Origin of the sequence: Chromohalobacter moromii (assembly GCF_023091865.1) — a bacterium.
Taxonomy (GTDB): Bacteria; Pseudomonadota; Gammaproteobacteria; order Pseudomonadales; family Halomonadaceae; genus Chromohalobacter; species Chromohalobacter moromii.
The window spans coordinates 747,918-805,588 of record NZ_JAHXDI010000001.1 but is presented as its reverse complement, the minus strand read 5'-3'; the positions used below and the strand labels follow the sequence as shown (position 1 = coordinate 805,588).

Below are 57,671 nucleotides of genomic sequence, written 5' to 3'. Positions count from 1 at the left end.
AGTGCCGCCCCCAGGGCGATCACTTCCGCGATGGCCGGAGTGCCAGCCTCGAACTTGTGCGGAATCTCGCTGTAAACCGTGCCCTTCTCGAAAGACACGCGGCTGATCATCTCGCCACCGCCCTGCCAAGGCGGCATCGCCTCGAGCAAGGCCTCACGACCATAGAGTACGCCCACGCCGGTGGGACCATAAGCCTTGTGGCCCGAGAACGCATAGAAGTCGACGTCCAGCGCCTGGACATCGACGCGTTGATGCGGCACCGCCTGGGCACCGTCGACCAGGATCAGCGCACCATGCTCATGCGCCGCGCGCGCCATTTCCGCCACCGGATTGACGGTGCCCAGCGCATTCGAGACGTGATTGACGCACACTAAACGCGTGCGCTCCCCCAGCATGTCCCGGTAAGCCGCTTGATCGAGCACGCCGCGCTCATCGACCGGAATCACCTTGAGCGTGACGTCCAGCGCCTCGGCCAGCATCTGCCAAGGTACGATATTCGAATGATGCTCCATCAACGAGACGATGATCTCGTCACCCGGGCGCAGATTAGCTCGACCCCAGCTATTGGCGACCAGATTGATCGCCTCGGTGGTGCCGCGCGTGAAGACGATCTCGCGATGCGACGCCGCCCCCAGCCAAGCACGCACCTTCTCGCGCGTGCCCTCGTAAGCCGCCGTGGCCTCGTCGGCCAGGGTATGCAACCCACGATGGATGTTGGCGTTATAGCGCCGATAGTAATCGTCCAGCGTGTCGATGACCGCCGACGGCGTCTGGCTGGTCGCCGCGTTGTCCAAATAGATCAACGGCTTGCCGTGAACTTCACGTTCGAGGATCGGGAAGTCGCTACGCACACGCGCCACATCAAGCATCGTCTCGGCAAAGGCATTCATGGGCTCAAGCCTCCTCAAGCGCGTCGGAAACCTCAACCAGATCCGCGAGATTGAAGCGCTCAGGCAATTTCCCCGCCACGGCACGCTCGACACGCTCGGTAATGACCGGCAGACGCACCTGGTCCATCACCTCGCCGGCGAACGCCAACGTCAAGAGACCGCGCGCCATTTGCTCGTCAATGCCGCGCGTGCGCAATGCGAAGACGGCTTCCTCATCGAGCTGACCGGTCGTCGCGCCGTGCGAGCACTTGACGTCGTCGGCGTAGATTTCCAACTCCGGTTTGGTATCGATCTCGGCGCGGTCGGACAACAGCAGGTTGGCGTTGTTCTGATACGCCTCGATCTGCTGGCTATCGCGCTTGACGATCACCTTGCCGTTGAACACGCCCCGGGCACGATCATTGAGAATGCCCTTGTAGTTCTCGTTGGAGAAGGTGTTCGGCGCGTTATGGTTGACCAAGGTGTGATTGTCGACGTGCTGACGGCCCTGGACGAAGAACAAGCCATTGTAATTGGTCTCCGCGCCTTGCGCGTTGAGATCCGTGACCAAGTCGGTGCGCACCAGCGCGCCGCCCAAGTTCAAGTTGAACGACGTAAAACGTGAATCGCGGCCCTGCTCGACATGGATGCTCGCCACGTGCAGGTCCTCACTAGAGGCTTCCTGAAGCTTGTAGTGATCGACGATGGCGCCGCGTTCGAGCATGACTTCGCTGACCACGTTGGTGAAGTTGGCCGCGCCCGCTTCGCCGGCGTAATGCTCAATCACCGTGGACTGGCTGCGCGCGCCGGCCATCACCAACACGCGCGGATGACTCATCCGTGCCGATTCATTGGCGCGCGAGGCGAAAACCACATAGATCGGCTTTTCGACCACGACGCCCTGACCGATACGCACGACCGCGCCTTCTTCGGAAAGCGCCACGTTGAGCGCGGTGAACGGCGAGAAATCGACCCCTGCGAGACGTCCAATGGCGCCACCGATAGCCTCGTGGTTAGTGCGCATCGCCGTGGTCAACGGCTCGACCGAAACGCCGTCAGGCAGATCCGTCAGGTCGGACAAAGCCGTCGAGAACACACCATCGACGAATACCAGGCGATGCGCGTCCAGCGGCATGCCGAGTGCTGCGAAACGTGCCTCATCGAGTTCGGCGTCATCGGCTAGCGTGAATTCGCCTTCGGCGATGCGCCGCACGTCGGTATATTTCCAGGCCTCGTCACGCTTGGTGGGAAACCCTAAAGCTTCGAAGCGTGCCGCGCCGGCCTGGCGGCGTGCCGCTACCCAGGTCGGCTCGTCATCGGCTCGTTCGCCGAGCCGCTGTAGAAAAGCGTGTGCTGCACTCATGCCGCAGACTCCTCCAGCACCCATTCATACCCACGAGCTTCGAGCTCGTTGGCAAGCTCCTTGTCGCCGGACTTGACGATACGACCGTCGACCAGAACATGAACACGATCCGGCACGATGTGCTCAAGTAGACGCTGATAGTGCGTCACCATGAGAATCGCGCGATCGGCATTGCGTAGCGAGTTGATGCCCTCGGCGACCACCTTCATGGCGTCGATATCAAGCCCCGAGTCGATCTCATCGAGCATCGCCAGCTTGGGCTGCAACACCAGCATCTGCAGGATCTCGTTGCGCTTCTTCTCACCGCCCGAGAAACCCTCGTTGACCGCACGCTGCAAGAAACTGCCGTCCATCTTCATGAAACTCAGCTGCTCGCGTACCAGCTTCATGAATTCCGGCGCCGGAATTTCCTCTTCACCACGCGCGACTCGCTGAGCGTTGAGCGCCGCCTTGAGCAGGTAGATGTTCTTCACGCCCGGAATTTCCACGGGGTACTGGAACCCCAGCAGGATACCGGCCAGCGCGCGCTCTTCGATTTCCATTTCCAGCAGGTTCTTGCCTTCGAACAGTATTTCCCCGCTGGTTACCTCGTAACCGTCTTTACCCGCAATCACCGCCGAGAGCGTCGACTTGCCCGCCCCGTTGGGGCCCATCAAGGCATGAACCTCGCCGGGATTGACGGTCAAGTTAAGCCCCTTGAGGATTTCCGAGCCTTCCACCGTGACATGCAGATCTTTGACTTCGAGCATCTTGATACCTTGCTTGCGTTCGAGTCGCCCGGCGACTTCGATACATGGATTGAGACCTTGGCTGTGCGCCTGACTGCATCTCGGGTGCGTTACCCGACTGCCCCTTCCAGCGTCACATTGAGAAGCGCCTCGGCTTCCACCGCGAATTCCATCGGCAGCTCCTGGAAGACGTCCTTGCAGAAGCCGTTGACGATCATGTTGACGGCGTCTTCTTCGGAAATGCCGCGTGACTGGCAGTAGAACAGCTGATCCTCGCCGATCTTCGAGGTGGTCGCCTCGTGCTCCACGGTCGCCGAGCTATTGCCGATTTCCTGATACGGGAAGGTATGCGCGCCACAGCGATCACCGATCAACAGCGAATCGCACTGCGTGAAGTTGCGCGCGTTCTTGGCCCGTGGACCGACCTTGACCAGGCCACGATAGGCCTGATCGCTGCGGCCGGCGGCGATCCCCTTGGAGATGATGGTGGAGCGCGTTCCTTCGCCGATATGAATCATCTTGGTGCCGGTATCGGCCTGCTGGCGACCGTTGGTCACCGCCACGGAATAAAACTCGCCGACACTGTCCTTGCCGCGCAACATGCAGGACGGATACTTCCAGGTGATCGCCGAACCGGTCTCGACCTGCGTCCAACTGATCTTGGAGCGATCGCCCCGGCAATCGCCGCGCTTGGTGACGAAGTTGTAGATACCGCCCTTGCCGTCCTCGTCACCGGGGTACCAGTTCTGGACCGTCGAGTACTTGATGTTGGCATCTTCCAGCGCCACCAGCTCGACCACCGCCGCATGCAGTTGGTTCTCGTCACGCTGCGGCGCGGTGCAGCCTTCCAGGTAGGACACCTGGGCGCGCTTGTCGCAGACGATCAGCGTACGTTCGAACTGGCCGGTATTCGCCGCATTGATGCGGAAATAAGTGGACAGCTCCATGGGGCACTCGACACCTTCGGGCACATAGACGAAGGAACCGTCGGTGAACACCGCCGAGTTGAGCGCGGCGAAGTAGTTATCGCCCTGAGGCACGACGCTACCCAGGTACTGGCGCACCAACTCCGGATACTCGCGAATCGCCTCGGAAATCGAGCAAAAGATGACACCCGCTTCCGCCAGCTTCTCCTTGAAGGTGGTCGTCACGGAGACGGAGTCGAACACCGCATCCACCGCGACCCCGGCCAGCGCCGCGCGCTCGTGCAGCGGAATCCCCAACTTCTCATAAGTTTCCAGGAGCTTGGGATCGACCTCGTCGAGGCTCTGCGGCTTATCTTCCTGCTTTTTGGGCGCGCTGTAATAGGAGATCGCTTGATAATCGATAGGCGGATAGTCGAGATGCGCCCAGGAAGGCGTAGTCATCGTCAACCATTGGCGATAAGCCTCCAGGCGCCATTCCAGCATCCACTCGGGCTCGCCTTTCTTGTTCGAGATGAAGGCGATGGTGTTTTCATCCAGCCCCGGCGGTACGGTATCGCTTTCGATGTCAGTCACGAACCCTTGGGTATATTCGCGCTGAACAAGCTCTTCCATTTCCTGACTTGCCATGGTGTCTCTCCTCCCGAGCGGTATGCTCTCGGCGCGTGGCCATCGCCACGGCCCCGATATCGTCTAATCAAATCTCGGCGCGACTCGCCAAGGTCACGCTCTGTATGGGCAATTGAACGGGCAGTTTCAGCGGTGCTTCCTGGGCTAGATGCGCCAGGGTCACGCTGTCGAGCAAGGTGCGAATAGCCAGCGAGACACGCTGCCAGTTATCAGCGACGCCGCAGGTGTTGACCAGATCGCAGTCGCCATCGGCGTGGCTGCACTCGGTCATCGCTACCGGCCCTTCGATGGCGCCGATGATATCGGAGGCGGTAATGGACGCCGCAGGTCGCGCCAACCGATAACCGCCCAACGAGCCGCGCCGCGATTCCAGAAGCCCGGCTCTCACCAGCATCTTCAACGTCTTGCTGACGGTGGGGTGTGGCAACTGCACCGCATCGGCCAGCTCGGTGGCGGCGTGTGCCTGCTCCGGGTAACGCGCGATCTGCGCCATTACCACGGCGGCATAGTCGGTTAGCTTGGAAAGCTTCAACATGCCCTCACTCCACGGATGCTCTATTGAGGACCATTTTAGTCCTCTATGGATTCGATGTGAAGAGAGCCGGCGAGTTCGCGGCTTCGAACGCTATGTTAGCGTCAAGATAACGACCGTTCGCATCAATAATGACAATTATTACCATTTGAGAAGACTATCGGCTCTTGCCTTGGGCACGATTCACCCGCACATTCGAGACAGAACTTCAGTCGGATACCGTAATGCGACGTCACCTGACCCAGGAACTGCACAATTTCATCGAGCGCGGCCGCGACCGCCAACTGCGACTCGCCGTCACCGGCCTTTCCCGAGCCGGCAAGACCGCCTTTCTCACCTCGCTGGTGCATCAGCTGCGTCATGCGGGCCTGGAAGCACGCCTCGATCTGTTGCGCGCCGCCCGCGAGGGCCGCCTGCTTGGCGCCCAGCGGGTCGCTCAGCCCGACCTCGGCGTGCCACGTTTTCCCTATGACGCCGCCATGGCCTCCCTCGACGGCACACCACCGCACTGGCCAGCGCCCACGCGGGGCATCAGTGAGCTGCGCCTGACCATCAAGCACCGTACACGGCGCGCCCGGGGCCTGCTGGGCGATACGGCAACACTCACCCTCGATCTGATCGACTATCCCGGTGAATGGTTGCTCGACCTGCCCCTGCTCGAGCACGACTTCCTCAGTTGGAGCGAGGCGCAGCAGACCACCATGGGCAGTGAGCGCCAAAGCCTCGCTGCGACCTGGTTGAGTGCCGCCGAGACCCTAGCCCCGGACGACGAAGCCGACGAAGGCCAACTCGCCGAGATCGCCAGCCATTACGCCGACGCATTGCGCGCCTCGCGCGAGGCCGGCTTCGCCGATCTGCAACCGGGGCGCTTTCTACTCCCGGGCGATCTGGAAGATGCGCCGGTACTGCAATTTTTTCCGCTTCCCGGCGTGCGCGAAGCCAACCGAGCCGAGCTCGACGCCTTGCCCGAGACAAGCGTCTACAAGACGCTGGCGCGGCGCTTCGACCATTATCGCCGCCACGTGGTCAAACCGTTCTACCGTGAGCATTTCCGGCGCTTCGACCGCCAGATCGTACTGGTCGATGTGCTGGGCGCGCTCAACGCCGGTCCGGAACGCTTCGAGGATCTTTCCCGGGCGCTGAGCACCCTGATGCGGAGTTTCGATTACGGCAAGCGCAGCCTGATGAGCCGATTGTTCTCGCCGCGCATCGATCGTCTGGCCATTGCCGCGACCAAAGCCGACCACGTCACGCCCGAACAGCATCCCAATGTCGTCGCCTTACTCGAATCCCTGCTTGCCGAGCCACTCAAGGATCTGCGCTTTGCCGATGTGCCGGTGAAGGCGCTGTCCTTGGCGGCGGTGCGTGCCACCGAGCCACGCGAAGTGGATAATGACGGCCAACGCCGCCCCGCACTACGTGGTACTACCCTGGAAGGCGAAGACGTACTGCTGTTCCCCGGCGACGTGCCGTCCCGCTTACCTGAGCACGACTTCTGGGCTCGCCAGGGATTCGACTTCACGGCGTTTCGGCCTCCGCATCGCGACACGCCCGAACTCCCGCACGTACGCATGGATGCAGCGCTCGACTGGCTGATTGGAGATAAATTGAAATGAGCGAGCCGCGCCCCGGACAACGTTTTCGCGTCGATCCTGAGTCCCCGCCTCACTTTACGGCTGCCCCCGAGCCAGGGGAACGCTTTCCCCCGGAAAGCGCTTCTCATCCGCTCGCCACACAGGATAGCGCGCCGGAGGTTCCCCTCGAAGCCAGCCTGGGCAAACCCCGCAAGCGCCGTTGGGGGCTCATGGCTCTACTCGGCGGCTCCCTAGCGCTAGGCAGCCTGGAAGTCGCGCGTCATCTGTATACCGCCACCCTCGACGGCGACTGGCTGGCAGGCGCCTGGAGCGCACTGGGTATCTTGGCGCTGGGCTTGGGTGCCGTGGCACTATTACGCGAGCTATGGCGTCTGCGGCGTCTGAAGCGGCACACCCGATTGCGTGACCAACTCGACGCCCCCGAAGAAGCCACGTCCCAGGACATGCAGACGCTCGCCGAACGCTTGCGGCGCCAAATGCAGCTAGGCGACGACGACCCCCACTGGCGCGCTTTTCAAGCCGCACATCAGCCGCACCACGACGCTCAGGAAACACGCACCCTGCTGGCGCACCACCTCCTGGCCCCGCGCGACCGCCAGGCACGCCGATTGATCGCGCGCATGTCCGGTGAAACCGCCGTCATGGTCGCCGTTAGCCCGGTGACATTTTTCGACATGGCCTTGATGGCGTGGCGCAACATCGGTCTGATCGACCGCCTCGCCGCGCTCTACGGCCTGGAGCTCGGTTACGCCAGCCGCCTACGTCTATTTCGCGCAGTGCTCTACAACATGGCCTTCGCCGGCGCCAGCGAGATTGCCACGGACGCCGGGATGGACCTGCTCTCGATGAACGTGGCCGGCAAACTTTCCACTCGCGCCGGCCAAGGGCTCGGCGCAGGCCTTCTCACCGCGCGGCTCGGCTTGCGAACGCTGCGCATGACACGCCCGATCCCCTTCGACGAGGGCGAAGCCCCGCGCCTCGCTGACCTGCGCCGCGAACTCTGGCAGCGCCTGCGCCGGCTGGAAACACAAGGCGATAACCAACAATCCACATCGTCTTGATCCAGATCACGATGCGGCACGTACTGGGCAACTAGGCTAGATTGAGTGCACTCGTAATCGCGTCCAAACGCATCGCAAGTGCCGACTTTAATGCCAGCACATACGGAGGTTGCCATGTACTCGACCATCGTGGTTCCTGTCGACGGATCGGAAGCAGCCAGCACGGCGCTCGATATCGCCTGCAAGCTGGCCAGCGCCGACGGTGCGCGCCTACATATCCTGCATATTCCCGAATCGCTGGCCCACGACACTCTCCTAGTCTGGGGCGTGGGCGCGGTCCCCATGGAAGCCAGCGCCGAACAACTCGAGCGCGCCGGCCGGCAACTGCTCGATGCCGCGACTCAGGCTGCCAGCGAACGTGGCATCACCGATGTCGAAGGCTCGCTACATCAGGGCGATCCGGCACGAGTGATCATCGAACAGGCCAAGACGCTGGACGCCGATGCCATCGTCATGGGCAGCCGTGGCTTGAGCGACATCGCCGGGCTCGTCGTCGGCAGTGTCTCGCACAAGGTTTCGCACACCGCCCCCTGCCACGTGATCAGCGTGCATTGAATCACCGGGGCTCAGGTTAGCGAGAAAAACTCTCGCAACTGCCAGGCAACGCCATAAGGATGGTGATGGCCGATGCGTGCGGCGTCAGGAACGCGCCGCACCAATTCGGGATGAGCGTTTTCCACGATGAAGCCGTGGCCAGCCAACGCCAGCATCTCAGCATCATTGAGGTTGTCGCCAAACGCCAGGCAGCGCGATGCGGGTAGCTCGAGATGCGTCAACAGACGCTCCAGCGTGGCGCCCTTATTGACACCTTCCGCCATGATTTCCAGTGAGTGGGCCATCGAATAGGTCACATGTACCCGTGTGCCCAGCGCCTCGTTGATGCTCTGTTCCAACGACGCCAGCGCGACGGGATCGCCGATGCACAGCACCTTGCCCACCCCATTGCCATCGTGCGCCTCGAGGTCGGCGACGCGGTAGTGGAACCCGGTATGCGCATGCAAGGCCTTCAACTCCGGCGCCGACGCATCGATCAACCACTCGTCGCCGGTATACAGGTTGAGCCGAATATCGGCATCGCGTGGCAGCTCGACCAACGCTCGCACCAGCTCCGCCGGCACCCACTGTTCGGCGATCAAGCTATCGTCGGGCGCGTAGAGATGTGCCCCATTGGTGCTCAATATATAGGCGGGCACGCCCAGTCGGCGGCGGAACGCCGTGATATCGTGAAAGTGACGCCCCGATGCCAGCGCCAGATGATGGCCCTCGGCGGCCAAGGCCTGAAAGGTCTCGATGGTCAATTCATCGAGATCGTGCTCGGCATTGAGCAGTGTGTTATCCAGATCCGTGACAATCAGATGAGGCTGCATGCGGCTTCCCGGTTGGTTCTCGACACCCCAAGGTTACCGCATATCGGCCTGAAGTTGGGGACTGGCGTTAGCGCCACGTACTGTTGGTCAAGGTGCATCTCACAACAGGACAGCCCCATATGCAGAACGAGCGATATCGACGACTCCAACGCCAGTGTGGCCGATCATTCCGTGCTTTTTCCTTGAGTCGCCCAACTGTTCAGCATTTTCTTCGTGCGGAGCATGGCGGATAAATGCTGAACAGTTAAATGCCTAGAGAGCGCTATTCTCATCACCTTCATCGGGCTTGGCCGAGCCTTGGTGCTCCAGCGGCGTGGCCCGGTCGAGACGCGGATGGTTGTCGAGAAACTCGCGGTGCGGGTCGTCGAGGGCGTCCAACGACTGGATGGTATATGTCAGCGCATGGATCGCCGCCAGCACGTCCTGAGTATTGCCGGTCTCGGAGATGGTGTGCATGTTGCGGATCGGAAAGCCGATCGAGGTGGCGGCGCAATCTACCGCCGCCAGCACACCGGCCATGCCGTCGGTGCCAGTGTCGGCGCCGACCATGTCGCGCTGCATGGGAATGTCGTGCTGCTTGGCGGTGCTCTCGATGATCCGATTGAGCTGCTCGCTGGCGATCGCGCCCACCGCCATGGTGAAGCCCTTGCCCATTTCCAGCGGCTGCATGCGTCGGTCGCCGATGCCGGGCGCCGCCATATAGTCGTGATTGACGTCGACGCCGATCAGCACGTCCGGCTCGAGTTCCCCGGCCAGTACCCGGCTACCTAAGCGGCCGATCTCCTCGTAGCTGGCGATGGCGAACAGCACGCGTACCTGCTCGGTGCCGCCCGCCTCGGCGATCAGCCGTGCGACCTCGCTGGTGACGAAGCAACCCAGGCCGTTGTCCAGGTAAGCACCGTAGAAGGTGTCGGGGCTGAAGCCGGGGCGGATGGGACGATCAAAAATAATCGAATCGCCAGGCCGCACGCCCAGGTTCAGTACCTGCTGCTTCTTGTTCTCGCCGTGGATCTGCAGGTCCAGATAGATCTGTTCCTTCTTGATGCCTTTACTGCCGTCACGCATGGCAGGATCGGAAAAGTGAATGGCGCCCAGCGCTTCCACCGTGCCGCCATGGATCACCCGGTAGCTGCCGGGATTGTCGGGGTCTTCGCTGAACAGCTTGACCTCGTGGCCGATCAGCACCGTGGGCAGGAAGGAGTCGGTATTGATCCAGATCTTGCCGTCGTCGCCGATCGAGCGAACCTGCATGCGGATCTTGTCAGCGTGGCCGATCAGCATCACCTTGAACATGTCGTCGCGGCCGGGATGGGTATCCAGCACCACGCCGGCGTGGCCCTGGTACTGATGAAGCTGCCAATCGCTCGGCGCAAACGACTCGAACTGCGGCTTGAGCACGCCATAGGTCATTGCGCCCTCCAGCCCCACCGGGCTGGGCGCGTCGAGGATTTCGCGCATCAGCTTGAACTGCTGCTCCGGCATAGGCCGGTTCCAAGGGTGGTTGGTCTCGCTCATTGAGGCTCTCTCTTGCGGATTCATGGGATATATGAGGCCAGTCTGGCAGATTTCAGGCCACTAACTGAAGCCAAACATCACGAGGCTCTGCACGACACTGCGGCGTCATGGGCGTGGGCGTCTACGCGTCCGTTCGGCTCCAGGCATCTGCCACGTCAGTTCGTTTGTGAGAGCAGCGCGGCACGCAGCTCTTCCGACAACGGTGGCTCGGCCAGCCAGATACCGAAGTAGGCACGCGCCAGCTCAACGTCATCCGACTCGAAGCGCTTATCACCGTTCAGACTCAGGCTCAGTCGTGGCACGTCTGGATTCCAGTCAAGCCGATAGCGGTCACCATCAGTGGCATCGGTCATAGCATTCTGGATCGTCTCGATCTTGGGGCGAATCGCCTCGCGTGCCTTCACCTCGTACTGTTTGTCCAGAGTGGCCCAAGTCGCCTTGCGAATATCCGCAACGTCCACATCGCGCCGATACTCGAGAAGCAGGCTCATCGGTATCTCGGCGTTGATGATGGCATCCTGGCTAGCGTCAGCCGGTGCATAAAGAGCCGCGTCATATACATCCCAGAACATATAACTGGCGGTGCCTGCCCCTTGCAAAACGAGTTCAGTCCCATCCAGTGACTTTTCAGCCGCAAACGACGCCGCGAGGGCTGAACTACCGCCCCAACCAATCATGACTGCCAGTCCCAACCCTTGGACGAGGCCGGTTAAAGCAGCGCGCACCGTCATGACGAACCTCCGTCTGGATTAGACTGGGTGAAAAACAGCGTAACCTCTCCAACCCGGATACCGAATTTAGTCACGGTCGCCCGGTGAATCACCACATCCTCGCTCTGACAGATCATCCAGTCATCATATCCAGATCCGTGACAATCAGATGTGGCTGCATGCGGCTTCCCGGTTGGTTCTCGACACCCCAAGGTTACCGCATATCGGCGCGCCTCGCGTCGCCTGGAAAAGATGTACAGGCACAGTGAATCAAGCCGGTTTGTATTACCATGGCCTGTCGTACCGATGATCATCCTCTAAACCTGCACTACTCGCTCACCATAGGTGGCGGCTTCTCCAAGGAGACTTCATGGCTAACTTCGACCCCCGGCTCGATATGAACGATGCCATGCGGCATGCTCTCGGCCTCTATCACCAGCGTATCGAAGAGGAAAAGCAAGGAAATGGTGGCCCACATCGCCATATGGCGGTAGGGCCAGCAGCCGGTCGTTTCATCAACTTGCTGGCCAGCAGCCTCGACGCACCGCACATTCTCGAGTTGGGCACTTCTCTAGGCTACTCGACGCTCTGGCTCGCCGATGCCGCCCGCGCTACGGGCGGCCGAGTGACCACGATCGAATTGGAAGCAGAAAAATCTGCGATTGCCAAGGAAATGGCCGAAGGCGCGGGGCTCGTCGAGTGGGTCGATTACCAAGTGGGAGACGCCCTGGCCTTGATCGACGGTCTCGACGGACCCTTCGACTTCGTGCTTGTCGACCATTGGAAGGACCTCTATCTCCCGAGTTTCGAGGCCTTTCGCGACAAGCTCGCTCCCGGCGCCATCCTGGTGGCCGACAACATGATCCGTGGCGGCGGTGGCGATAGCAGCGGCCAGGCAGAATACGCTGCCGCCGTCCGCGCCATGCCGGGCATGACGAGCGTGTTGCTGCCGGTGGGCTCAGGGCTGGAAGTCAGCCGCTACGAACCTGCCTAGGCAGCGAAACAGGGCCCGTCGCCCTTGACGACATCCATTCGCCATCGACAACCCGGAGCTCATCCATGTCTCGTGCTATCGAAATCCCCGCCGCAGACGGCACTATCGACGCGCATATCTTCATGCCCAATAACGCCGACGGCCCTCTACCGGCCGTGGTACTGTTCACCGATATCGGCGGCCTGCGCCCCTGCTATCACGAGAAGGCTCAGCGAATCGCCGATGACGGCTATGCCGTGTTGATGCCCAATGTCTACTACCGCGATGCAAACGGACACATCGTCCCGGAGGGCAAGTCCTTCCGCGATCCGGATGTGCGCCCGACGCTGCTCGAATATGCCGACCATCTCACTCCCGAGGCACAGTCCCGCGACTTCGCCGCCCTGCTGAACTGCATCGACAATGAGCCCGAGTTCGGGGGCGGCAAGATCGGCGTGGTCGGCTATTGCATGACCGGCGCCTTCGCGCTGCGCATGGCGGCCGAACATGCCAATCGCGTGGCTGCTGCAGCCGGTTTCCATTCGGCGCGACTGGCCGAGGCAGACGACCCGAACAGCCCTGTGAACGTCGTCGGCAATATCGAAGGGCGTGTCTATTTCGGTCACGCCGACAAAGACGAACTGCTGCCCCCAGAGCAGATCGCTCGCCTGGACGAAGCCCTCGCCACCGCCGGCGTGCACTTCACCACCGAGCTTTACAAAGGCGCGGCCCATGGCTTCACGGCCAAGGACGCCCCTTCCTACGATGCAGCCGCCGATGACCTGCACCACAAGCGACTGGCCCTGCTTCTGGAAGAGACGCTGTAATAGAGTCTCCATTGACCGGCCAACAGCGAGTATTCAAGTGAGCCGAATTTAAGGCCACCAGCAGGAAGTGACAAAATCAGTGTGAAACGGCGATTTGGGAATTCCTCAAGGCACAAAAAAGGCCGGGCAATTCTGCCCGGCCCAAGCTGATCGGCTTCCACACGCCGCTGCGTTCAGCGATCCCCCAGGCTTGCGGCGACGCCGGGGGCGCGTTCGCCGAGCAGTATGTGGACCAGGCCGCCGTCGATGCGTTGAATGCCTTGCGCACCGAGTGTCTTGAGCGCGGCTTCGTCGAGACTCGCGACATCGGCGAGGCGAAGCCGCAGGCGGGTCATGGCCACGGCGGTGGCTTCCTGGACGTTGCCGCGCCCACCCAGGGCCGTCAACCAGTGGTCGAGCTGTTCGGCACTCAATCGCACCACGCTAACCGTATCCGATCCGCTACCCTCACTGACCGCTGGCGCTTCACTCGGCGCGGCGCCTTCGGCACTCATCGCGGCGCGAATCTCGTCGGCAACGCCGTCGGCTATCGGTCCGAGGATTACCTGCAAGCCACCGCCGCGTAGGTGCAGCACGCCACGTGCACCGAGCTGCTTGAGCGCCGGTTCATCGATGGTATTGTCGTCGACGAGCACCAGCCGCAGGCGCGTGGTGCAAGCGCCCACGCTGGTCATATTGGCTGCCCCGCCCAGGGCATGCACGAAAGCTGGGCCACGCTCCCCGAGATCGGTCGGGGCGCTAGTGGCACCTGCGGTTTCCGGTTCGCGCCCCGGCGTGGGTAGATCGAAACGTGCAATCGCCCAGCGGAACACCGTGTAATACAGCGCGAAATAGCAAAGCCCCACCGGAATCATCAGCCAGCCGTTGGTCGAAAGCCCGTAGGACAGCGCGTAGTCGAAGGCCCCGGCAGAGAAGGTAAAACCCAGCTTAACGTCGAGCAGATTCATGATCACCATCGACAAGCCGGTGAGCAGCGCATGCAGCACGTACAAAAATGGTGCCAGGAACATGAAAGTGAACTCGATCGGCTCGGTGACACCGGTCAGGAAAGCGGTCAACGCCAGCGACAGTAACAAACCGCCAACCTGGGCACGTCGTCCTTTGGGCGCGGCATGGTACATCGCCAACGCCGCCGCCGGGAGGCCAAACATCATCACCGGAAAAAAGCCCGCCATGAAGCTACCCGCGCTGGGATCACCCGCGAAGAAGCGGTTGAGGTCGCCGGTCGCGCCATCGAAACTGCCGAACACGAACCACACGAAGCTGTTGAGTACGTGGTGCAGCCCAGTGACGATCAGCAAGCGATTGAGCACACCGTAGACGAAAAGCCCCAGATCGCCGGCGTCGATCAACCACTGGCCGAGGGTGTCGATGCCGGTCTGGACCGTCGGCCAGATCACCCCGAAGATCATCCCCAGGATGACCGCAGCGAGCCCGGTGACGATCGGAATGAAGCGCCGCCCGCCGAAGAAAGCCAAGTAATCGGGAAGCTTGATGTCCTTGAAGCGGTTATAGAGTAGACCCGCCACGGTGCCGATGATGATGCCCGACAGCACCCCCATGTTGATGTCTTCGTTGAGCGTGTGCAGGACCGCATCGAGTACCAGATAGCCGACGACTCCCGCCAGACCGGCGGCGCCGTTACTGTCGCTAGCGAAGCCCACCGCTAGGCCGATGGCAAAAATCAGCGCCAGATTGGCGAAGATCGCATCGCCGGCATTGGCGATGAAGGAAATATCGAGCAGGTCTGGCTGCCCCAAGCGCAGCAGCAGACCGGCAACCGGTAGCACCGCGATGGGCAGCATGAGCGAACGACCCAGTTTCTGTAGGCCGCCCATGATATCGAGTCGCATGATCGTTTCTCCCACTCTTGTTGTTGTCCAGAATGTCGTTGTTCCGAACGGGCGCGTCAGGCGGTGACCGGTGCTTCCAGCCAAGCCTTGACTTGCGCGCGCACGGCGGCGCCGTCGTCCAGTTCCAACCAGGCCGGCAACTGCTCGGCGAGTGCCCCAACGTCGAGCTCGCGCAGCATGGTCTTGACCGCCGGCACGCGGCTTGGCTCCACCGAGAGCTCGTCGACCCCCAGTGCCACCAGCACGGCCAGCGCCAGCGGATCACCGGCAGCGGCGCCACATACACCCACCGGGCAGCGCCCGGCGGCGCCATCGACGGTTGTCTTGATCAGCCGCAGTACTGCCGGATGGAGCACGTCGAGTTGTGCGGCGAGTCCGGGATCTTCACGGTCCATGGCCAACGTGTACTGCGTCAGGTCGTTGGTGCCGATCGACAGGAAATCGGCCTCGGCGGCGAGGCTGGCGGCGCAAAGTGCGGCTGAGGGCACCTCGATCATCACCCCAAGTTGCGGCAGGCGGCTCACGCCCAGTTCACTGGCCAGCGTTTCAAGTCGTTGACGCAATGCCCGCAACTCCCCGACGCCACTGACCATCGGTAGCATGATGCGCAGCGAGCCGATTGGCTCAAGCGCGAGTAAAGCGCGTAACTGACTCTCCAGCAGCTTCGCTTGGCTTGCCCACAGGCGAATGCCGCGCACGCCTAACGCCGGATTGGCAACGCTGGGCAGCGGTAGGTAGCCCAGTTGCTTGTCGGCACCTATGTCCAGCGTTCGTACGACCACCGGCTTGCCGCCTAGTGCATCGAGCGCGGCCTGATACTCATCGCGTTGTTCGCCGATGCTCGGCGCGCGATCACGGTCGAGGAACAGGAATTCGCTGCGCAGCAGGCCGATACCGTCGGCGCCCTCCTCGGCGGCGATAAACGCCTCGGCGCCGCCGGCGACGTTAGCGCATACCTCGATAGTGCGCCCGTCACGGGTCGTCGCAGGCTGTCTTGCCGACTCGCGGGCAGCGCCTCGAGCCCGCTCGCGCTCAGCGATGCGCTCGCGCATGGCCTCGAGACTGGCGCTATCCGGTTGCGGTTCGAGCAGGCCGCGTTCAGCATCGAGAATCGCCATCTCTCCTTCGGCCGCCTCCAGCATCGCGCCCATCGCCACCAAACACGGCAGGCCCCGGGCACGGGCGAGAATCGCCACGTGCGACGTGGTCCCCCCCGCCACCAAGCAGATGCCCGCCGGACGCTGAGCGGCCAAGGCCGTCAGTTCCGACGGCGTCAGATCGTCGGCGATGATGATGGTGTCGGCCGGCACCTGTGGGACACTCGGCGCCGCCCCCAGGTGCGCCATCACTTGACGCTGTAGGTCGCGCAGGTCGGCAACTCGCGCCGCCAGCAGTTGGTTGCCAGTCGCCTGCAGACGCACCGCTTCATCATCGAGGGCCTCCTTCCAGGCCTGCCCGGCACTGCGTCCGCTGTCGACGTAACCGTCGGCGGCCTCGCGTAGCGCCGGATCGTCGAGCCAGGCCAAGTGCGCCTCGAGGATTTCGGCTTCACTGCTTCGTCCGCTGCGCTTGGCTTGCTCCAGCGCCGTCTCGAGCGAATGACCGACGTTCTCCAATGCCACGCCCAGCGCCTCGCGCTCATGCGCCGGAACGCCTCCGACTTGCGGCACTGTGGGTAATGCCGCCACATAATGATGCAGCGGCCCGACCGCGAGCCCTTGGCTGGCGACGAGCCCAGCCAACTGCCCTACCCCAGCCTCGGCGGCAGGCACTTCGGCCTTACTAGCTACGGGATCATCGGCCTCGGCTTCGCTCAGCAGCCGCTCGGCGTTATCCAACGCCGCCGTGGCACATTCGCCTCGCGCGATCAGCGTCACACGATCGCCGTTCACCAGCCCTAGATTCATCAACCGGCTCAAGCTGCGCGCATCGACGTGCGTTTCGCCGTGGACGAGTTCGAGATCGACATTCTGTTCGTGGGCGATGGCGCGTAGCCGAGCCGCAGGCCGCGCGTGCAATCCAGTCGCCAACCCCAGCGTCACCTCGCGGGTCGCTTCGCCTATTCGCCGGGGCGTCGCGTCGCCGCCATCTGGCGCATCCCAAGACGTGGGCGGCTCGAGACGCATGATCGACTCGCCCTGGCGCACCGTGTCACCGCTGTGCTGTGTACTGAGGAGTGTCAGACGCCAACCGGACGGTTCGGCGATAATCAATGGCGTGATCAGGCTCATCGCCTGCTGGGCGACTTGGTCGGCATCGAAGCGCAATAACGGCGCGCCGGCCTCGACCCTTTGACCGGCCTCGACCAGCAGCTCGATGCCCGCACCGTCGAGATTGACGGTATCCAGCCCCAGATGAATGAGCAGCTCGACGCCACCCGCACTGCGAAGCGTCACCGCGTGGGCGGTACGTGCACAATGCACGATCTCGCCGTCGCAAGGCGCATGCAGCGTGTCGCCGAGCGGATCGATGGCCATGCCCTCGCCGAGCGTGCCGCCGGCAAAGACCGGATCGGGCACCGCGTCGAGGGCGACGAGCACGCCATCCACCGGTGCCTGAATATCGAGTGATGAAGCCATGTTGCCTCCGGCATTGTTGTTGTAAAGAACGTCGCTGTGTCGCTGTAGAAAAAGACGTTTAGAAAGAATCGTTGTCGCGCATCGTTTGGCTTAGACCGATGGACGACGCTCAGCGGGTACGGGTCACCTTCTTGAGATGACGCGGTTGATCGGGATCGCTACCCCGTGCCACCGCTAGCTGAGCGGCCATGACGTAGAAACTCTGGATGACCGACAGCGGCTGAAGCGCCGCATGGCCGGCATCGGTGACTGTCAGCTCACGCTGGGCAACATCTTCGTCGGCAGCCAGCAACACCCGCGCGCCGACACTTTTAAGCCACTCGGCGAGCTCAAGTAGGCCGGCCTGCTCGGGTCCCGGTGGGGCGAATACCAGCACTGGGTAGCCGGGGCCGATCAACGCCATCGGTCCGTGCTTGACCTCGGCACCACTGAATGGCTCGGCCTGGAGGGCGCAGGTCTCCTTGAACTTGAGCGCTGCTTCCTGGGCGACGGCCAATCCGGCGCCGCGCCCTACCACCATCAACTTGTCGGCATCGCGCAGTGCCTCGATGGCCGGCGACCAGTCCTGCTCAGCCGCCACGCGCAGCCGTGCGGGTAGTGCCTCGAGCGCAGCGAGCAATTCACGATCCCGGTTCCAGTGGCCGAGCAACTGAGCGCAGGCCGATAGCGTGGCCAGGTAGCTCTTGGTCGCGGCAACACTGCGCTCCTCGCCAGCATGCAGCGCAATTTCGCGATCGCTGACCTCACCCAGCGGTGACTGGGGCGTATTGACCAGCGCCAGCGTCTGGGCCCCGCCAGCGGCCAGCGCTTTTTGGGTCTCGATCAGATCGGGGCTCTGGCCGGACTGCGAGATCGCTAGCGCCAGCTGGCCGTCAAGCTTCCACGGCGCCCGCGCCAGAGTAGTCAACGACGGCGGCAGCGAGGCCACCGGAATCCCTCGGCTCTGCATGCATAGATAGGCGAAGTAACTGGCAGCATGGTCGGAGCTACCGCGCGCCACGGTGACCACACCCTGCGGATCGCACTGGTGTAGCCATGCACCGAGCTCGGCATGCGACTCGGCGTTGCGCGTCAACTGGTCGGCGATGCGCTCGGGGGCGCTGCGCGCTTCGCTGAGCATCATCGAACTCATACGTCGTCTCCTGGGCGGGTCGTGGGGGCGTCTTCGGGATAACCCATAGCCACGCTCTGGCCCTCGACGTAGACACAGTCGACGGCCAGATCGCGATCGAGCACGACCAGATCGGCGTGACAGCCAGCAGCCAACCGGCCGCGATCATGCAGACCAAGAAAGTCAGCAGGATGGCGCGATACGCGCTCGCTGGCCTCGGCCAGTGATAGGCCGATCTCGACCAGATTGCGCAGCGCCTGATCCATGGTCAGGGTACTTCCGGCGAGCGTGCCGTCGGCTAGGCGCACCCCGCCTAGACATTTGGTCACCGCCTGCTCGCCAAGCCGGTACTCGCCATCGGGCATGCCGGCCGCAGCGGTCGAGTCGGTGACGGCATAAAGACGCGGGATGCTTCGGAGCGCGACGCGAATCGCCCCGGGATGGACGTGCAACAAGTCGGGGATTAGCTCGGCGAAATCGGCATGTGCCAAGGCGGCTCCCGCCATGCCCGGATGACGATGATGCAAACCGGTCATGGCATTATAAAGGTGGGTGAAACCGCAAGCGCCATGCTCCATCGCCGCCACGCCCTGCTCGTAGGTGCCCAGGGTATGCCCCAGTTGCACGCGCACGCCGCGCTCGCTCAGGTGACGAATCAACGCGTAGTGGCCGGAAAGCTCCGGCGCCAGAGTCACCAGCCGAATCGGCGCCAACGCACACAGCGCGTCGATCTCGGTGATTTCACCAGGCCGTGCATAAGGCGGCTGAGCACCGAGCTTACCGGGATTGATATAGGGCCCCTCGAGATGTACGCCGAGTATGCGTGCGCCCTTGCCCGGTGACTGCTCCATCAAGGAACCGATTTCGCCAAGTACGTGGCGTATCTCGGCGTCGGTGGCGGTCATGGTCGTCGCCAAAAGGCTGGTGGTGCCGAAGCGCGCATGGGTACGCGCCAGCGTGGTCACCGCCTCGCCGCCTTCCATGGTGTCGGCGCCACCGCCACCATGCACATGCAGGTCGATGAAGCCGGGCACTATATAGGGGGCACCGTTGTCCGCCGGATCGACCGGCGCACCGTCAATGCGCGCGATACGTCCATCGCACCAGTGGATCTCGCCCAGGCGCCAGCCTTCGGGGGTGAGGATGTTGCCGTAATGCATTGGCTTACCTTTTTAACGCGCCCACAGACGCGCGTTCGCGTTGGTTATCGAGCCCGGTGCAGCTCGGTTTTTTATCGAGCCCGGTGAAGCTCGACCATGAAGTCGTAGTAATCGGTGCGGCAGTAAGTGATGGTCAACTCCGCCGGGCTGCCATCGGCGAGGTAGCCAAGGCGGGTGACCTTGAGCAGCGCCTCGCCTTCGGGGACTTCAGCCAAGGCGGCGAGTTCGGCGTCGGCATTGACGGCAGTCAGGTGCTGCAGAGCGCGTTCCACCGTCTTGCCGTGCACTTCCAGCGTCGCGTAGAGCGACTGCCCGACGCCTTCCGGCTCGGGCAGTACCGATTCGGGCAGGCAGCTTTCCTCGACCGCCATCACCACGTCGTCGGCTAGGCGCAGACGCTTGAGACGCGCCACCTGAGTGCCGCCTCGCAGCCCGAGGCGCAAGGCCTCTTCGGTACTCGGCATGCCCAATTGACGAGACAGCCAACGCGAACGGGGCGTGAAGCCACGCTGCGTCAACAACTCAGAAAAACTCGTCAGACGCGTCAGTGGCTGGTTGAAGCGTGGTGCGATGAACGTGCCTGAACCGTGCGTACGCCGGATCAGGGCCTGCTCCGCGAGTCGCTCCAACGCCTTGCGCGCGGTGATGCGTGACACTTCCAGCGTCTCGGCCAAAGCGCGCTCGGAGGGCAAGGCCTCGCCGGCCTGCCAGGCTCCCGCTTCTATGGCATCCCCCAACTGCCGCGCCAACTGATGATAAAGCGGCGTCGCCAGGTCGGGGTCGAGTGTGATCCGAGCAAAACGCGGGTCCATGAAAGCGATCTCTTGGTCTTCAATACTTGATAACCAATATAGAGCCTCCTTAATACCAGTCAAATACCAATTGGTTTTATGGTGGTATCTACCAAGCTATACCCCCTGCCGAAGGAGAACGTGAAGAGGCAAGAGAAAAGTAAGGAAGAATGACGAAGGGGGTTAAGGAATGGAGGAATGAAGGGCGAAGCTGGTAGACACAAGCGCCTTTCGGACTTGATTACCGGCGCCGAGAACCGCATGCAATAGTCATCGACAACACTGAGGAGAGCCCCATGAAGACGCTAGTAATCGGTGCCAACGGCCAGATCGGCCGCCAATTTTGTGAAATCGCGCATGAGGCCGACGTGCCGATACGCGCGATGATTCGCGATACGTCGCAGCAGGCGTGGTTCCAAGAGCGAGGTATCGAAACGGTACTCGCCGATCTGGAAGGTGACTTCCGCAAAGCGTTCTATGGCTGCGATCAGGTGGTTTTCGCGGCGGGCTCGGGCCCGCATACCGGCCCCGACAAGACGTTGATGATTGATCTCTATGGCGCGCTGAGCGCGATCGATCTGGCCGCGTCACTGGGTATCGGGCGTTTCATCATGCTCAGCGCGATGCGCGCCGACCAAGTGCTTGAGGCACCGGCCAAGCTACGCCCTTACATGGCCGCCAAGCATGCCGCCGATGCTCATCTGCGTGCATCGAAGGTGCCTTACGTGATCCTCAAGCCGGGCCGATTGACCGACGAGGCCGCGACGCAACGTGTCACGACCGATGTCGCCAACGCCGATGACAATCGCATTTCACGCGCCAATGTCGCGCATGCGTTGATCGAGGTAGTGCGCAATCGCGAACTGCGCCAGCGTGAGTTTTCCCTGCTCGATGGCAATACGGCGATTGCTGAGGCGCTGCGCTGATCCAGCGTTCGGCGGGACATCACGTGTATCCCCGCTTTTCCCCGCCAGCCGTCGGTTGGCGGGGAATACACGAACCCGTATAGTATCGACCTACTCCCCCAAACCGAATGTGTCTCGATGCTGCAGAACAACTCCGCGCTTGCCCAGCTCAAGCAACAGATTCGTGAAACCACCCCGCGTGTCCAAGGGGTGATCAAGGCCACCGATCGCGGCTTCGGCTTTCTCGAAGCCGAAGACGGTACCTCCTATTTCGTTCCGCCCCCCGCCATGAAGCAGGTACTGCATGGCGACCGCGTCGATGCGCTGATCAAGCAGGAGGGGGACAAGACCTCCGCCGAGCCCGACACGCTCCTCGAGGCGGGGCTCGAGCGTTTCGTGGCGCGACTGGTCAAGCGCGATGGGCGCCTCAGCGTCGTTCCAGACCATCCGTTGATCAATAACCAGTTGCGCGCACGCCTCAAGAACTCGCTCGACGAAAGTACGCTCGGTGACGGCGACTGGGTCGTGGCGCGCTTGGTGCGCCACCCGCTCAAGCCCGACGATCGCGGTTTTTTCGCCCAGGTCGACGAGCTCGTAGTCAAGGCCGACAACCCCGCCGTGCCGTGGCGCGTGACGCTGGCGCGTCATGCGCTGGAGCAAGCCTCGCCGCAGTTCGGCGAGCAGTGGCCGCTGCACGACGAAGGGCTTGAACGCGAAGACCTCACCGCGACGCCCTTTTTCACCATCGACGGTGAAAAGACACGCGACATGGACGACGCCTTGTACATCGAGACACGCGAAGATGGCTGGCGTCTCAGCGTGGCGATCGCCGACCCCACGGCCTACGTCCGCGAGGGCGACCCGGTCGATTTGGAAGCGCAGACACGGGCCTTCACGGTGTATCTGCCGGGCCAGAACGTCACCATGCTGCCGGAAACGCTCGCCAATGAACTGTGCTCGCTGAAGGAAGGCGAGGATCGCCCGACCCTGGTTTGCACATTGGATATCCAGCGCGACGGCACCCTCGGCGACTATCGCTTCTTCGCCGCCAATGTCCGTTCGCATGCCCGCCTGGTGTATGACCAGATTTCCGACTGGCTGGAAGGCCAAGGTGATTGGGCTCCCGACGACGAGACCATGGCCACGCAGCTCAAGGCCTTGGCCGCGATGACCGAGGCCCGCAACGCCTGGCGCGAGGAACACACGCTGGTGTTCAAGGATCGTCCCGATTATGCCTTCGACGTCGATGACGCGGGCAACGTGTTGGCGGTCCGTATCGAGGAACGTCGCACCGCTCAGCGCATGATCGAGGAGTCGATGATCGCGGCCAACGCCTGCTGCGCCGACCTACTGGCCTCGCGCGTGGGCCATGGCATCTTCAACGTGCACCAGGCGTTCGAACCCGAGAAGGCCGATCAGGCGATCGAGTTCCTGGCCACCCAGGACATCAACGTGGAACGCGAACAGTTGCTGGAACTCTCGCGCTATCGCGAGCTGCGCCGCGCCCTGGAAGCACGCGAGGATGCCTGGCTCGACGCACGTCTGCGCCGTTTCCAGGGCTATACCAACATGTCCGCCCAGCCTGGCCCGCACTTCGGGCTGGGACTGCCGGCATACGCCACCTGGACATCGCCGATCCGCAAGTACGGCGACATGGTCAATCACCGCTTGATCAAGCGCGTACTCAAGGGCGAGGACGCACCCGCCGAGGCCAGTCAGGCATTGACCGAGCAGCTCACCGAGCGTCGGCGTCTGAATCGCATGGCGGAGCGTGACGTCAAGGATTGGCTCTACGTCCGCTATCTCGGCCCCTCCGCCGAAAACGGCGAGGTCTTCGACGCCGAAATCATCGCCATCAACCGTGGTGGCATGCGGGTTCGGCTCTCCGCCAATGGCGCCACGGCGTTCGTCCCGGCACCGTTCATGCACAGTGAACGCGACAAGGTCGCCATCGACGACAAGGAAGGCCGCATCCAGATCGAGGGCCAGCCGCGCTACAAGCTCGGCGACAGCGTTCAGGTCGCCCTGGCCGAGGCCGTCGAGACGACACGCTCGTTGGTGGCACGTCCCGCCGTCTGAAGCTGACCATGCCTTGCGTCACAAGCAGTGGACGCAAGGCATGGCATGTGCCAGCGTAATCTCATGACAGCGCGGTGACATTCCTACGACAAGCCCGTCAGGGCCCGAGCGGTCACTCCGTAACCAACCGGGAAGGTTTCAAGGAGTCACGCTTTGCATATCACCGATATCACGATGTTCTACGCCCCTGCCAGCGGTGGGGTGCGTACCTACCTCGAGGCCAAACGCAACCGTTTGGCGACACTGCCTGGCGTGACATCCAGCCTAGTGATTCCCGGCGCCCGCCATACGGTCAGTGAGTCCATTCATGAAATCCCCGCGCCACCGCTTCCCTTCAGCCAAGGGTACCGGTTTCCTCTCAAGCGAGAGGGCTGGCGGCGCGAATTGATCCAGATGGCGCCGGACCTCATCGAGGCGGGCGACCCTTACGTCACTGCCTGGGCCGCGCTTGATGCCGGCCGGGCCTTGGACGTGCCCGTGGTCGGATTTTACCATTCCGACCTGCCACGCCTGATCGGCAACCGCCTCGGGAATTGGACGCGCATGGCCCTTGAGCGCTATGTCGAAAACCTCTATCGGCATTGCAACCGTGTCCTCGCGCCTAGTCGCGTCATCGCCGATAAATTGCATGGCCTCGGCCTCGACAATGTCGCCCTGCAGCCACTTGGGGTCGACTTGAAAACCTTCTCGCCACAGCGCCGCCAAGATGTCTACCGCCAGCACTTGGGCCTCGACGACGCTACGCGCCTTCTGATCTTCGTGGGACGCGGCTCGCGCGAGAAGAATCTTCCGGTCTTGCTGGAAACCGCACGCCGTCTCGGCAAAGGCTACCACCTGCTGTTGATCGGGCCACAGATGCCGCAGCGCGTTCCCGACAACGTCAGCGTCATCGGCCGCTACACGGCCACCGCCGAGGTCGCCGAGTGGCTGGCAAGCAGCGACATGCTGCTGCATGCCGGTACTCAGGAAACGTTCGGCCTGGTCGCCCTGGAAGCCATGGCAAGTGGCATTCCGGTCGTCGCAGCACGCGCCGGCGCACTAGCCGAGAACGTTCCTCTGGGCTGTGGGCTGCTCTGTGAGCCCCACTCACCGGACGACATGGCACGCGCCGTGCGCGAACTCAGCGCCAATGCGCCCGAGGAACAAGGGCGCCATGCCCGCCTGCATGTCGAACGCCATCACGACTGGGATATCGTGGTCTCCAGCCTGATGCATCATTATCGTGAATTGACCGGACAGCGCGTCAACACGGAGAGTCTTCAGCATGGCTGATCGTCATCTTTCCCTCGTGCTCCACGATGTCGCGCCGGAGACTTGGCCCGATTACGTCGATTTCGTGGCCAAGGTCGACGCTCTGGCATGCCGACACGGCCCGATTCCTATCACCTGGCTGGTGGTGCCCGATTTTCATCATCGCAGCGACTGTCGCCGCGATGGCGCCTTCCTCGAGCAATTGCAACGTCGCCGCGCCATGGGCGATGAACTGGCATTGCACGGCTATTACCATTGCGACGATGCGCCCTCGCCGCGTACGCCCCGCGACTGGTTCATGCGGCGTTTTTACACCTGGGAAGGTGAGTTCTACGCCCTCGACGAAGACGAGGCGGCACGACGACTGGACAAGGGCATAGAACTCTTTCGATCGCAGAATTGGCCTCTCACCGGCTTCGTGGCACCGGCCTGGCTCATGAGCCAAGGGGCGCGGCGAGCACTGGCTCAACGCGACTTTTGCTATACCAGCGACCCACAGCATCTGTATACGCTGCCCGACTTTACGCGCCTCGAGGCGCCGGGGCTGGTATGGAGTGCTCGTAGTGCTTGGCGTCGTGGCCTGTCACGCCTAGCCAGCGAAACGCAGCGCTGGCGTAGTCGCCAGGCACCACTGCTGCGCCTGGGACTGCATCCCGTGGACATGCGTCATGCCCGAGTTCAGGCCTACTGGCTCTCTGTCCTGGAGCGACTGATTTACGAAGGGCGGCGTCCCATCACCAAGTACGATTGGGTGAGGGGGCAACGTCGGAGGGAGCAACACGCCGCATGAAGCGCCTGGTGATATTGCTGATTATCGGGTTGGTGGCGGCCATCAGCATCCCCCTATTGTTCGGAGGGCGCGCACTTTTCGGTGAGCTCGCCGCATTTCCCTTGCAGCAACTGGCATTGATGCTGCTATTGATCGTCATCTGTTGGAACATCAATGCACTGCGGCTTCGCTTGCTGCTTGCGGGGCGCGCCGGACGTCTCGGCCAGACGCGCGCGGTAGGCATCGTGATGTCCACGGAGTTCGCGATCTGCGCCACGCCCGGCGGCACGGGGGGCTTGCTAACGCTCCTAGGCTTGTTGGCCCGGCGCGGCGTTCGCCCCGCCCAAGCCTCGGCGATTTTCGCCGTCGATCAATTGACCGACCTGCTCTTCTTTCTTTCCGCATTGATCGGCGTCGCCCTCTATGTCGTCATCGAGGCCATCGACCTCAACCTCGGCTGGCTGGTGGGCCTGCCGTCATTGCTGCTGGTGTGCGGTTTCATCTTGCTATGGATGGTCATACGCCACTATGGTCCTCTGCTCCAGATTACCGGCGGTTGGCTCGAGCGGCTCAAGATCCGCCGCAAGGCACGTTTCGGATTCGCCCGCCGTTTGTTGCATTTCCGTAACGCCTTGATCGAAACGCTGCGCCTGCCTCGCCTGACCTTGTTGTCGGTTTTCGCCCTGTGCTGCGCTCACTGGATGCTACGTTACAGTGTCCTGTATCTGGCCGTGAAAGGCCTGGGTGCGCACATCGACTGGGCTTGGACCTTCCTGGTACAGATGCTTTCTATGGCAGCGGGACAGTTGAGCTTTCTGCCCGGCGGTGCAGGCGGTGCCGAACTGACCTCCACTGCTTTGCTGGCGCCGTTGATCGGCAAGCAAAGCGCCGCTGCCGCTGTGCTCATCTGGCGCTTTGTGACCTACTACTTCTATCTCATCGCCGGCGCTCCAGTCTTTCTGGCGCTGGCAGGGCGTGCCTTCGCCAAGCTACTGTCCCGCCGTCGGTAATCACGCGCGCATTTTTACGCAAGGCGGCGAACGCAGGCCATTTTCGTGTAGCACCTCAAACGACGAAGGGCATCCCATGGGGATGCCCTTCGTCATGCTCACTGCCCGGCGACCCATCGGTCGCCGTGCCTATAGAGGCGACTTACCAGCCAGTCGCTTCCTTCAGTGCATCGCCGATCTCGGCGAGCGAACGCACGGTCTTGACGCCCGCGGATTCAAGCGCCGCGAACTTCTCGTCCGCCGTGCCCTTGCCACCGGCGATGATGGCACCAGCATGGCCCATGCGCTTGCCGGGAGGCGCTGTCACGCCCGCAATATAGGAGACCACCGGCTTGGAGACGTGCTCCTTGATATACGCCGCGGCTTCTTCCTCAGCGGTGCCACCGATTTCACCGATCATCACGATCGCTTCGGTCTGCGGGTCCTGCTCGAACTTCTCGAGGATGTCGATGAAGGTAGAACCCGGAATCGGGTCGCCGCCGATGCCCACGCACGTGGACTGGCCGAAGCCATGATCGGTGGTCTGCTTGACCGCTTCATAAGTCAAGGTGCCCGAACGCGAGACGATGCCGACCTTGCCGGGCTTGTGGATATGCCCCGGCATGATGCCGATCTTGGTCTCGCCCGGCGTGATCACGCCCGGGCAGTTCGGCCCGATCAGGCGCACGCCCAGCTCGTCGCACTTGACCTTGACGTCGAGCATGTCGAGGGTCGGAATCCCCTCGGTGATGCACACGATCAGCTTGATGCCGGCATTGGCGGCCTCAAGGATGGAATCCTTGCAGAACGGCGCGGGCACGTAGATCACGGAGGCTTCGGCACCGGTCGTGTCGACGGCTTCCTTGACGGTGTTGAACACCGGCAGGCCGAGGTGCGTCTGGCCGCCCTTGCCTGGCGTCACGCCACCCACCATCTGGGTGCCGTAGGCAATCGCCTGCTCGGAGTGGAAGGTCCCCTGGCCACCGGTGAAGCCTTGGCAGATGACCTTGGTGCTTTTGTCGATCAGGATACTCATTACTTGCCCTCCGCTGCTTTGACGACCTGCTGGGCCGCGTCGGTCAAGCTGGTAGCAGCGATGATGTTCAGTCCGCTGGAGGCCAGTTTCTCGGCACCCAGCTCGGCGTTGTTGCCTTCGAGACGTACCACGACCGGCACGTTGACACCGACCTGCTCGACGGCACCGATGATGCCCTCGGCGATCATGTCGCAACGCACGATGCCGCCGAAGATGTTGACCAGAACGGCCTTCACGGAATCGTCGGAGAGGATGATCTTGAAGGCTTCGCCGACGCGCTCTTCGGTGGCACCGCCGCCAACATCCAGGAAGTTGGCCGGCTGGCCGCCGTTGAGCTTGATGATGTCCATGGTACCCATGGCCAAGCCGGCACCATTGACCATGCAGCCGATGTTGCCTTCCAGAGCGACGTAGTTGAGTTCCCACGCCTGGGCGTGCGCCTCACGCTCGTCTTCTTGGGACGGGTCACGCATGGCTTGCAAATCGGGATGACGATACAACGCATTGCCATCGAGGCCGATCTTGGCATCCAAGCAGTGCAGGTCACCACTGTCGTTAATCACCAGCGGGTTGATCTCGAGCAGCGCGAGGTCTTTTTCCTCGAACAGCTTGGCCAGACCCAGGAAGATCTTGGTGAACTGCTTGATCTGTGCGCCTTCCAGGCCCAGAGAGAACGCCAGTTCACGCGCCTGGTACGGCTGAGCGCCAACCAGCGGATCGACTTCGGCCTTGAGGATCTTCTCCGGCGTCTCTTCGGCGACCTTCTCGATTTCAACGCCGCCTTCGGTGGAGGCCATGAAAACGATGCGGCGCGTGCCGCGATCGACGACGGCGCCCAAGTACAGCTCGTTGGCGATGTCGGTGCAGTTCTCGACCAGGATCTTGGTGACCGGTTGACCCTTCTCATCGGTCTGGAAGGTCACCAGGTTCTCGCCCAGCCATTTTTCGGCGAACGCCTTGGCATCCGCGGGACTTTCGACCAGCTTGACGCCGCCCGCCTTGCCACGGCCACCTGCGTGAACCTGGGCCTTGACGACCCACTTATCACCGCCGATCTTCTTGCACGCATCGGCAGCTTCTTCGGGGGTATCCACGGCGAAACCCTTGGACACCGGTAGACCATAATCGGCAAACAGTTGTTTGCTCTGATACTCGTGAAGGTTCATCGTGTCATGCCATTGGTTGCATGTGACTCGAATGGTAACGATGGCCTCGATCTTTACAGCTTCAGGCCACCGCTACCCCTGTTCGCTCCCGCCTCAGCGGGAGCGACGCGTCTCTACACTGAAACGCTCGTCGAAGCGCTTATTTGCGCTTCTTGCGGTTGGCCATGTGAATGGCATGGCCATCCACCGCCAACGCCGCTTCGTGCACGGCTTCCGAGGTACTCGGGTGCGCATAGCAGGTCAGGGCCAGATCTTCGGCACTAGAGCCGAATTCCATGGCGATGACGCCTTGCGCAATGAGCTCCCCGGCATGCTGACTGATGATGTGCAGCCCCAAGATGCGGTCGGTCTCAGCATCGGCAATGACCTTGGCCATACCTTCCGACGCATTGTTGGCCAGCGCACGTCCGTTGGCGGAGAACGGGAAGGAGCCGGTCTTGACCTCGATACCGGCCTCTTTTGCGTCCTGTTCGTTCATGCCTACCCAGGCGACTTCCGGCGAGGTATAGATCACGCTGGGAATGGTGTCATAGTTCATCTCGGCTTTGTGGCCAGCGATGATGTCAGCCACCATTACGCCTTCTTCGGACGCCTTGTGCGCCAGCATCGGGCCGCGCACCACGTCACCGATGGCGTAGACACCCGGCACGCTGGTGCGGCACTGATCGTCGACGAACACGAAGCCGCGTTCATCGAGCTTGATGCCAACATCATCGCTAAGGATGCCTTCGGTGTAGGGACGACGTCCCACACACACGATCAGCTTGTCGAAGGTCTGTTCCTGCTCGCCGTTGGCGTCGGAATACTTGACCACGACTTCCTTGTCCTTGATCTCGGAGCCCGTCACGCGAGCCCCCATCTTGATGTCCATGCCCTGTTTCTTGAACAGCTTCTGACCTTCCTTGGCAATGTCTTTGTCGACCATCGGCAGGAAGGCATCCATCGCCTCGAGGACCGTGACGTCACTGCCCAGACGGTTCCAGACACTGCCCAATTCAAGGCCAATGACACCAGCACCGATCACGCCGAGGCGCTTGGGTACTTCATCGAACTCGAGCGCACCGCTGGAATCGACGATCAAGCCTTCGGTCAAGGGCGTCGGCGGGATGTCGACCGGAACGGAGCCGGAAGCAATCACGATGTTCTCGGCATCGTAGGTGGCCGTCTCGCCATCTTGACCGGTGACTTCGACCTGCTTCTCAGAGACGACCTTGCCGGTGCCTTCCAACGCCGTGACACCGTTGGCCTTGAACAGCGCGCTGATGCCGCCCACGTTCTTGGCGATAACGCCTTCCTTGAACTCCTGCATCTTGGCGATGTTGGGAGTCGGCTCGCCCACGTCGATGCCGATCTCCGCGTAATGGTCGCGGGCTTCGACGAACTTGTGAGAAGTTTCCAGCAACGCCTTCGAAGGGATGCAACCCACGTTCAGGCAGGTGCCGCCGTGGACGGTCTTGCCTTCCTTGTTGACCCACTTCTCGACGCACGCGGTCTTCAGGCCCATTTGAGCAGCGCGAATGGCCGCCACATACCCACCAGGCCCGGCACCAATAACGATCACATCGAATTTATCGGCCATGAAATCATCCTGTTCGAATTCAGTTAATTAGTCGCAACGCATCATTCGGCGACAACCATCACACGTCGAGCAAGAAACGTGCGGGATCCTCGAGCAATTCCTTGATCGTGACCAAGAATTGCACCGCGTCCTTGCCGTCAATCATGCGGTGGTCATAGGAAATGGCGAGATACATCATCGGACGGATCTCGACCTTGCCGTCGACGGCCATCGGACGCTCCTGGATCTTGTGCATACCCAGAATCGCGGTCTGCGGCGGATTGATGATCGGTGTCGACAGCAGCGACCCGAAGATACCGCCGTTGGTGATGGTGAAGGTGCCGCCCTGCATGTCTTCGATGCCGAGCTTGCCGTCGCGACCGCGCTTGCCGAAGTCGACGATGCTTTTCTCGACATCGGCGAGCTTCATGCTGTCGGTGTCACGCAGCACCGGCACGACCAAGCCACGCGGCGTGGACACGGCGACACCGATGTCCTGATAGCCGTGATAGACGATATCGCTGCCGTCGATCGACGCGTTCACGTCGGGGAACCGCTTGAGAGCCTCGGTGCATGCCTTGACGAAGAAGCCCATGAACCCGAGCTTGGTATCGTGCGCCTTCTGGAAAGTTTCCTTGTACTGACTGCGCAGGTTCATCACCGCGCTCATGTCCACCTCATTATAGGTGGTCAGCATCGCGGCGGTCTGCTGCGCCTGCACCAGACGCTTGGCGATGGTCTGGCGCAGACGACTCATTGGCACGCGCTGCTCAGGGCGATCACCCTCGACGGCAGGTGCCGGTGCAGCGGCGGCCTTGACGTCCCCACCAGTGGACTTGGCCTCCTTCTTGGCGGAGCCATCCTTGACGGCTTTTTGCACGTCTTCTTTCAGAACACGGCCGCCCTTGCCGGTGCCTTCGATCTTGCTGGCGTCCAGATCGTGCTCGGCGACCAGCTTGCGTGCCGCCGGTGCGAGGATCTTGTCGCCGACCTTTTCGTCACTGCCACCACCGGCGTCTTTCGACTCGCTCGCCGTATCGCTGGATGCGGCAGCGTCGCCGCCCCCCGCATCACCCCCGGCGCCTTCGGCAAACAAAGCGAGCACCGCTTCGGACTCGACCTGCTCGCCTTCCTGCACCTTGATTTCGCTGAGGGCGCCATCGGCCGGCGCGACGACTTCGAGCACCACCTTGTCGGTCTCGATGTCCGCGAGGATCTCGTCACGCTTCACCGCTTCACCGACCTGCTTGTGCCAGGTGGCCACGGTCCCTTCCTGAACGGATTCAGGGAAGCTCGGCGCTTTAACGTCATGCTGCTTGCCAGACGCCGCCGGCTTGGCATCGTCGGACTTAGCTGCTGCCGCTTCTTTGGGGGAGTCCTTGGCCGGCTCCGCGTCCTCTTTTTTAGAGCCCTCAGCGGATTTAGAGCCTTCAGCGGATTTAGAGCCCTCAGCGGTTTTTTCGCCGCCGCCTTCACTCGCGGCGCCCAGCATCCCAAGCACCTGCTCAGAGTCGCACGTATCGCCTTCTTCCACCTTGATTTCAGTCACGGTGCCGGCATCCGGCGCCACGACTTCGAGAACGACCTTGTCCGTCTCGATCTCGACAATCAGCTCATCACGCTCAACGCTGTCACCGACCTTCTTGTGCCAAGTGGCGATGGTGCCCTCGGCAACGGACTCCGGGAAATTCGGCGCTTTGATCTCAGTAGCCATGTCGTTTCCTTAGTATTTTCTCTCGATCCCGATGGAACGCCTCAGCCAGTAATGGCGTCTTCCACCAGCTGACGCTGCTGTTCAACATGGACGGACATATAGCCGGATGCCGGTGCGGCGGATGCCGGACGCCCCGCGAACTTCAGATCGCGCCCCAAGCCTTCCTGCACCATATCGGCCACCAGACGCATGTGATGCTGGCTTTGATACCAGGCGCCCTGGTTGAGCGGCTCTTCCTGACACCAGACGACCTGCTCGAGGTTCGGATAGGCCTTGAAGACCTCGTAAAGCTCTTCCTTGGGAAAAGGATAGACCTGTTCCAAACGCACGATCGCAACATCATCGTTGCCATTTTCGGCACGGTAGTTAGCCAGATCGTAGTAGACCTTGCCCGAGCACAACACCACGCGCTTGACGCTCTCCGCGTCGAGCTTGCCTTGGTCCGGCAGCACCATCTCGAAGCGACCATTGGATAAATCTTCCAGCGTCGAGGTTGCTTCCTTGTGACGCAGCAGGCTTTTCGGTGACATGATCACCAGCGGCTTGCGCAGCGGACGAATCACCTGACGGCGCAGAAGGTGGAAGATCTGGGCCGGGGTGGTCGGTATGCAAACCTGCATATTGTGCTCGGCACAGAGCTGCAGGAAACGCTCAAGACGCGCCGAAGAGTGCTCGGGGCCCTGGCCTTCATAGCCGTGCGGCAGCAGCATGGTAAGTCCACAAAGCCGTCCCCACTTGGTCTCGCCGGAGGAGATGAACTGGTCGATCACCACTTGCGCCCCATTGGTGAAGTCACCGAACTGGGCCTCCCAAATGATCAAGGCCTTGGGCGTAGTCGTGGAATACCCGTACTCAAACGCTAACGCCGCTTCCTCGGACAGGAGGGAGTCGCGGATGGTGAAATTCGGCTGATCTTCCTTGATATGCTCCAGCGGCACATAGGTCGAGCCGTCTTTCTGGTTATGCACGACGGCATGGCGGTGGGAGAAGGTTCCACGACCGGTATCCTGCCCCGTCAGGCGAATCGGATGGCCTTGATCCAGCAAGGTGGCATACGCCAAAGTTTCGCCAAAGCCCCAGTTGATGGCCAGGTCGCCGGCAGCCATCTTACGACGATCCTCGTAGATCTTGGCCACTTGGCGCTGGACCTCGACGTCATCGGGCACCTCGCACATCTTGGCGGCCAGTTGCTGCATGCGCGTCATGTCGATCGAGGTATCGGCGTCGCCCGTCCACGTGTGCCCGAGATAAGGCGTCCAGTCGACGAATAGCTCGGTATTGGGCTCCTTGACCAGCGCATTGGCGACGTGGTTGCCTGCCACCAAGTCATCGCGATATTTCTCGACCATGGTGGCCGCGTCATCGTCGCTGATCATCCCCTCTTGCACCAAGCGCGCCACATAGAGTTCGCGCGAACTCTTGTGCGACTTGATTTTCTGGTACATCAGCGGCTGAGTCCCGGAGGGCTCGTCGGCCTCGTTGTGACCGCGCTTGCGGTAGCAGACGAGATCGATCACCACGTCCTTGTTGAACTGGTAACGATAATCGACGGCCACCTGAGTGGCATGCACTACCGCCTCGGGATCATCGCCGTTCACGTGGAAGATCGGCGCCTGGACCATCTTGGCGATATCGGTGCAATACTCAGTGGAGCGTGCATCATCGGGCCGCGAGGTCGTGAAGCCAACCTGGTTGTTGATGACGATGTGCACGGTACCGCCGGTCTTGTAACCGCGGGTTTGGGACATCTGGAATGTCTCCATGACCACGCCCTGCCCCGCAAAGGCGGCATCGCCGTGGACCACGACCGGCAACACCTTGGCGCCCTCGCTATCATCGCGACGATCCTGGCGCGCGCGCACCGAGCCTTCGACGACCGGCGACACGATCTCGAGGTGCGAAGGGTTGAACGCCAATGCCAGATGAACTTCGCCACCTTCGGTCATCACGTTGGAACTGAAGCCCTGGTGGTACTTCACGTCCCCGGAACCCTGCTGGATGACTTTCTTGCCATCGAACTCGTCGATCAATTCCGAAGGGCTCTTGCCCAGCAGATTGACCAGCAGGTTCAGGCGACCTCGGTGGGCCATACCGATGACGACTTCCTTGGTACCATAATTGCCGGTGCGCTGGATGATTTCGTCGACCATCGGGATGAACGTCTCGCCGCCTTCCAGGCCGAAGCGCTTGGTGCCTGGATACTTGGACGCGAGATAGTTTTCCAGCCCTTCGGCAGCCGTCAAACGCTCGAGGATGTGCTTGCGTACATCGACGCTGTAGTCCGGCTTGGAACGCACCGACTCGAAACGTTGCTGTAACCAACGCTTCTCATCGGTGTTGACGATATGCATGAACTCGCAGCCAATGCTGCGGCAGTACGTCTTCTCAAGGACATCGACGATTTCCTTGAGCGGCGCCTGATCCTTGCCCAAGAACAGCGAACCAGTCTGGAAGGACGTTTCCATGTCAGCGTCGGTCAACTGATGGAAGGAAAGATCCAGATCAGGAATCGGGGTCGGGCTGCGAAGCCCCAGCGGGTCGATATCGGCACGCTGATGGCCGCGGAAGCGGTATGCGTTGATCAGTTGGAGAACCTTGACCTGTTTCTTGTTCTCACTGCTATCAGCGACACCGGCGGCGGGTTTGCCACGACGGTTTTGCGCCAACTGGTAGAACTGATCGCGAATCGGACTGAGAGGAACGTCGTGAGAGGGGGCGCCTTCCGGACGAGGTAACTGATCGAAATAGTTACGCCATTCGTCGGGAACCTCAGAGGGCTCGACGAGGTATTGCTCGTAGAGCGCTTCCACGTAGTGGGCGTTGCCGCCGCTGACATGGGAAGTGCGCCACATCAACTCCATTATGCCTTCTTGCATCTCTTGGTCACCCTATGCACTGATGGGTGTTCTTGGCGCTGGCACGCCCGGACGTGCCGGCGTCACTTGGGACCTGCGGGAGCAGGCTGGCGTCACACGCGACGCTAGGGTCCACTTATCGTCAAAAGCCGGTGCGCAGGGCACCGGCTAACGGCGGTCGTTGGACCGGCCTCCTGCGACGGCATGTCGCAGGAAGAAGCTTGTTGCCAATGATAACAAGCCACGCGGCGCGATTTAAGTGGCATTAGACAGTAACATCTCACGAATCTTGCCAATCGCACGCGTCGGATTGAGCCCTTTAGGGCACACCGCCACGCAATTCATGATGCCACGGCACCGGAACAGGCTGAACGGATCTTCGAGCCGCGCCAGGCGCTCTCGCGTTGCGGTATCACGCGAATCGGCGAGGAAGCGATAGGCCTGCAGCAAGCCGGCCGGTCCCACGAACTTGTCTGGATTCCACCAGAAAGAGGGGCAGGCCGTGGAGCAGCAAGCGCACAGGATACACTCGTAAAGCCCATCGAGTTTTTCGCGTTCTTCCGGTGACTGCAGTCGCTCCATCGTCGGCTCGGTGGTGTCGTTCTGCAGATAGGGCTGGATGCTCTCGTACTGCTTGTAGAACACCCCCATATCGACCACCAGGTCGCGGATAACCGGCAAACCGGGCAGCGGGCGCAGCACCAGCTTGTTGTCCTTGACCACCTCGGACAACGGCGTGACGCACGCCAGGCCATTCTTGCCGTTCATGTTCATGCCATCGGAACCGCAAACCCCTTCGCGGCAGCTACGCCGGTACGCCATGGAACTATCCTGCTGCTTGATCATTTCAAGCGCATTGAGAACCATGATGTCGCGGCCCTGCGTGTCCAGCTCGAACTCCTGCATGTAGGGCACGGAATCGGTTTCCGGGTTGTAGCGATAAATGGATATCTGAAGCGTAGACATCTTGGACAACCCCTTAGTAGGTGCGGATTTTCGGCTCGAAGGTCTCGACGGTCTTCGGCGCAAAGTTCACGTCACGCTGCCCAAGCCGCTTCTCGACCGGGAAGTACATGGAGTGCTTGAGCCAATTGGCGTCGTCGCGATCCGGATAGTCGTAGCGCGAATGCGCGCCGCGGCTTTCCTTGCGATCCAAAGCGGAGATTGCCGTGGCTTCCGCCACCTCGAGCAGATTGTCGAGCTCCAACGCTTCGACACGCGCGGTATTGAAGGCATTGGATTTATCGGCCAGATGCGCATTACCGATACGCTCGCGGAGATCGGCCAGTTTCTTGACGCCCTCCTGCATGGTGTCTTCCTGACGAAAAACACCGAAATCGTTCTGCATGACTTCCTGCAGCTCGGCACGCAGTTCCGGAATTGCTTCGCCACCGCTCGATTCGTCCCAGCGGTTGAGGCGGGCCATGGCGCTGTCGATATCGGACTGAGCCGCCTCGAGGTAATCGACCCCCTCATTGAGCGCTTCTTCGATGAACATGCCGGCGGCACGCCCGAAGACCACCAGGTCGAGCAGCGAATTGCCACCCAGACGGTTGGCACCGTGTACGGACACACATGCCGCTTCGCCACAGGCGAACAGTCCGTTGACGATCTGATCGTTGCCATCGGCATCCTGCATGATCGCCTGGCCGTGGACGTTGGTCGGCACGCCGCCCATCATGTAATGACACGTCGGCACGACCGGAATCGGGTCTTTGGCGGGATCGACATGGGCGAAGGTCTTGGATAGCTCGACGATGCCCGGCAGACGCTTACCCAGAACCTCTTCACCCAGGTGATCGAGCTTGAGCATGACGTGATCACCGTTTTCGCCGCAACCACGCCCTTCAAGGATTTCCATGACCATGGCGCGAGCCACGACATCGCGGCCGGCCAGATCCTTGGCATTCGGCGCGTAACGCTCCATGAAGCGCTCGCCATCCTTGTTGATCAGATAGCCGCCCTCGCCACGACAGCCTTCGGTGACCAAGACCCCGGCCCCGTAAATGCCGGTGGGATGGAACTGCCACATCTCCATGTCCTGCATGGGGAAGCCAGCGCGCAGCGCCATGCCGATACCGTCACCGGTATTGATCAGCGCATTGGTCGTGGAAGAGTAGATGCGGCCCGAACCGCCTGTCGCCAATACCGTGGCCTTGGACTTGATATGCACGATTTCGCCGGTCTCGATGCACATGGCAATGCAGCCCACCACATCGCCATTGGCATTCTTGACCAGATCCACCGCGTACCATTCATTCAGGAACACGGTGTTATTCTTCAGATTGTTCTGATACAGCGTATGCAGCAGCGCATGGCCGGTACGGTCGGCGGCGGCGCATGTACGCGCGGCCTGGCCGCCCTTGCCGAAGTCCTTGGACTGACCACCGAAGGGACGCTGATAGATACGGCCGTTATCGAAACGCGAGAACGGCAACCCCATGTGTTCCAGCTCGAAAACCGCCTTGGGGCCTTCGGAACACAAGTACTCAGCAGCATCCTGGTCGGCGATATAGTCACCGCCCTTGACGGTGTCATACATATGCCAGCGCCAATCGTCATTGGGATCGGCGGAGGCGATGGCGCAGGTGATGCCGCCTTGGGCGGAGACGGTGTGCGAACGGGTCGGAAAGACCTTGGATAGCACCGCAGTCTTCTTGCCGGACTTGGCCAGCTCGAGCGCGGTACGCAGGCCGGAGCCACCGCCACCGATGATGATTGCGTCGAATGTCAGGCTACGCATATTGGACATGGATTAGGCTCCCCAAAGGACTTGAACGCCCCACACCAGAAAAACGAAGATGGCCAGCATGACGACCGCTTGAAATGCAAAGCGTGCACCCGTCTGCTTGAGATAGTCGGTGGACACCGTCCACAAACCGACCCATGCGTGCGCCGCGATGGAAATAAAGGCCAGCAGGGAGAAGATGCGCATCCAGGTCTGCGAGAAGAGACCGCTCCATGTGGCGTAATCGAGCCCCGGATGGAACAGTAGATACAGGACCATGAACACGGCATAGACCGCCAGAATGATGGCCGAGACTCGCTGGATCAGCCAATCGGACAGGCCACTACGACCGAGGTTCGTGATGTTGGTTACCATACCCAGACTCCTGCCAAAACCACCAAGATGGCACTGATCACGACCGTGATCTGCGCCTTGCGATACCCACCCTCGAGATCCACGCCAATACCTGCATCCATCAGCAGGTGCTTGATGCCGGCCACGAAGTGGAAGCCCAACGCCGAGAGCAATCCCCAGGCAACCAGTTTGGCGAGCACATTGTTGGCGAGGGCGTCACGCACTGCTTCGAATCCTTCGGGAGACGACAGTGACGCATCGAGGGCCCAGAAACCGAAGATCAACCCCACGAAGAGGATGACACCGGTAATACGGTGGGCAATGGAGGTCAGTGCGGGAAGTGGAAATTTTATCGTCGTCAGGTCTAAGTTTACGGGTCTTTTGCTATTCACGGCTCATCACACTCTCTTGGCCCGCCAGCGGCTAGGGCTGTACCCGGTGCGGGCGGTGGTTTGAGGGGGAGGCCTTGGTCGAGGGCTTACATGACCAAGCCATGCTCCTGCCAGTCGCGCGGGATAAGATTATAAGGACCGGGGGATGTCATGACAAATGAGATAGCCCTTGCAGCCATCCCCATGGACGCGTCAAATAGGGTGGCACTTCCGGGTAGGAACCTTGCTCGCCCTCCTTTCTATCGCCACGTCGGGACACGCCATGCGCGGCGGCGCCAAGCTCACAGGCGCCCTAGGCCCAATTGACAATCCACCGCGTGGTTCTATAGTAGGCGCATTATTTTCGCTGGCATGGCAAGCAAGACAAAGACTTAGGTAAAAGAGGAGGCCATAATGGCTGACAGGAAAGCGCAGTTGACGGTAGAAGGGTTGGACAAGACGATCGAGTTCCCTGTCTACTCCGGCACCGTCGGGCCTGATGTGATCGACGTCCGCGGCCTGACCAGCGAAGGTCTGTTCACATACGACCCGGGCTTCGTCGCCACCGCCTCCTGCGAGTCGGGCATCACCTACATCGATGGTGCTGCGGGCGTTCTTCTTCACCGCGGCTACCCCATCGGCCAATTGGCCGAGCACTCCAACTACGTCGAGCTTTGTTATCTGCTGTTGTTCGGAGAGCTCCCCAGCAAGGCGCAATACGACGACTTCGCGGCCACCGTGAGAAATCACACCATGGTCCACGAACAACTCGTCAACTTCTTCAAGGGCTTCCGTCGCGACGCCCACCCGATGGCGATCCTATGCGGCGTCGTCGGTGGTCTGGCCGCTTTCTACCACGACAATCTGGACATCACCAAAGAAGAAGAGCGCCGCGTCAGTGCGATTCGCCTGATCGCCAAGATGCCGACACTGGCCGCGATGTGCCACAAGTACAACATCGGACAGCCATTCAATTATCCGCGCAACGATTTGGATTACGCGGAGAATTTCCTCTACATGATGTTCGGCAACCCATGTGAAAGTTACGAGGTCAACCCGGTCTTCGCCAAGGCCATGGACCGTATCTTCATGTTGCACGCCGACCATGAGCAGAACGCATCCACTTCTACGGTGCGTCTAGCGGGCTCGACGGGCGCCAATCCCTTTGCTTGCATCAGTGCTGGCATCGCCGCGCTATGGGGCCCGGCCCACGGTGGCGCCAACGAAGCCGTGCTCAACATGCTCGATGAAATCGGTGATGAGTCCGAGGAGAACATCCAACGCTTCATCGATCGCGCCAAGGACAAGGATGATCCATTCAAGCTGATGGGCTTTGGCCACCGCGTCTATCGCAACTTCGACCCGCGCGCCAAAGTCATGAAAGAAACCTGCGACGAGGTCCTGGGCGAACTCGGCATGGCCGACGACCCACAGCTCAAGATCGCCAAGCGGCTGGAGCAGATCGCATTGGAAGACGACTACTTCATCGAGCGCAAGCTCTATCCGAACGTCGACTTCTACTCCGGCATCATCCTCAAGGCGATCGGGATTCCGACCAACATGTTTACCGTCATCTTCGCCATGGCCCGCACGATTGGCTGGACGTCTCACTGGAATGAGATGATCAGCGGTAGCTATCGCATCAGCCGCCCGCGTCAGCTCTATATCGGCCATGCCCAGCGAGACTACCCAACCAAGTAACTTGCTAGCCCAAACCCGGCCGAGATACGCCCGGCCAAGTTACTGTGTACAAGTGTCACGGACCGCCTTCAGGGCGGTCCGTGACGTTTGAATCCCGTCTCATAGCGCCCCTGCACTCTTCATCCCCACCGCCTTACGCTTCTATCCTGGAGCCGCTGAGCGTTTTCCACACTTTCTGTGGATAAACCTGTTCAAAACCTTTAGGTAGTTCGCCAGAAACACCATGACAAGGCGGTTACGCTCAAATCGATTAATTTTTGATCTAACATAAGTGGTTGAAAAACAGCATGTTTTTCAATAACGCGCAACATGGCGGGCCTTGGCTGGCGTTATACACAACACGCAGGCAAAGACGGCACGGCAGTGGACAAGGTCCCGGAGGTGTCAAGGGGAAAAACGTATAAAAACGTCTAGTCACGAACGACAAGCAGAGACAAAAAAAGACGCTTTCGCGTCTCTGATATCGCCACAACTGTAGGCAAGAAAAGGTGGCGTCCCATAGGGGGTTTGAACCCCTGTTACCGCCGTGAAAGGGCGGTGTCCTGGACCACTAGACGAATGGGACGCATTGTCTTGATGCTTGGTGGAGCCTAGCGGGTTCGAACCGCTGACCTCAACACTGCCAGTGTTGCGCTCTCCCAACTGAGCTAAGGCCCCGTGCCTCAAGACGGTGCGTAGAATACTGATTCTCTCTGGCTTCGTCAATATTTTTCGAGAAGGAAGAAGGAAGAAGGAAGAAGGAAGAAGGAAGACAGTATCTGGGATTTTCTTCCCCCTTCAAGCTGCGTAGCAGCGTCCTTCCCTCTTCCAGGCGCGCAGCACCGATCTATGAGCTTACAGCTCCCGATATTCTTTCTCGAAGCGCTTGGCCTGCTTCTTGGAAACGCCCCCCAGCACTTGGGTGGCATGACGCAGGCGCGCCCGTGTCATATCCGAGCCGAGAATTGCCATGGCGTCCAGCACCGAGGTGGAGGTCGCACTCCCGGTAACGGCGATGAAGACCGGCGCCAGGAACGCTTTCATCTTCATATTGAACGCCTCGGCCAAGAATTTGACCTCGTCAAGCAAGGCTTCTTTGTGCCAACTGGAAACGCCTTCCAGTCGCCAGGTCAAAAACTGTAGCAACTTGAGCAAGTCCTCGTTGTCGAGCTTAATGCCCTCGAAACTGGACGCCTCGAGCGGCGGTATCCCCGAAAAGAAATGCCCGGCCAGCGGCATGACATCGGAGAGCGTCGAGATTCGCGGACGTACCTGCGGCAAGATCTGGTTAACGTATTCCTCGTTGAAGGCCCACTCTCTCAGGGCTTCCAGCAAGGCGGCATCGTCTAGATCCTCGCGAATATAGACGCCGTTGAGCCAAGTGAGCTTCTCCAGATCGAACACCGGGCCGCCCAGCGACACGCGTTGAATATCGAAGTTCTCCATCATTTCCTCGAGGGTGAACTTCTCGCGGTCATCGGGCATCGACCAACCCATGCGACCCAGATAGTTGGTCACCGCCTGCGGCAAAAAGCCCATGTGCCGATAATAATTGATCGAGGTCGGGTTCTTGCGCTTGGATAGCTTCGACTTATCCGGATTGCGCAGCAATGGCATATGGCACAGCGTCGGCATCGGCCAATCGAAGTACTCATACAGCAGCTTGTGCTTGGGCGCCGAGTTGATCCACTCCTCACCGCGCATGACATGCGTGATGCCCATCAGATGGTCGTCGACGACATTGGCCAGGTGATAGGTCGGCATACCGTCGGATTTGAGCAGGATCTGGGCATCGACCTGCGCCCAGTCGACTTCGATTTCACCACGCAGCATGTCGCTGACGATGCAACTGCCCTCGCCCGGCACTTTCATGCGCACCACGTAAGGCCATTGCTCACGCTCGCGACGCGCTACTTCCTCGTCGGCAAGCGCCAGATCGGCGGGCTTGAGCGCCAGGTGCAGCCCCGCCGCCTTGCGCGTCTCACGCAGTTCATCGAGCTCTTCGCTGGTCCGATAGCACTTGAACGCATGCCCGGCGTCGAGCAATTGCTGCGCATATTGCGCATAGATATCGCCACGCTCGCTCTGCCGATACGGGCCATGAGGGCCACCGATATCTGGGCCCTCATCCCACTCGAGCCCCAACCAGCGCAAGGAGTCGAGGATCATCTGCTCCGACTCGGCCGTCGAACGCACTCGATCCGTATCCTCGATGCGGAGGATGAACTGCCCGCCATGCTGACGCGCGAAGCATAGGTTGAACAGCGCTATATAGGCCGTGCCGACATGAGGATCGCCGGTCGGCGACGGCGCGATACGTGTACGTACGGTCATGAAGTTCCCGATCTTTGGTGACTGACGATGGCATCATTATACGCATGCACCTATCCGGCATCAGCACCGCCGAGATAAACGCATCGGATAAGCCCTATGGCACTCGTCCAGCACGTTTTCACAGGGCCAGGTGCTCGCGAAACCACTCCGTGATGAAATCCAGGTAAGCTCGGGTCTTGTCGGGCAGATATTTGCGCGAGCGAAACAACACCAACATGCTGCCGTGCTCGTTCCAATAAGGCTGCAAGAGTGGCGTCAGTTGCCCCTCCTCCACCGCCGCGCGCGCCGCGAATGTCGGCAGGTAGGCCAAGCCAAATCCCGCCTTGGCCGCTTCGACCACGCCCAGCAGATTATTGATCACCAGACGAGAGTTAGGCTCGATATCCAGCGGTTGTCCATTGAGAGAAAAGCGCCAGTGAGCACCGAGGTCGTAATTGCCGTAGAACACCGTATCGAATTCAGCGATGTCCTTGGGGTGCAGCGGCCGCCCGACACGAGCCAGATAATCCGGCGCGGCGTACAGGCCATACACCACTTTGCACAGCGGACGCGACACCAGGCTCGAAGGCGGCATCGGACCCATGCGAATGGCCAGATCCACCGACTCGTCGATGGGCTCGAAGCGCTGATCCTCGAGTAAGATTTCCACCGACATCTCAGGATAGCGACGCATGAAGGCCGTGGTCGGTGCCGCCAAGTACATGAAGCCGAAACTCACCTGGGCACTGACCTTCAGTTGCCCTCGGGGTTGCGACGTCACCGACTGCACCTGCGCCTCCGCCGTCTGCAACTCTTCGATGACCCGCAACCCATGCTCGTAATAGATCTGTCCGGCTTCCGTAAGGCGCAGCGAACGCGTCGAACGGTTCAATAGGCTCACGCTCAACTCATCTTCGAGTGCAGCCACACGCTTGGAAGCCAACGACTTGGAAATACTCAGACGCCGCGCCGCTGAGGTAAAACTGCCCGCTCGCACGACCTCGACGAAGACACGCAATGCATCCAGTGTCGTCATGTTGAAGATACTCCGACATACTAGTTTCCAAATCAGAAACACTAGTTTTCGATTGTACCCTCTTATTACGCAAAGGCCGACTGCCTATACTGAGCGCGCTCGGGCAAGCGATGTATCGCTCCCGACATGCGTGGCCTTTTCTAGCGAAGTTGCCACGCGCACGCTAGCGGCGCTCGATGGTTTCGGCTTTCCTGCGCCGTGTGGCGTCTTCAGTGAAACGAGCTTTTCTTTGCGCCACTAGGCTGTTCTTCGGGACGGCCGGCGCTCTTTTCCTCCTCATGACCTCCTTCCCGCAGTGCCGTCCGAATACGGTATACGCACTACGTGCTGTTCATATCCCCCAACCCGAAACATACTTTGCCATTGGCTGGATATGCTAACGCGTTCACCTCATGGCGAGATGTCTACATGGACGCACTGGGACCCCGGATCAAGCAGCTAAGGATAGACGCCGGCTTGAGCAAGGCTGCCTTAGCCAGACGTGTCGGCGTATCGGATGTCACGATTTCCTATTGGGAATCCGGCACGATCAAGCAAGTCGGACACGAGCGACTCATCGCGCTGGCTGATGCACTGCATTGCCCGATCGAGCGACTACTCGAAGATGGCACTGCCGCCACAGCAAACACGGCCTCGCAACGTATCACCGAGGACGTGTCTGGCAAGGCATGCCTCTTGGCACTACACACCATGCCCCCGGTGCCGTGGGAAGCTCACACGCTCGCCGCCCCTCTTCCCGCCTCCGGCACCGTCATCGACGCTCTCGTTCGAGGGTGTTACCTCGTGACACCGGGCTCAGGCGAGACATTCGCCTATCTCGAGGCGGGCGATATCGCCGCCATTCTTCCCACCTCCCACTTCCGACAGGAAGGGCTTTACCTGCTCGAATGGCGGCACGCACTCACGATCCAACGCCTCAGCCTGCCTGAACCGGAGACGTTGCACATCGCCGACCATGCACATCACACTAGCGTCGATCCCAATAAGCCTCTCCCCTTTCGCATCATGGGGCGCCTTCAGGCTCGCTGGCAACAACGTGACGTCAGCGATTGACGCTATCCGACAGGCTTTTCTGATCGGCTCAGGGATTCAATGGATGACGTCTTGGTCCATACTAAGTGCATATCCTCAGCGACGGGGGCATCATGAGGAAAGCCATTCTGCTGGTGACACTGTTTGCCTTGGCATGGCCGGTGCTGGCCGATGAGGGTCAGCGCGACTCGCTCAACGACAGTCGACAGCGCAATCAACTGCAACGTGACGTCAGTAGCGACCGCGCCACCACAATCGAGCGTCGCCAATCGCTGAACCGTAGCGAACACCGCGATGAACGTTTCGACGAGCGCCAGCGTCGAGAGCGCCAACTCAAGCGCTCTCAGCGGCGCTTGGAAGACTCGCAACGCGAGCTCAGAAATCAGCGCAACCAGTCACCCTGACACAAAAAAACCCGACCAATACCGGCCGGGTTTTTATGCAAACCTGCATGTCCTTGCAGTTATCACGAACGTCCTGTCCGTGCCTCCATGCTTACCTAGGCGTCCTTTATACCTAGCTTCCTTGCTTTCCGCCCTTCCTTGGCGAACATCATCACCGTGGCAGAAGGTTCCCAGCAGTAAAATAATCTGCATTAAACAACCTCCATTTAACGTTCCAGAAGTACAGCAAGCCGCAAAGACGTCATTGCCACTCATACAGGCTAACTCGACTCCGCTCCGGAGTGATATTGCCGAGCTAGCCGTATGACGTACAATACGCGGCCACTGCATCCGCTATCGTTCTTAGCCAATCCCTTCACCGGAGGCCATCAATGATTGAAAAATCAGCGAAAGACTCGCTAGCGCGGGCCCGCCGGTTCTCCGTCGCCCCGATGATGGATTGGACGACCCGCGACTACCGCGCGTTCGCCCGCACGCTGACGCGTGAAGCGCTGCTGTACACCGAGATGGTCACGACCGGGGCGATCCTGCATGGCTCGCCGCGCGAGCGCTTTTTGGGGTATAGCGACGTGGAGCATCCGGTGGCGCTACAACTTGGCGGCAGCGATCCTGCGGCATTGGCGGAATGCGCCGCCATCGCCGAGGCCTGGGGCTACGATGAGGTCAACCTGAACGTGGGGTGCCCTAGCGATCGGGTACAGAACAACCTGATCGGCGCCTGCCTGATGGAGCATCCGGACAAGGTCGCGGCAGCGGTCGGCGCCATGCAGGCGGCGGCCTCGATTCCGGTTACGGTCAAGTGTCGTATCGGCATCGACGACCAGGACGAGGACGCCGACCTGGCGTACTTCATCGAACGCGTCGCCGATGCCGGCTGCGAGGTCTTCATCGTGCATGCCCGCAAGGCTTGGCTAGAGGGACTCTCGCCCAAGGAAAACCGCGACGTGCCGCCGCTCAATTACCCACGCGTGCATCGTCTCAAGGCGCAGCACCCCGATCTTCATATCGGTATCAACGGCGGTATCAAGACGCTGGACGAGTGCCGGGCACAGCTCGATCTCGTCGATAGCGTGATGATCGGGCGAGAGGCGTATCAGAATCCCTGGTTACTGGCCGATGTGGATGCCGCCATTTACGGCGGCGTTTCGCCAGTGCGTAGCCGCCATGCCGCCGCACGCGCTTTCCGTCCCTACATCGCCGAACGCCTGACGGCGGGCGCCAAGCTGAATCACGTCACTCGTCACCTGCTCGGCCTGTTCCAGGGCTGCCCCGGCGGACGCCAGTTTCGCCGACACCTATCGGAAAACGCCCACCGCGCCGGCGCCGGGCTCGAGGTTTTCGACGAAGCACTGGCAAAGGTACGCGAGCTCGACACCGCCAGCGCCGTTGCCTGAGCCAACACTATAGCTCCTGGCGCGTTTCGAAATCGGAGTGGAAGGTTTCAACGGCGTTTTCGGCCTCTTCGATTTCATCGAAGCGCGCCACATGAAATAGCGCCTCGCCTTCATTGGCGAGCGGCAGATTGCTCATGCCGATCACGATACCATCGGCGTTGGCGAGCACTTCCTGCTCGGCATTACCGAACGGATCGGCAACGCGTCCCAGGACATCGCCCCGTGCGACGCGCGCGCCCAACCGCGCCCGGGGGCGTAGAATGCCGTCGATAGGCGAGCGAGCCCAACTCGAGCCATTGGCAACCTCCGCAACGGCAGGCGCATGCCGGCGCCGATCGGTGGGTAGCATGCCCAGCAAGCGCATCACGCGCTGCACACCTCTTACCCCCGGCGCGATCGCCCACTCGTCGAAGCGCAGTGCCTCGCCAGCCTCATAGGTGAGTACCGGCACGTCACGCGACTGCGCATATTCCCGTAGGCTCCCCTCGCGCAATTCGGCGTTGAGAATCACCGGCACCCCAAACGCCTCGGCCATGGCCTGTGTCGCGGGCCGATCCTTCATCTGCGCCCGCACCTGGGGGAGGTTGGTACGATGAATCGCACCGGTATGCAGGTCGACGATATGCGTTGCAAGGTCGACGATCTGCTCGCGAAACAACGACGCGACACGCGAGCCCAGAGAGCCGACCTCGCTGCCTGGAAAGCAGCGATTCAAGTCACGCCGATCAGGCAAGTAACGCGTCTGCTGCACGAAGCCGAAGACATTGACGATTGGCACCGCAATCAGCGTGCCTCGTAAGCGCGATAGCGACGCCAGCCTCAGCATGCGACGTACGATCTCGACGCCATTGATCTCATCACCGTGAATAGCCCCACACACCAATAGCACCGGCCCTGGCTGACGGCCATGAACGACCTCAACGGGAATATGCAGCGGTGCATGGGTGTAAAGCTTGGCCACCGGTACGTCGATCTGTGCCCGGCTGCCAGGCGGAATACGCGTACCGGCGAGTTCGAAGGGAGCGCGAGCCATGAGTGTTCCTATACCGAAGATGGCAAATTCTTTATACCCGCCATGGCGCCTCATGACACCCTATTCATGCAAGCGGTTATTGATTTAGCCGTCAATGAAGGGCGCGACGCATGTCAGCGACGTAGGCTTTCGACCACTGCCATGAGGAGAAAAATGAAGCATGCTTACCTCCTGAGAACCTCACGGAGCCTCTTTGGGCGGCGTGCTCTTAAAATATACCCAAGGGGGTATATCACAGAGTTGCCCCGCCTTCGTAACGTTATCCCAACGCTAAGACTCAAATGACCAACTTTTAACGAAGGCTGGCCAAGATAAAACGATGGTTCGGGAGCAAACCGTGCTGGCAACGTCTCATCCCCATTCTTATTACGCGGCGTCCGCGAACGACAAGCGCGTGCGTCCGACCCTGCAGGGTCACGTGAAGGCAGACATCTGCATCATCGGCGCCGGCTTTACCGGCATGTCTACCGCCCTTCACATGGCCGAAAATGGCTACAAGGTGGTTGTCCTGGAAGGCAGCCGCATAGGATTCGGTGCTTCCGGCCGCAATGGCGGACAGATCGTCAACAGCTACAGCCGCGATATCGACTTCATCGAGCACCATTATGGCCAGAAGGTCGGTGCAGAGATGGGGAAGATGGCTTTCGAGGGCGGTCGCATCCTACGTCGTATCGTCAAAGACTACGACATCCAGTGTGACTTGAAGGAGGGCGGTATTTTCGCCGCGTGCAACCGCAAGCAGTTCGAGGAGCTGGTCGAGAAAAAGAAGCTCTGGGAAGCCCACGGCCACGAACAATTGGAACTGCTCGACGAGAATGCCATCCCGCAATACGTGGGTACCGAGCGCTACGTTGGCGGCCTAATCGATCACAGCGGGGGGCATTTCCATCCCTTGAATCTGGTACTCGGCGAAGCCGACGCCGTGGAGTCTCAGGGAGGAACCATCTACGAGAACTCCGCAGCACTGCGGATTCATGAAGGCGACAAACCGATCGTCCATACCGAGGAAGGCGACGTTGAAGCAGACTACGTGCTAGTCGCCGGTAATGCCTATCTAAATGGCCTGCTGCCAAAGCTGGAATCCAAGGCCATCCCCTGCGGCACACAGGTCATCGCCACCGAACCACTACCGGAAAGCGTACAGCAGCGTTTACTACCGAAAGACAATTGCGTCGAGGACTGCAACTACCTCCTTGACTATTTCCGCCTGTCTGGCGATGGCCGGCTGATCTACGGCGGCGGCGTTACCTATGGTGCCCGCGAGCCGGCGCAAGTCGAGGCTCTGATCATGCCGAAAATGCTCAAAACGTTCCCTGAGTTGAAAGACACTAAGGTAGATTTTGCCTGGACCGGCAACTTCCTGCTAACACTAAGCCGCTTGCCCCAATTCGGCCGCATCGGAAACAACATCTACTACGCACAAGGGTATAGCGGCCACGGCCTCACCTGCACCCACTTGGCGGGCAAAGTGATCAGTGACGCCATTCAGGGTCAGTCAGAACGCTTCGATATTTTCGCCGGCCTGCCCCAGCACTCGTTCCCAGGCGGACGGGCCATGCAGATTCCGCTGACCGCCATGGGGGCCTGGTACTACAACTTGCGCGACAAGCTCGGGATTTGATTTTTTATAATCAACCACTACCGCCATGAACATCAAAAACCGGGCAGACATCTAAGCGATGAACTGGGCTATAAGCTGAATACGTGAAAGGCAACCGACGCTAGCCTCTCCGCGGGACTTTCCCTTCGTGACGTGAGACTTTCGTCGTATTCTCATAAATTATTCAACAACAATAACAGGATGGAATCTATGTGCAGTGCCGTCTCCGACACACCCGCTTCGTGGTACCGAGCCTCCATCGCCGTGGAATTAGCGCCCAGCCAGCCGCTGGAAGGCGACACAAGGAGCGACGTATGCGTGATCGGCGGCGGGGTGACCGGCTGCTCCACGGCCCTGCACTTGGCCGAGCGTGGCTACTCGGTGACATTGCTAGAAGCCGGCGATATCGGCCATGGAGCCTCCGGACGCAGCGGCGGACAGATTCTACCGGGGCTGGGCACCGACATCACCACCGTCCAGCAAGCTCTGGGGCTGACTCGCGCCCGCGAGATATGGGAGATGAGCCGTGAGGCGGTGCGTCTCACGGCCGAGTTGATCGAGCGTCATGCCATTCCTTGCGACCTGGCCTGGGGCTACCTTCACGCAGCGGTCAAGCCGCGGCATATCAAGGAGCTCACAACCTTCCGCGAGCAGATGGCCCGTGACTACGGTTATGCAGCTCTCGAGTGGCTGGAGGGCGATGCCCTACGCGAGCATGTAGTCACCGATGCCTACCCCGCGGCCCTCTACGACCGGGAAGGCGGCCACCTTCATCCCCTCAACTACACGCTGGGCCTGGCCCGGGCGGCACAGCGCGCCGGGGTACGCGTGCACTCACATAGTGCCGCACGCACGATCCGCCGAGGTCAGCCGGCCACGGTCACCACCGAGAACGGCAGCGTAACCGCCGATTTCGTCGTGCTGGCCACTAATGCCTATCACGGTGACCTGGTCCCGGAACTCTCCGGTCGCATCATGCGGGCCGCCAACTACATGATCGCCACCGCACCGCTGAGCGAGGCACAAGCGGCCAAGGTGTTACCGAAAAACGATGCCCTCGCCGATGCCAACTTCGTGCTCGACTATTACCGGCTCAGCGCCGACCGTCGCCTGATTTATGGTGGAGAAGTCAGTTACGACGGCCGTGAGCCCCCGCGCCTTCAGGCGCGCATGGATGCCAAGATTGCCCGGCTTTTCCCGGTACTCGAGGGGGTGCCCATCGAGTACCGCTGGGGCGGCGATGTCGCGATCACCTTCAATCGGGCCCCCGATTTCGGCCGCCTAGGCGATAATCTCTACTATGCCCAAGGCTACTCTGGTCATGGCATGGCCATGGCCGGGCTGGCCGGCAAGCTGATGGCCGAGGCCATCGCCGGCCAGAGCGAACGTTTCGATGTCTTTTCCGCCATGCCACATCGACACTTCCCAGGCGGACATGCTTTGCGCAAGCCGTTGCTGGTGCTGGCGACCAATTTCTACAAACTGCGCGACCGACTCTGAATAAAGCCAACGACAAGCGAAGAGGGTACCTCCATGAGCGAGACCATGACGGCGGAGACTGCCGACCATCCGGGCGCTCGCCCGGCCGCCAATGAACGCGGCCGGGCGAACCATAAAGCGTCTTCGATCGAGATGCAGGGCCTGCACAAGCGCTTCGGTCGCGATACCGTGGCTTTGGATGGCGTCGATCTGGACATCCGGGCCGGTGAGTTCTTCACCCTGCTGGGTCCTTCCGGCTGCGGCAAGACGACCCTGCTGCGCATCCTCGCCGGCCTCGAGGAGCCGGATGCCGGGTCGCTGGTGGTAGGTGGCAAGAACATCACTGAAACGCCTCCCCATCAACGCAGCGTCAATACCGTTTTCCAGTCCTATGCGCTTTTCCCTCACCTTTCGGTCCGCGAGAACCTGGCTTTTGGCTTGAAGATGCGCGGCATGCCGGCGGCCGAACGCCACACCAAGGTCGATGAGATCGCCGACTTCATCAAGCTCGGTGACTTGGTCGACCGCCACGTCGACCAGCTCTCCGGCGGGCAGCGCCAGCGCATCGCGCTGGCTCGGGCACTGATCTGCGAACCTGACGTCCTGCTGCTCGACGAGCCACTCTCGGCCTTGGATGCCGGCCTGCGCAGCCAGTTGCAGGTAGAACTGCTACGAGTGCAGAAGCGGCTCGGCATGACCTTCGTTTTCGTGACCCACGACCAGCAAGAGGCCATGGTCATGTCCGACCGTATCGCCGTCCTCAATGGCGGCACCATTCAGCAGGTCGGGGCCCCGCGGGAGGTCTACGAGCGCCCGGTGAATGCCTTCGTGGCCCGCTTCATGGGCCACGATAATCTCTATACGATCAGCGCCCGCAAGAGTGACCGTTTGATCACAGCGCTGGGGGAACTGACCGCCGAGGATGCCGGCAACGGCGAGCTGCTGCTGATCCGCCCCGAGACGCTGGATCTATTGCCTGGCGCGGTCGAGGGACCCAACCACCTAACGGCCACCGTAGCCGAGCGACTCTATCGTGGCAGTCATGCCGAGTTCCGCCTGGCCATCGGCAACACCACCCTGCAGGCCACGGTCAACAACCGCGGCCGTCACCTGCCCGAGGTCGGCGAAACGGTGACGGTGGCGGTGGCGCCGGAAGACCTGGTCACCCTGCATGAGTGAGGAGGCGAACATGTCCTATTCTGGCGCAGTACCCACTGCCCGCAGCCGGGCCATGGTCCGCGAGACCCGCCATCTGCTGTTCACGGTGGCTCCAGGGGCGTTCTGGATCTTCATCTTCCTGGTGTTGCCCAGTGCATATCTGATGGGTGTAGCCTTCATGACCAACGGGCCCTATGGCCTGCCGCAGATGCCGCTGTCGCTGGACGCCTTCGAGCGCCTGGCCGGCGTGGGCTTTCTAGGCTGGAGCCCGGGCAATCTCTATACGTTGCTGCGCTCGCTGTGGCAGACCCTGGTATCGACGGTGCTGGTCGTGATCGTCGCCTATCCGGTGGCCTACTACATCACGACCTGTCGTGAGAAGTGGCGCCCGATCCTGTTGCTGCTGGTCGTCGTGCCATCATGGACCAATCAGGTGATTCGCGCTTTCGGCTGGATGAACCTGCTGGCACCGGGCACCCCCTTGTCTAGCCTGGCCGAGAGCCTCGGACTGGTGGCGCCCAACATGGGACTCTATCCCTCCAACCTCGCGGTCACCCTAGGGCTGGTCTACAACTTCCTGCCCTTCATGGTGCTCCCGCTGTACGCCGCCTTCGAGAAGCTCGATACGGCGCAGGTACAGGCCGCACAAGATCTCTATGCCAGCCCGGTACGAGCCTTCTGGCACGCTGTCTTTCCGCAGACGCTCCCAGGACTGCTGGCAGGCACGGTACTGGTCGCGATTCCCGCCTTCGGCATGTACGTGATTCCCGAACTACTCGGCGGCGGTAAGGGCATGATGCTCGGCAATCTGGTCGCCAATCAGTTCGCCGGCAGTTCCAATTGGCCACTGGGAGCCGCTGGGGCGATTTTGATGTTGATCGCGACATTCATCGGCCTGTTCGCCATGCGACGTATCGGCAAGCGCCTGGGCGGCGGTGAGGAGGTAGTGATATGAGAAAGCGAACGCTTGCGCGCGGTCTCGCGGGTATCTGGTGGGTGACGCTGTTCTTCCTCTACGCCCCCCTGTTCGTGATCGTGCTGTTTTCCTTCAATTCAGCCAACAGCACAGCCGTTTTCGAAAACTTCTCGCTGGCTTGGTATCGCAGGCTGTTCGGCAACGAGCAGATTATCAATGCTTTCGGCAACAGCCTGGTACTGGCGGTGAGTTCTTCGATCATAGCGCTGGTGATTGGATGTCTGATTGGCTACGGCATGTATCGTCATCGCCATCGCAAGCTGGGGTGGCTGATCGTCTTGATCTATCTGCCTATCGTGCTGCCGGATATCGTCTTCGGCATCTCCGAGATGACCTTCTTCGTGCAGATCCATGACTGGACCGGCCTGCTGCAACCAGGGCTCGGCACCATGATCATCGCGCATGTGACGTTCCAGATTCCTTTCGTGGCACTGATCGTCTACTCGCGCTTCGTGGGCCTGGACCCGACACTGTTCGAGGCTGCCAAGGACCTCTACGCGTCGCCGATCAAACGCGTGGTGCACTTCATGGTGCCAACCATCAAACCAGCGTTGATCTCCGCCTTCTTCTTGTCGTTTACGCTATCGATCGACGACTTCGTGATCAGTTTCTTCACGGCAGGACCGGAGAGCGCCACATTGCCGATCTATATCTGGAGCGCCATCAAGAAAGGAGTGACGCCCGAGATCAATGCGATTGCCACCCTGATGATCGGTGCGGTGGCCATGGCCGCCATATTCAGCATGCTTTTCAACCGCCAGGGGCGCCGCTAGGCGCTTCCTGTCAAAACGATGTAGCACCAACAAAACGTAGCACCGAAGGAGAGCGAAACGATGAAAACAATGACCACAAGAATCGCCGCTACACTCGGAGGCCTGCTGCTGGCCAGCGGCGTCCAGGCTCAGGAAGACAACAAGCTATATCTGTTCAACTGGACCCAGTACATGGACCCGGCGATCATCACGGCCTTCGAGGAGAAATACGACGCCGAGGTGGTGCAGAACTACTACAACTCGCTACCCGAGATGTTCGCCAAACTCAATGCCGGCGGGGTGTCGCAGTACGACATCATCGTACCATCCAACTACTACGTGCCACGGCTGATCGAGACTGGCATGGTGCAGAAGCTCGACAAGTCCAAGATTCCCAACTTGGACAATGTCATGGAGCAGTTCAAGAATCCTAGTTATGACCCGCAGAGTACCTATTCGGCACCCTACCAATGGGGGGTGACCGGCTTGGTGTATAACGCCGAGACGTTCCCCGACGCGCCCAAGAGTTGGTCGCTGATGTTCGATCCCGAGTCCAACTCGAGCTATCCCTTCGCGCTGATGGGCGATGGACAGGTCACCATGGGCGGCGCCTGTGCGTACCTGAATCACGGCTATGACTGTACCGATACCGAGGCCTGGAAGGAGGCTGCAAGACTGCTGATCGACACCAAGAATCGCAGCAACTTCAGTGGCTTCGTCGACGGCACGCCGAGTCTGCAACAACTGGCGCGCGGCGTGACGCACGTCGCCTTGAGCTACAACGGCGACTACCTCTTCTACCGCCAGGAAAACCCGGATTCTTTCGAGAACATCAAGTTCATGATTCCCGACGAAGGCACCGAGATGTGGGTCGACACCATGCTGATCCCCTCCAAGGCGCCCCATCCCGATCTGGCCCACAAGTTCATCAACTTCATCCTCGATGCCAAGATCGGCGCTCAGCTATCCAACTACAACTACTACGCCAGCCCCAATGCGGCGGCTCAGCCCTACCTCGACGACATACTGACCCAGCCCCCGATCCAGCCGTCCGAGGAAGATATGCAACGGCTGCACTTCACACCCAGTCTCGAGGGCGAACAACTGCAGGTCTTCCAGCAGTTTTGGTCAGAGGTCCAGTCACGCTGAAACGACAGGCCCCGGCCACTCGGCCGGGGACCCATCTGCAGAGCAAGGAAATCCAATGAGTAACCGTCAGGAACACCCCCACTTCAACGACTGGTTTCAGACTCGCGGCATCACCGAGGTCGAATGTCTGGTCACCGACCTCACCGGCATCCTGAAGGGCAAGATCATGCCTGCCGGCAAGTACCTGGGCGGTGGTCGCCCACGACTGCCGGACTCGATCTTCATCCAGACCGTCACCGGAGGCTATCCCGACGACGATGATATCCACTTCTGGAATCCCGCCGAGCGGGATATGGAGCTGGTGCCCGACCCCAACGCTATCTTCCTGGTGCCCTGGGCCGATGATGCCACCGCTCAGATCATCCACGATTGCCACTACCTGACCGGCGAGCCGGTGGAACTTTCCCCCCGTCACGTGCTCAAGCGGGTGCTATCCTTCTACGAGGCGCGCGGCTGGAAGCCGATCGTCGCGCCCGAGGTCGAGTTCTTTCTGGTCAAGACCAACACCGACTCCGACTATCCTCTGGAGCCACCGATCGGCCGTAACGGCCGTCAGGAAAGCAGCCGGCAGTCGTTCTCCATCGATGCGGTCAACGAGTTCGATCCGCTTTTCGAGGAAATGTACGACTACTGCGATGCCATGAACCTCGACCTGGATACCCTGATTCACGAAGAAGGTGCCGGGCAGATGGAGGTCAACTTCCAACACGGCGATCCCCTGCGGCTGGCCGATCAGGTGGTGATGTTCAAGCGCGCCTTGCGCGAAACGGCGCTCCGTCACGGCATGTACGCCACCTTCATGGCCAAGCCGATGGCCAATGAGCCCGGCAGTTCGATGCATCTCCATCAGAGCCTGTTGGACGCCGAATCCGGTGATAACCTGTTCGCTGGCGAAAACGGCAAGTCCAGCCGGTTGTTCCAGCAGTTCATCGGCGGGCTACAGCAATACCTACCCTCGGCCATGCCGCTGTTAGCGCCCAACGTCAACTCCTACCGTCGGCTGATGCGCACCGAGACCAGCGGCTCGGCGCCGACCAACGTCGAGTGGGGTACCGACAACCGCACGGTGGGCCTGCGGGTGCCGGTCTCGACGCCCGAGGCAACGCGGGTCGAGAACCGCCTGGCGGGGGCCGATGCCAATCCTTATCTGGTCATGGCAGCCTCGCTGGCCTGCGGCTATCTCGGCATGCTCGGCCAGCTCGAGCCACGTCCACCGATGATTGGGTCGGCTTGGTCCGGCGGCCACACACTGCCTGACGATATCCGTCCGGCGCTGGATATGCTGAGCGCTTGTCAGCCACTGGCCGAGGTTCTCGGCGAGCGTTTCACTAACAGCTACCTGGCAGTCAAGCGCGCCGAACACCGCGAATACTTCCAGGTGATCAGCTCCTGGGAGCGCGAACACCTTCTGCTCAGAGTCTAGGCTGATTTTTCGTGACACCGACCGATCACCTCGCCAATTCAGCCAGCCTGGCCTGGCACCATCATCTGGCCCGCCTGTTCCAAGGCGTCGCCAGCAGCGGCTTTCCACTCCTGCTGGAGCAGACGCTGCGCGAGCTGGTCGGTTTCGACACCATCCTGATCAACACCTATAAAGGACAACGACGGCCGCTGCTGATTCACGACAATTACCCCGCAACCCAGCGCCAACAAGGCATCGAACGCTATTTGAACCAGGCCTTTCTGCTGGACCCTTTCTTCAAGGCCGTCTATGACGGGCTAGAAAGTGGCGCACACCGGCTGCGTGAGCTAGCTCCGGACCGTTTCGAGAACAGCGACTACTATCATCATTACTATCGCGCCCTGGGGCTCACCGACGAGATCGGCTTGTTCGCCAGGGTCGACACTGACGTCGTCATGGTGGTGTCACTGGGGTTTCGCGACGATGCCCCACGGATCACCCGCCGGGATATGCTGGCGTTACGCCATATCTCGCCGGTACTGGAAGTGCTGCTAGGGGAATACTGGAAGTGGCAGGAACACCGCTTCCACCAATGCCTGGCCGAGCGGGAACCGGTGGAGGAAGCCTTCGACAGCTTCGGGCGGGAACGCCTGACGGCACGTGAACGGGACATCGTGCGCCTGCTGCTGGCCGGGCACTCCACCAAATCGGCGGCCCGCCAGCTGGGCATCAGCGATGGTACCGTCAAGGTCCATCGCAAGCATGTCTACCAACGCCTCGAGGTTTCCAGCCAGTCACAGCTCTTCCGGCTTTTCCTAGATCACGTGGCGATGGTCTCGCGGCAGCAGGCGGGATAGTAGACTTCAACCCGAACCCAGCCATATCGCCCTGAGGGTGCCCTTCCTTGGGCCGGCCTGCCTCCACGAACGAGCCGATGCTCCCGCCCTGATGCATGGCGTGGACGGCGCTCAGGTGGCGAGCGTCATCCAGACGGTCTTGAGATCGGAGTATTCCTCCAGCGAATGGTGGGACTTGTCACGACCGTTTCCGGACTGCTTGACGCCGCCGAAGGGGACCGTCTGGTCCATATCCGCCCAGTTATTGACGAAGACCTGGCCCGAGCGCAACCGACGGGTGACGCGCATGATGCGATCGATGTCCTGACTCCACAGGCCCGCCGCCAGGCCGTAGTCGCTGTCGTTGGCTAGACGTACGGCCTCCTCCTCGGTGTCGAAGCCGAACACCGCCAATACCGGGCCGAATATTTCCTCCCGACCGATGGTCATGGCGTCGGTGACGCCATCGAACACCGTCGGACCGATGAACAGGCCCTGGCCATTGATCCCTTCGACATTCAGGGCCTGGCCGCCGGCACGTAGCGTCGCGCCTTCTTCGACCCCCTGGCGGATGTAGTCGAGTACGCGTTGATACTGGGTCTGATCGACCATCGCGCCCATGAAGCTCGCCGGATCCAACGGGTCGCCGGGCTGCATGCGTTCGGCGGCGGCCAGTACCTTGCCGACGAAACGCTCACGAATGCTGTTCTCGACCAGCAGGCGCGAGCCGGCGATGCACACCTCGCCCTGATTGTGGAAGATCGCGGCGGCAGCGTGTTCGGCCACGCGATCCAGGTCCTTGCAGTCGGCGAAGACGAGATTCGGACTCTTGCCGCCACACTCCAGAAAGACCTTCTTGAGATTCGACTGACCGGCGTACTGCATCAATTGCTTGCCGACTCCGGTGGAGCCGGTAAAGGCCAGACAGTCGACCCCCATGGACAATGCCAAGGCCTTGCCCACGGTATGACCGAAGCCGGGCAGAACCTGAAAAACGCCGCGCGGCAAGCCGGCTTCGCGCGTCAGCTGGGCGAGGCGCAACGCCGAAAGCGGTGATTTTTCCGA

At 60.9% G+C, this 57,671-nt stretch carries 49 protein-coding genes and 2 tRNA genes (2 of these 51 cut by a window edge); 22 read left to right on the top strand and 29 right to left on the bottom strand.

Annotation, left to right across the window (positions count from 1 at the left end; translation table 11 throughout):
• From KZO83_RS03590 to KZO83_RS03570, 5 genes are all read right to left on the bottom strand, one after another.
• Positions 1 to 890, bottom strand: partial view of a cysteine desulfurase gene (locus KZO83_RS03590; RefSeq protein WP_246893797.1) — the 5' portion only. It extends 352 nt beyond the left edge of the window; 890 of the gene's 1,242 nt are visible here — the first part of the coding sequence; it begins with the start codon at positions 888 to 890; the stop codon falls past the left edge of the window.
• Between the two features lie 4 nt (positions 891 to 894).
• Positions 895 to 2,232: a Fe-S cluster assembly protein SufD gene (gene sufD / locus KZO83_RS03585; protein ID WP_247619788.1), complete on the bottom strand. Its 1,338-nt coding sequence runs from the start codon at positions 2,230 to 2,232 to the stop codon at positions 895 to 897.
• Positions 2,229 to 2,981, bottom strand: coding sequence for a Fe-S cluster assembly ATPase SufC (gene sufC, locus KZO83_RS03580; protein ID WP_075369642.1), 753 nt, complete (start codon positions 2,979 to 2,981; stop codon positions 2,229 to 2,231). The genes sufD and sufC overlap by 4 nt, the downstream gene beginning before the upstream one ends.
• 89 nt (positions 2,982 to 3,070) lie before the next feature.
• The gene (sufB, locus tag KZO83_RS03575) at positions 3,071 to 4,513 is read right to left on the bottom strand and encodes a Fe-S cluster assembly protein SufB (protein ID WP_040244044.1); all 1,443 of its coding nucleotides are present in this window, start codon (positions 4,511 to 4,513) and stop codon (positions 3,071 to 3,073) included.
• A 67-nt stretch (positions 4,514 to 4,580) separates the two neighbouring features.
• Positions 4,581 to 5,048: an SUF system Fe-S cluster assembly regulator gene (locus tag KZO83_RS03570; RefSeq protein ID WP_040244045.1), complete on the bottom strand. Its 468-nt coding sequence runs from the start codon at positions 5,046 to 5,048 to the stop codon at positions 4,581 to 4,583.
• A 221-nt stretch (positions 5,049 to 5,269) separates the two neighbouring features.
• On the opposite strand from KZO83_RS03570, the gene KZO83_RS03565 reads away from it, so the two are divergent.
• The 3 genes from KZO83_RS03565 (at position 5,270) to KZO83_RS03555 (ending at position 8,256) form a co-directional block, all read left to right on the top strand.
• Positions 5,270 to 6,661 carry a YcjX family GTP-binding protein gene (locus tag KZO83_RS03565; protein ID WP_247619787.1) on the top strand — a complete coding sequence of 464 codons (1,392 nt, stop codon included), beginning with the start codon at positions 5,270 to 5,272 and terminating at the stop codon, positions 6,659 to 6,661.
• Entirely contained in the window at positions 6,658 to 7,701 is a 1,044-nt protein-coding gene (locus KZO83_RS03560) for a YcjF family protein (RefSeq protein ID WP_247619786.1), read from the top strand. Before KZO83_RS03565 ends, KZO83_RS03560 begins: the two co-directional genes overlap by 4 nt.
• Positions 7,702 to 7,815: 114 nt before the next feature.
• Positions 7,816 to 8,256: a universal stress protein gene (locus tag KZO83_RS03555; protein ID WP_040244050.1), complete on the top strand. Its 441-nt coding sequence runs from the start codon at positions 7,816 to 7,818 to the stop codon at positions 8,254 to 8,256.
• Positions 8,257 to 8,267: 11 nt separating this feature from the next.
• On the opposite strand, the gene KZO83_RS03550 is transcribed toward KZO83_RS03555, so the two are convergent.
• The 4 genes from KZO83_RS03550 to KZO83_RS16455 form a co-directional block, all read right to left on the bottom strand.
• Complete coding sequence (locus KZO83_RS03550) at positions 8,268 to 9,068, bottom strand: Cof-type HAD-IIB family hydrolase (protein ID WP_247619785.1); 801 nt, start codon at positions 9,066 to 9,068, stop codon at positions 8,268 to 8,270.
• A 252-nt stretch (positions 9,069 to 9,320) separates the two neighbouring features.
• Complete coding sequence (locus KZO83_RS03545; protein ID WP_247619784.1) at positions 9,321 to 10,583, bottom strand: M20/M25/M40 family metallo-hydrolase; 1,263 nt, start codon at positions 10,581 to 10,583, stop codon at positions 9,321 to 9,323.
• 155 nt (positions 10,584 to 10,738) lie between these two features.
• The gene (locus KZO83_RS03540) at positions 10,739 to 11,314 is read right to left on the bottom strand and encodes a chalcone isomerase family protein (protein WP_247619783.1); all 576 of its coding nucleotides are present in this window, start codon (positions 11,312 to 11,314) and stop codon (positions 10,739 to 10,741) included.
• On the bottom strand, positions 11,311 to 11,430 hold the full coding sequence (locus KZO83_RS16455; RefSeq protein WP_418904299.1) for a DUF3833 family protein: 120 nt from the start codon (positions 11,428 to 11,430) through the stop codon (positions 11,311 to 11,313). The genes KZO83_RS03540 and KZO83_RS16455 overlap by 4 nt, the downstream gene beginning before the upstream one ends.
• A gap of 233 nt (positions 11,431 to 11,663) precedes the next feature.
• On the opposite strand from KZO83_RS16455, the gene KZO83_RS03535 reads away from it, so the two are divergent.
• Together KZO83_RS03535 and KZO83_RS03530 are read left to right on the top strand one after the other, a co-directional pair.
• On the top strand, positions 11,664 to 12,287 hold the full coding sequence (locus KZO83_RS03535) for an O-methyltransferase (RefSeq protein ID WP_217693998.1): 624 nt from the start codon (positions 11,664 to 11,666) through the stop codon (positions 12,285 to 12,287).
• Between the two features lie 65 nt (positions 12,288 to 12,352).
• Entirely contained in the window at positions 12,353 to 13,093 is a 741-nt protein-coding gene (locus tag KZO83_RS03530; protein ID WP_247619782.1) for a dienelactone hydrolase family protein, read from the top strand.
• A gap of 173 nt (positions 13,094 to 13,266) precedes the next feature.
• Here KZO83_RS03530 and nagE read toward each other — a convergent pair whose 3' ends face one another.
• From nagE to KZO83_RS03505, 5 genes are all read right to left on the bottom strand, one after another.
• Positions 13,267 to 14,946: an N-acetylglucosamine-specific PTS transporter subunit IIBC gene (gene nagE / locus KZO83_RS03525; protein ID WP_247619781.1), complete on the bottom strand. Its 1,680-nt coding sequence runs from the start codon at positions 14,944 to 14,946 to the stop codon at positions 13,267 to 13,269.
• A 56-nt stretch (positions 14,947 to 15,002) separates the two neighbouring features.
• Positions 15,003 to 17,525: a phosphoenolpyruvate--protein phosphotransferase gene (gene ptsP, locus KZO83_RS03520; RefSeq protein WP_247619780.1), complete on the bottom strand. Its 2,523-nt coding sequence runs from the start codon at positions 17,523 to 17,525 to the stop codon at positions 15,003 to 15,005.
• A gap of 109 nt (positions 17,526 to 17,634) precedes the next feature.
• Positions 17,635 to 18,657 (bottom strand): SIS domain-containing protein, encoded by a 1,023-nt coding sequence (locus KZO83_RS03515; RefSeq protein WP_247619779.1) that lies wholly within the window; start codon positions 18,655 to 18,657, stop codon positions 17,635 to 17,637.
• Entirely contained in the window at positions 18,654 to 19,796 is a 1,143-nt protein-coding gene (gene nagA / locus KZO83_RS03510; RefSeq protein ID WP_247619778.1) for an N-acetylglucosamine-6-phosphate deacetylase, read from the bottom strand. Before nagA ends, KZO83_RS03515 begins: the two co-directional genes overlap by 4 nt.
• Before the next feature lie 71 nt (positions 19,797 to 19,867).
• Positions 19,868 to 20,608: a GntR family transcriptional regulator gene (locus KZO83_RS03505; protein ID WP_247619777.1), complete on the bottom strand. Its 741-nt coding sequence runs from the start codon at positions 20,606 to 20,608 to the stop codon at positions 19,868 to 19,870.
• Positions 20,609 to 20,883: 275 nt separating this feature from the next.
• On the opposite strand from KZO83_RS03505, the gene KZO83_RS03500 reads away from it, so the two are divergent.
• From KZO83_RS03500 to KZO83_RS03480, 5 genes are all read left to right on the top strand, one after another.
• A complete protein-coding gene (locus tag KZO83_RS03500; protein ID WP_247619776.1) occupies positions 20,884 to 21,513 on the top strand; it encodes an SDR family oxidoreductase in 630 nt (209 codons plus the stop codon).
• A 117-nt stretch (positions 21,514 to 21,630) separates the two neighbouring features.
• The gene (locus tag KZO83_RS03495; protein WP_178999432.1) at positions 21,631 to 23,571 is read left to right on the top strand and encodes an exoribonuclease II; all 1,941 of its coding nucleotides are present in this window, start codon (positions 21,631 to 21,633) and stop codon (positions 23,569 to 23,571) included.
• 153 nt (positions 23,572 to 23,724) lie between these two features.
• On the top strand, positions 23,725 to 24,843 hold the full coding sequence (locus KZO83_RS03490) for an N-acetylglucosaminyl phosphatidylglycerol synthase (RefSeq protein WP_247619775.1): 1,119 nt from the start codon (positions 23,725 to 23,727) through the stop codon (positions 24,841 to 24,843).
• Positions 24,836 to 25,612, top strand: coding sequence for an N-acetylglucosaminyl phosphatidylglycerol deacetylase (locus KZO83_RS03485; protein WP_178999430.1), 777 nt, complete (start codon positions 24,836 to 24,838; stop codon positions 25,610 to 25,612). Before KZO83_RS03490 ends, KZO83_RS03485 begins: the two co-directional genes overlap by 8 nt.
• A complete protein-coding gene (locus KZO83_RS03480) occupies positions 25,609 to 26,601 on the top strand; it encodes a glucosaminyl phosphatidylglycerol flippase (protein ID WP_247619774.1) in 993 nt (330 codons plus the stop codon). The genes KZO83_RS03485 and KZO83_RS03480 overlap by 4 nt, the downstream gene beginning before the upstream one ends.
• Before the next feature lie 142 nt (positions 26,602 to 26,743).
• Here the strand turns inward: KZO83_RS03480 and sucD are convergent, their stop codons facing one another.
• From sucD to sdhC, 9 genes are all read right to left on the bottom strand, one after another.
• The gene (sucD, locus tag KZO83_RS03475; RefSeq protein ID WP_040244074.1) at positions 26,744 to 27,616 is read right to left on the bottom strand and encodes a succinate--CoA ligase subunit alpha; all 873 of its coding nucleotides are present in this window, start codon (positions 27,614 to 27,616) and stop codon (positions 26,744 to 26,746) included.
• The gene (sucC, locus tag KZO83_RS03470; protein WP_247619773.1) at positions 27,616 to 28,782 is read right to left on the bottom strand and encodes an ADP-forming succinate--CoA ligase subunit beta; all 1,167 of its coding nucleotides are present in this window, start codon (positions 28,780 to 28,782) and stop codon (positions 27,616 to 27,618) included. The genes sucD and sucC overlap by 1 nt, the downstream gene beginning before the upstream one ends.
• A gap of 139 nt (positions 28,783 to 28,921) precedes the next feature.
• Complete coding sequence (gene lpdA / locus KZO83_RS03465) at positions 28,922 to 30,361, bottom strand: dihydrolipoyl dehydrogenase (RefSeq protein WP_247619772.1); 1,440 nt, start codon at positions 30,359 to 30,361, stop codon at positions 28,922 to 28,924.
• A 58-nt stretch (positions 30,362 to 30,419) separates the two neighbouring features.
• Positions 30,420 to 32,054, bottom strand: a complete 1,635-nt coding sequence (odhB, locus tag KZO83_RS03460; protein ID WP_247619771.1) for a 2-oxoglutarate dehydrogenase complex dihydrolipoyllysine-residue succinyltransferase — start codon at positions 32,052 to 32,054, stop codon at positions 30,420 to 30,422.
• A gap of 41 nt (positions 32,055 to 32,095) precedes the next feature.
• The gene (locus KZO83_RS03455) at positions 32,096 to 34,930 is read right to left on the bottom strand and encodes a 2-oxoglutarate dehydrogenase E1 component (RefSeq protein WP_247619770.1); all 2,835 of its coding nucleotides are present in this window, start codon (positions 34,928 to 34,930) and stop codon (positions 32,096 to 32,098) included.
• 234 nt (positions 34,931 to 35,164) lie between these two features.
• Positions 35,165 to 35,875 (bottom strand): succinate dehydrogenase iron-sulfur subunit, encoded by a 711-nt coding sequence (locus KZO83_RS03450; protein ID WP_040244083.1) that lies wholly within the window; start codon positions 35,873 to 35,875, stop codon positions 35,165 to 35,167.
• 13 nt (positions 35,876 to 35,888) lie between these two features.
• Positions 35,889 to 37,661, bottom strand: coding sequence for a succinate dehydrogenase flavoprotein subunit (gene sdhA, locus KZO83_RS03445; RefSeq protein WP_178999424.1), 1,773 nt, complete (start codon positions 37,659 to 37,661; stop codon positions 35,889 to 35,891).
• 3 nt (positions 37,662 to 37,664) lie between these two features.
• Complete coding sequence (gene sdhD, locus KZO83_RS03440; protein WP_178999423.1) at positions 37,665 to 38,012, bottom strand: succinate dehydrogenase, hydrophobic membrane anchor protein; 348 nt, start codon at positions 38,010 to 38,012, stop codon at positions 37,665 to 37,667.
• Complete coding sequence (gene sdhC, locus KZO83_RS03435) at positions 38,006 to 38,383, bottom strand: succinate dehydrogenase, cytochrome b556 subunit (protein WP_052445110.1); 378 nt, start codon at positions 38,381 to 38,383, stop codon at positions 38,006 to 38,008. Before sdhC ends, sdhD begins: the two co-directional genes overlap by 7 nt.
• 393 nt (positions 38,384 to 38,776) lie before the next feature.
• Here sdhC and gltA point away from each other — a divergent pair, with 393 nt between their 5' ends.
• Positions 38,777 to 40,063: a citrate synthase gene (gltA, locus tag KZO83_RS03430; protein WP_246893810.1), complete on the top strand. Its 1,287-nt coding sequence runs from the start codon at positions 38,777 to 38,779 to the stop codon at positions 40,061 to 40,063.
• Between the two features lie 489 nt (positions 40,064 to 40,552).
• On the opposite strand, the gene KZO83_RS03425 is transcribed toward gltA, so the two are convergent.
• The 4 genes from KZO83_RS03425 to KZO83_RS03410 form a co-directional block, all read right to left on the bottom strand.
• A tRNA-Glu gene (locus KZO83_RS03425) sits at positions 40,553 to 40,628 on the bottom strand.
• A gap of 16 nt (positions 40,629 to 40,644) precedes the next feature.
• A tRNA-Ala gene (locus tag KZO83_RS03420) sits at positions 40,645 to 40,720 on the bottom strand.
• Positions 40,721 to 40,897: 177 nt separating this feature from the next.
• Positions 40,898 to 42,376 (bottom strand): glutamate--tRNA ligase, encoded by a 1,479-nt coding sequence (gene gltX, locus KZO83_RS03415; protein ID WP_247619769.1) that lies wholly within the window; start codon positions 42,374 to 42,376, stop codon positions 40,898 to 40,900.
• Between the two features lie 118 nt (positions 42,377 to 42,494).
• The gene (locus KZO83_RS03410) at positions 42,495 to 43,391 is read right to left on the bottom strand and encodes a LysR family transcriptional regulator (RefSeq protein WP_097022420.1); all 897 of its coding nucleotides are present in this window, start codon (positions 43,389 to 43,391) and stop codon (positions 42,495 to 42,497) included.
• Between the two features lie 408 nt (positions 43,392 to 43,799).
• Between KZO83_RS03410 and KZO83_RS03405 the strand changes: the two genes are divergently transcribed.
• From KZO83_RS03405 to dusA, 3 genes are all read left to right on the top strand, one after another.
• Positions 43,800 to 44,444 carry a helix-turn-helix domain-containing protein gene (locus KZO83_RS03405; protein ID WP_178999420.1) on the top strand — a complete coding sequence of 215 codons (645 nt, stop codon included), beginning with the start codon at positions 43,800 to 43,802 and terminating at the stop codon, positions 44,442 to 44,444.
• 92 nt (positions 44,445 to 44,536) lie between these two features.
• Positions 44,537 to 44,827 carry a hypothetical protein gene (locus KZO83_RS03400; protein ID WP_178999419.1) on the top strand — a complete coding sequence of 97 codons (291 nt, stop codon included), beginning with the start codon at positions 44,537 to 44,539 and terminating at the stop codon, positions 44,825 to 44,827.
• A 371-nt stretch (positions 44,828 to 45,198) separates the two neighbouring features.
• Positions 45,199 to 46,221, top strand: coding sequence for a tRNA dihydrouridine(20/20a) synthase DusA (dusA, locus tag KZO83_RS03395; RefSeq protein WP_247619768.1), 1,023 nt, complete (start codon positions 45,199 to 45,201; stop codon positions 46,219 to 46,221).
• Positions 46,222 to 46,228: 7 nt separating this feature from the next.
• Here dusA and KZO83_RS03390 read toward each other — a convergent pair whose 3' ends face one another.
• Positions 46,229 to 47,254, bottom strand: a complete 1,026-nt coding sequence (locus KZO83_RS03390; protein ID WP_178999417.1) for a succinylglutamate desuccinylase/aspartoacylase family protein — start codon at positions 47,252 to 47,254, stop codon at positions 46,229 to 46,231.
• A 337-nt stretch (positions 47,255 to 47,591) separates the two neighbouring features.
• Here KZO83_RS03390 and KZO83_RS03385 point away from each other — a divergent pair, with 337 nt between their 5' ends.
• The 8 genes from KZO83_RS03385 to KZO83_RS03350 all read left to right on the top strand — a co-directional run bounded on the left by KZO83_RS03385 (position 47,592) and on the right by KZO83_RS03350 (position 56,627).
• Positions 47,592 to 48,875 carry an NAD(P)/FAD-dependent oxidoreductase gene (locus KZO83_RS03385; RefSeq protein ID WP_442867474.1) on the top strand — a complete coding sequence of 428 codons (1,284 nt, stop codon included), beginning with the start codon at positions 47,592 to 47,594 and terminating at the stop codon, positions 48,873 to 48,875.
• 189 nt (positions 48,876 to 49,064) lie between these two features.
• The gene (locus KZO83_RS03380; RefSeq protein WP_247619766.1) at positions 49,065 to 50,354 is read left to right on the top strand and encodes an NAD(P)/FAD-dependent oxidoreductase; all 1,290 of its coding nucleotides are present in this window, start codon (positions 49,065 to 49,067) and stop codon (positions 50,352 to 50,354) included.
• A gap of 33 nt (positions 50,355 to 50,387) precedes the next feature.
• A complete protein-coding gene (locus KZO83_RS03375) occupies positions 50,388 to 51,512 on the top strand; it encodes an ABC transporter ATP-binding protein (RefSeq protein ID WP_178999408.1) in 1,125 nt (374 codons plus the stop codon).
• Positions 51,513 to 51,522: 10 nt separating this feature from the next.
• The gene (locus tag KZO83_RS03370; RefSeq protein ID WP_178999407.1) at positions 51,523 to 52,446 is read left to right on the top strand and encodes an ABC transporter permease; all 924 of its coding nucleotides are present in this window, start codon (positions 51,523 to 51,525) and stop codon (positions 52,444 to 52,446) included.
• Complete coding sequence (locus tag KZO83_RS03365) at positions 52,443 to 53,240, top strand: ABC transporter permease (RefSeq protein WP_178999406.1); 798 nt, start codon at positions 52,443 to 52,445, stop codon at positions 53,238 to 53,240. Before KZO83_RS03370 ends, KZO83_RS03365 begins: the two co-directional genes overlap by 4 nt.
• Before the next feature lie 60 nt (positions 53,241 to 53,300).
• Positions 53,301 to 54,368 (top strand): ABC transporter substrate-binding protein, encoded by a 1,068-nt coding sequence (locus tag KZO83_RS03360; protein WP_247619765.1) that lies wholly within the window; start codon positions 53,301 to 53,303, stop codon positions 54,366 to 54,368.
• Between the two features lie 55 nt (positions 54,369 to 54,423).
• Positions 54,424 to 55,791 (top strand): glutamine synthetase family protein, encoded by a 1,368-nt coding sequence (locus KZO83_RS03355; RefSeq protein WP_178999404.1) that lies wholly within the window; start codon positions 54,424 to 54,426, stop codon positions 55,789 to 55,791.
• Between the two features lie 11 nt (positions 55,792 to 55,802).
• Positions 55,803 to 56,627, top strand: a complete 825-nt coding sequence (locus tag KZO83_RS03350) for a LuxR C-terminal-related transcriptional regulator (RefSeq protein ID WP_247619764.1) — start codon at positions 55,803 to 55,805, stop codon at positions 56,625 to 56,627.
• Between the two features lie 111 nt (positions 56,628 to 56,738).
• On the opposite strand, the gene KZO83_RS03345 is transcribed toward KZO83_RS03350, so the two are convergent.
• Positions 56,739 to 57,671, bottom strand: the 3' portion of a protein-coding gene (locus KZO83_RS03345) for an aldehyde dehydrogenase (protein ID WP_247619763.1). It continues 603 nt past the right edge of the window; the window shows 933 of its 1,536 coding nt (coding positions 604–1,536); the start codon falls outside the window, past its right edge; it ends in the stop codon at positions 56,739 to 56,741.

Bases quoted from the DNA above. Each gene is read 5' to 3' on its own strand.
- KZO83_RS03560 (WP_247619786.1), top strand. From the start codon at position 6,658: ATGAGCGAGCCGCGCCCCGGACAACGTTTTCGCGTCGATCCTGAGTCC.
- KZO83_RS03450 (WP_040244083.1), bottom strand. From the start codon at position 35,875: ATGTCTACGCTTCAGATATCCATTTATCGCTACAACCCGGAAACCGAT.
- KZO83_RS03545 (WP_247619784.1), bottom strand. From the start codon at position 10,583: ATGAGCGAGACCAACCACCCTTGGAACCGGCCTATGCCGGAGCAGCAG.
- KZO83_RS03355 (WP_178999404.1), top strand. From the start codon at position 54,424: ATGAGTAACCGTCAGGAACACCCCCACTTCAACGACTGGTTTCAGACT.
- KZO83_RS03455 (WP_247619770.1), bottom strand. From the start codon at position 34,930: ATGCAAGAAGGCATAATGGAGTTGATGTGGCGCACTTCCCATGTCAGC.
- KZO83_RS03380 (WP_247619766.1), top strand. From the start codon at position 49,065: ATGTGCAGTGCCGTCTCCGACACACCCGCTTCGTGGTACCGAGCCTCC.
- gltA (WP_246893810.1), top strand. From the start codon at position 38,777: ATGGCTGACAGGAAAGCGCAGTTGACGGTAGAAGGGTTGGACAAGACG.
- sufB (WP_040244044.1), bottom strand. From the start codon at position 4,513: ATGGCAAGTCAGGAAATGGAAGAGCTTGTTCAGCGCGAATATACCCAA.
- KZO83_RS03500 (WP_247619776.1), top strand. From the start codon at position 20,884: ATGAAGACGCTAGTAATCGGTGCCAACGGCCAGATCGGCCGCCAATTT.
- sufD (WP_247619788.1), bottom strand. From the start codon at position 2,232: ATGAGTGCAGCACACGCTTTTCTACAGCGGCTCGGCGAACGAGCCGAT.
- KZO83_RS03540 (WP_247619783.1), bottom strand. From the start codon at position 11,314: ATGACGGTGCGCGCTGCTTTAACCGGCCTCGTCCAAGGGTTGGGACTG.
- KZO83_RS03495 (WP_178999432.1), top strand. From the start codon at position 21,631: ATGCTGCAGAACAACTCCGCGCTTGCCCAGCTCAAGCAACAGATTCGT.
- KZO83_RS03485 (WP_178999430.1), top strand. From the start codon at position 24,836: ATGGCTGATCGTCATCTTTCCCTCGTGCTCCACGATGTCGCGCCGGAG.
- KZO83_RS03480 (WP_247619774.1), top strand. From the start codon at position 25,609: ATGAAGCGCCTGGTGATATTGCTGATTATCGGGTTGGTGGCGGCCATC.
- odhB (WP_247619771.1), bottom strand. From the start codon at position 32,054: ATGGCTACTGAGATCAAAGCGCCGAATTTCCCGGAGTCCGTTGCCGAG.
- KZO83_RS03360 (WP_247619765.1), top strand. From the start codon at position 53,301: ATGAAAACAATGACCACAAGAATCGCCGCTACACTCGGAGGCCTGCTG.
- KZO83_RS03535 (WP_217693998.1), top strand. From the start codon at position 11,664: ATGGCTAACTTCGACCCCCGGCTCGATATGAACGATGCCATGCGGCAT.
- sucD (WP_040244074.1), bottom strand. From the start codon at position 27,616: ATGAGTATCCTGATCGACAAAAGCACCAAGGTCATCTGCCAAGGCTTC.
- sufC (WP_075369642.1), bottom strand. From the start codon at position 2,981: ATGCTCGAAGTCAAAGATCTGCATGTCACGGTGGAAGGCTCGGAAATC.
- dusA (WP_247619768.1), top strand. From the start codon at position 45,199: ATGATTGAAAAATCAGCGAAAGACTCGCTAGCGCGGGCCCGCCGGTTC.
- sdhD (WP_178999423.1), bottom strand. From the start codon at position 38,012: ATGGTAACCAACATCACGAACCTCGGTCGTAGTGGCCTGTCCGATTGG.
- sdhA (WP_178999424.1), bottom strand. From the start codon at position 37,661: ATGTCCAATATGCGTAGCCTGACATTCGACGCAATCATCATCGGTGGC.
- KZO83_RS03565 (WP_247619787.1), top strand. From the start codon at position 5,270: ATGCGACGTCACCTGACCCAGGAACTGCACAATTTCATCGAGCGCGGC.
- KZO83_RS03370 (WP_178999407.1), top strand. From the start codon at position 51,523: ATGTCCTATTCTGGCGCAGTACCCACTGCCCGCAGCCGGGCCATGGTC.
- KZO83_RS03400 (WP_178999419.1), top strand. From the start codon at position 44,537: ATGAGGAAAGCCATTCTGCTGGTGACACTGTTTGCCTTGGCATGGCCG.
- nagA (WP_247619778.1), bottom strand. From the start codon at position 19,796: ATGCATTACGGCAACATCCTCACCCCCGAAGGCTGGCGCCTGGGCGAG.
- KZO83_RS03570 (WP_040244045.1), bottom strand. From the start codon at position 5,048: ATGTTGAAGCTTTCCAAGCTAACCGACTATGCCGCCGTGGTAATGGCG.
- lpdA (WP_247619772.1), bottom strand. From the start codon at position 30,361: ATGGCCGATAAATTCGATGTGATCGTTATTGGTGCCGGGCCTGGTGGG.
- sucC (WP_247619773.1), bottom strand. From the start codon at position 28,782: ATGAACCTTCACGAGTATCAGAGCAAACAACTGTTTGCCGATTATGGT.
- ptsP (WP_247619780.1), bottom strand. From the start codon at position 17,525: ATGGCTTCATCACTCGATATTCAGGCACCGGTGGATGGCGTGCTCGTC.
- KZO83_RS03515 (WP_247619779.1), bottom strand. From the start codon at position 18,657: ATGAGTTCGATGATGCTCAGCGAAGCGCGCAGCGCCCCCGAGCGCATC.
- KZO83_RS03530 (WP_247619782.1), top strand. From the start codon at position 12,353: ATGTCTCGTGCTATCGAAATCCCCGCCGCAGACGGCACTATCGACGCG.
- nagE (WP_247619781.1), bottom strand. From the start codon at position 14,946: ATGCGACTCGATATCATGGGCGGCCTACAGAAACTGGGTCGTTCGCTC.
- KZO83_RS03410 (WP_097022420.1), bottom strand. From the start codon at position 43,391: ATGACGACACTGGATGCATTGCGTGTCTTCGTCGAGGTCGTGCGAGCG.
- KZO83_RS03555 (WP_040244050.1), top strand. From the start codon at position 7,816: ATGTACTCGACCATCGTGGTTCCTGTCGACGGATCGGAAGCAGCCAGC.
- KZO83_RS16455 (WP_418904299.1), bottom strand. From the start codon at position 11,430: ATGATCTGTCAGAGCGAGGATGTGGTGATTCACCGGGCGACCGTGACT.
- KZO83_RS03375 (WP_178999408.1), top strand. From the start codon at position 50,388: ATGAGCGAGACCATGACGGCGGAGACTGCCGACCATCCGGGCGCTCGC.
- KZO83_RS03505 (WP_247619777.1), bottom strand. From the start codon at position 20,608: ATGGACCCGCGTTTTGCTCGGATCACACTCGACCCCGACCTGGCGACG.
- KZO83_RS03365 (WP_178999406.1), top strand. From the start codon at position 52,443: ATGAGAAAGCGAACGCTTGCGCGCGGTCTCGCGGGTATCTGGTGGGTG.
- KZO83_RS03390 (WP_178999417.1), bottom strand. From the start codon at position 47,254: ATGGCTCGCGCTCCCTTCGAACTCGCCGGTACGCGTATTCCGCCTGGC.
- KZO83_RS03550 (WP_247619785.1), bottom strand. From the start codon at position 9,068: ATGCAGCCTCATCTGATTGTCACGGATCTGGATAACACACTGCTCAAT.
- gltX (WP_247619769.1), bottom strand. From the start codon at position 42,376: ATGACCGTACGTACACGTATCGCGCCGTCGCCGACCGGCGATCCTCAT.
- KZO83_RS03405 (WP_178999420.1), top strand. From the start codon at position 43,800: ATGGACGCACTGGGACCCCGGATCAAGCAGCTAAGGATAGACGCCGGC.